At 37.1% G+C, this 57,671-nt stretch carries 55 protein-coding genes (2 of these 55 cut by a window edge); 32 read left to right on the top strand and 23 right to left on the bottom strand.

What is annotated here, in order from left to right:
* Window positions 1-1,217 carry the 3' portion of a thiamine pyrophosphate-dependent enzyme gene (locus BMW39_RS15515; RefSeq protein ID WP_034974734.1) on the top strand. Its footprint begins 520 nt before the window's first position, so only the last 1,217 of its 1,737 coding nucleotides appear in the window; its start codon lies beyond the left edge, outside the window; its stop codon occupies window positions 1,215-1,217.
* A 123-nt stretch (window positions 1,218-1,340) separates the two neighbouring features.
* On the opposite strand, the gene BMW39_RS15510 is transcribed toward BMW39_RS15515, so the two are convergent.
* On the bottom strand, window positions 1,341-1,931 hold the full coding sequence (locus BMW39_RS15510) for a DUF3244 domain-containing protein (RefSeq protein WP_034974733.1): 591 nt from the start codon (window positions 1,929-1,931) through the stop codon (window positions 1,341-1,343).
* 163 nt (window positions 1,932-2,094) lie between these two features.
* On the opposite strand from BMW39_RS15510, the gene BMW39_RS15505 reads away from it, so the two are divergent.
* A complete protein-coding gene (locus tag BMW39_RS15505; RefSeq protein WP_034974732.1) occupies window positions 2,095-2,967 on the top strand; it encodes an AraC family transcriptional regulator in 873 nt (290 codons plus the stop codon).
* Here the strand turns inward: BMW39_RS15505 and BMW39_RS15500 are convergent, their stop codons facing one another.
* Together BMW39_RS15500 and BMW39_RS15495 are read right to left on the bottom strand one after the other, a co-directional pair.
* Window positions 2,968-4,047: a hypothetical protein gene (locus BMW39_RS15500; protein ID WP_034974731.1), complete on the bottom strand. Its 1,080-nt coding sequence runs from the start codon at window positions 4,045-4,047 to the stop codon at window positions 2,968-2,970.
* A gap of 26 nt (window positions 4,048-4,073) precedes the next feature.
* Window positions 4,074-5,177 (bottom strand): pyridoxal phosphate-dependent aminotransferase, encoded by a 1,104-nt coding sequence (locus tag BMW39_RS15495; RefSeq protein WP_034974729.1) that lies wholly within the window; start codon window positions 5,175-5,177, stop codon window positions 4,074-4,076.
* Between the two features lie 147 nt (window positions 5,178-5,324).
* Between BMW39_RS15495 and BMW39_RS15490 the strand changes: the two genes are divergently transcribed.
* From BMW39_RS15490 to BMW39_RS15475, 4 genes are all read left to right on the top strand, one after another.
* On the top strand, window positions 5,325-6,173 hold the full coding sequence (locus BMW39_RS15490; protein WP_034974727.1) for a DUF5694 domain-containing protein: 849 nt from the start codon (window positions 5,325-5,327) through the stop codon (window positions 6,171-6,173).
* A gap of 244 nt (window positions 6,174-6,417) precedes the next feature.
* Window positions 6,418-7,398: a sensor histidine kinase gene (locus BMW39_RS15485; RefSeq protein ID WP_245750494.1), complete on the top strand. Its 981-nt coding sequence runs from the start codon at window positions 6,418-6,420 to the stop codon at window positions 7,396-7,398.
* A 2-nt stretch (window positions 7,399-7,400) separates the two neighbouring features.
* Window positions 7,401-8,111, top strand: coding sequence for a LytR/AlgR family response regulator transcription factor (locus BMW39_RS15480; RefSeq protein ID WP_034974723.1), 711 nt, complete (start codon window positions 7,401-7,403; stop codon window positions 8,109-8,111).
* An 86-nt stretch (window positions 8,112-8,197) separates the two neighbouring features.
* On the top strand, window positions 8,198-8,539 hold the full coding sequence (locus BMW39_RS15475; RefSeq protein ID WP_034974722.1) for a hypothetical protein: 342 nt from the start codon (window positions 8,198-8,200) through the stop codon (window positions 8,537-8,539).
* Between the two features lie 6 nt (window positions 8,540-8,545).
* On the opposite strand, the gene purU is transcribed toward BMW39_RS15475, so the two are convergent.
* From purU to BMW39_RS15435, 8 genes are all read right to left on the bottom strand, one after another.
* Entirely contained in the window at window positions 8,546-9,376 is an 831-nt protein-coding gene (purU, locus tag BMW39_RS15470) for a formyltetrahydrofolate deformylase (protein WP_034974721.1), read from the bottom strand.
* 182 nt (window positions 9,377-9,558) lie between these two features.
* Window positions 9,559-11,136, bottom strand: coding sequence for a glycoside hydrolase family 10 protein (locus BMW39_RS15465; protein WP_034974720.1), 1,578 nt, complete (start codon window positions 11,134-11,136; stop codon window positions 9,559-9,561).
* A 94-nt stretch (window positions 11,137-11,230) separates the two neighbouring features.
* Window positions 11,231-13,036, bottom strand: coding sequence for a translational GTPase TypA (gene typA / locus BMW39_RS15460; RefSeq protein WP_034974719.1), 1,806 nt, complete (start codon window positions 13,034-13,036; stop codon window positions 11,231-11,233).
* Window positions 13,037-13,161: 125 nt separating this feature from the next.
* Window positions 13,162-14,346 carry a class I SAM-dependent methyltransferase gene (locus BMW39_RS15455; protein WP_034974717.1) on the bottom strand — a complete coding sequence of 395 codons (1,185 nt, stop codon included), beginning with the start codon at window positions 14,344-14,346 and terminating at the stop codon, window positions 13,162-13,164.
* Complete coding sequence (locus BMW39_RS15450; RefSeq protein WP_034974715.1) at window positions 14,347-14,763, bottom strand: DUF1801 domain-containing protein; 417 nt, start codon at window positions 14,761-14,763, stop codon at window positions 14,347-14,349.
* 170 nt (window positions 14,764-14,933) lie between these two features.
* Window positions 14,934-16,331 (bottom strand): MFS transporter, encoded by a 1,398-nt coding sequence (locus BMW39_RS15445; RefSeq protein ID WP_034974713.1) that lies wholly within the window; start codon window positions 16,329-16,331, stop codon window positions 14,934-14,936.
* Between the two features lie 49 nt (window positions 16,332-16,380).
* Window positions 16,381-17,439 carry an agmatine deiminase family protein gene (locus BMW39_RS15440; RefSeq protein ID WP_034974711.1) on the bottom strand — a complete coding sequence of 353 codons (1,059 nt, stop codon included), beginning with the start codon at window positions 17,437-17,439 and terminating at the stop codon, window positions 16,381-16,383.
* A complete protein-coding gene (locus tag BMW39_RS15435) occupies window positions 17,439-18,314 on the bottom strand; it encodes a carbon-nitrogen hydrolase (RefSeq protein ID WP_034974710.1) in 876 nt (291 codons plus the stop codon). Before BMW39_RS15435 ends, BMW39_RS15440 begins: the two co-directional genes overlap by 1 nt.
* 177 nt (window positions 18,315-18,491) lie before the next feature.
* Between BMW39_RS15435 and BMW39_RS15430 the strand changes: the two genes are divergently transcribed.
* From BMW39_RS15430 to BMW39_RS15405, 6 genes are all read left to right on the top strand, one after another.
* Entirely contained in the window at window positions 18,492-18,905 is a 414-nt protein-coding gene (locus tag BMW39_RS15430) for an acyl-CoA thioesterase (RefSeq protein ID WP_034974887.1), read from the top strand.
* Between the two features lie 212 nt (window positions 18,906-19,117).
* Window positions 19,118-21,253 (top strand): S46 family peptidase, encoded by a 2,136-nt coding sequence (locus BMW39_RS15425; protein ID WP_034974707.1) that lies wholly within the window; start codon window positions 19,118-19,120, stop codon window positions 21,251-21,253.
* Between the two features lie 78 nt (window positions 21,254-21,331).
* Window positions 21,332-22,351: a polysaccharide deacetylase family protein gene (locus BMW39_RS15420; RefSeq protein WP_051879889.1), complete on the top strand. Its 1,020-nt coding sequence runs from the start codon at window positions 21,332-21,334 to the stop codon at window positions 22,349-22,351.
* A 50-nt stretch (window positions 22,352-22,401) separates the two neighbouring features.
* Window positions 22,402-23,472: a GNAT family N-acetyltransferase gene (locus BMW39_RS15415; protein WP_034974705.1), complete on the top strand. Its 1,071-nt coding sequence runs from the start codon at window positions 22,402-22,404 to the stop codon at window positions 23,470-23,472.
* Between the two features lie 8 nt (window positions 23,473-23,480).
* A complete protein-coding gene (locus tag BMW39_RS15410; protein WP_034974702.1) occupies window positions 23,481-23,987 on the top strand; it encodes a MepB family protein in 507 nt (168 codons plus the stop codon).
* Window positions 23,988-24,030: 43 nt separating this feature from the next.
* Window positions 24,031-25,173: a DEAD/DEAH box helicase gene (locus tag BMW39_RS15405; RefSeq protein ID WP_034974700.1), complete on the top strand. Its 1,143-nt coding sequence runs from the start codon at window positions 24,031-24,033 to the stop codon at window positions 25,171-25,173.
* A gap of 2 nt (window positions 25,174-25,175) precedes the next feature.
* Here BMW39_RS15405 and BMW39_RS15400 read toward each other — a convergent pair whose 3' ends face one another.
* From BMW39_RS15400 to BMW39_RS15360, 9 genes are all read right to left on the bottom strand, one after another.
* Window positions 25,176-26,576: a hypothetical protein gene (locus BMW39_RS15400; protein WP_034974698.1), complete on the bottom strand. Its 1,401-nt coding sequence runs from the start codon at window positions 26,574-26,576 to the stop codon at window positions 25,176-25,178.
* Window positions 26,577-26,907: 331 nt separating this feature from the next.
* A complete protein-coding gene (locus BMW39_RS15395; protein ID WP_034974696.1) occupies window positions 26,908-27,939 on the bottom strand; it encodes a pseudouridine synthase in 1,032 nt (343 codons plus the stop codon).
* A 98-nt stretch (window positions 27,940-28,037) separates the two neighbouring features.
* Window positions 28,038-28,751: a hypothetical protein gene (locus BMW39_RS15390; RefSeq protein WP_034974694.1), complete on the bottom strand. Its 714-nt coding sequence runs from the start codon at window positions 28,749-28,751 to the stop codon at window positions 28,038-28,040.
* Between the two features lie 17 nt (window positions 28,752-28,768).
* On the bottom strand, window positions 28,769-29,923 hold the full coding sequence (locus BMW39_RS15385) for a methylmalonyl-CoA mutase family protein (protein WP_034974692.1): 1,155 nt from the start codon (window positions 29,921-29,923) through the stop codon (window positions 28,769-28,771).
* 12 nt (window positions 29,924-29,935) lie between these two features.
* Window positions 29,936-30,286, bottom strand: a complete 351-nt coding sequence (locus BMW39_RS15380; RefSeq protein ID WP_034974691.1) for an FtsB family cell division protein — start codon at window positions 30,284-30,286, stop codon at window positions 29,936-29,938.
* Between the two features lie 133 nt (window positions 30,287-30,419).
* Window positions 30,420-31,037, bottom strand: coding sequence for a uridine kinase (udk, locus tag BMW39_RS15375; protein WP_034974690.1), 618 nt, complete (start codon window positions 31,035-31,037; stop codon window positions 30,420-30,422).
* 106 nt (window positions 31,038-31,143) lie between these two features.
* The gene (locus tag BMW39_RS15370) at window positions 31,144-31,731 is read right to left on the bottom strand and encodes a hypothetical protein (RefSeq protein ID WP_131474301.1); all 588 of its coding nucleotides are present in this window, start codon (window positions 31,729-31,731) and stop codon (window positions 31,144-31,146) included.
* Window positions 31,732-31,843: 112 nt separating this feature from the next.
* On the bottom strand, window positions 31,844-32,401 hold the full coding sequence (locus BMW39_RS15365) for a SanA/YdcF family protein (RefSeq protein ID WP_034974883.1): 558 nt from the start codon (window positions 32,399-32,401) through the stop codon (window positions 31,844-31,846).
* Between the two features lie 68 nt (window positions 32,402-32,469).
* Complete coding sequence (locus BMW39_RS15360; RefSeq protein WP_034974688.1) at window positions 32,470-33,597, bottom strand: ferredoxin--NADP reductase; 1,128 nt, start codon at window positions 33,595-33,597, stop codon at window positions 32,470-32,472.
* Window positions 33,598-33,683: 86 nt separating this feature from the next.
* Between BMW39_RS15360 and BMW39_RS15355 the strand changes: the two genes are divergently transcribed.
* From BMW39_RS15355 to BMW39_RS15305, 10 genes are all read left to right on the top strand, one after another.
* On the top strand, window positions 33,684-34,244 hold the full coding sequence (locus BMW39_RS15355) for a TlpA family protein disulfide reductase (RefSeq protein ID WP_034974687.1): 561 nt from the start codon (window positions 33,684-33,686) through the stop codon (window positions 34,242-34,244).
* Window positions 34,245-34,637: 393 nt separating this feature from the next.
* On the top strand, window positions 34,638-35,606 hold the full coding sequence (locus tag BMW39_RS15345; RefSeq protein WP_034974685.1) for a FecCD family ABC transporter permease: 969 nt from the start codon (window positions 34,638-34,640) through the stop codon (window positions 35,604-35,606).
* A 182-nt stretch (window positions 35,607-35,788) separates the two neighbouring features.
* A complete protein-coding gene (locus BMW39_RS15340) occupies window positions 35,789-36,169 on the top strand; it encodes a GxxExxY protein (RefSeq protein ID WP_034974684.1) in 381 nt (126 codons plus the stop codon).
* 146 nt (window positions 36,170-36,315) lie between these two features.
* On the top strand, window positions 36,316-37,257 hold the full coding sequence (locus BMW39_RS15335; RefSeq protein WP_034974683.1) for an ABC transporter ATP-binding protein: 942 nt from the start codon (window positions 36,316-36,318) through the stop codon (window positions 37,255-37,257).
* Between the two features lie 144 nt (window positions 37,258-37,401).
* Window positions 37,402-37,854, top strand: coding sequence for a MarR family winged helix-turn-helix transcriptional regulator (locus BMW39_RS15330; RefSeq protein WP_034974682.1), 453 nt, complete (start codon window positions 37,402-37,404; stop codon window positions 37,852-37,854).
* Between the two features lie 120 nt (window positions 37,855-37,974).
* Window positions 37,975-40,347 carry a 3-hydroxyacyl-CoA dehydrogenase/enoyl-CoA hydratase family protein gene (locus BMW39_RS15325; protein WP_034974681.1) on the top strand — a complete coding sequence of 791 codons (2,373 nt, stop codon included), beginning with the start codon at window positions 37,975-37,977 and terminating at the stop codon, window positions 40,345-40,347.
* A gap of 51 nt (window positions 40,348-40,398) precedes the next feature.
* Window positions 40,399-40,764, top strand: a complete 366-nt coding sequence (locus BMW39_RS15320) for a four helix bundle protein (protein ID WP_034974680.1) — start codon at window positions 40,399-40,401, stop codon at window positions 40,762-40,764.
* Window positions 40,765-40,810: 46 nt separating this feature from the next.
* The gene (locus BMW39_RS15315; RefSeq protein ID WP_034974679.1) at window positions 40,811-41,989 is read left to right on the top strand and encodes an acetyl-CoA C-acyltransferase; all 1,179 of its coding nucleotides are present in this window, start codon (window positions 40,811-40,813) and stop codon (window positions 41,987-41,989) included.
* A gap of 27 nt (window positions 41,990-42,016) precedes the next feature.
* Entirely contained in the window at window positions 42,017-43,024 is a 1,008-nt protein-coding gene (locus tag BMW39_RS15310; protein ID WP_034974678.1) for a PDDEXK nuclease domain-containing protein, read from the top strand.
* A gap of 15 nt (window positions 43,025-43,039) precedes the next feature.
* Window positions 43,040-44,827, top strand: a complete 1,788-nt coding sequence (locus BMW39_RS15305; protein ID WP_034974677.1) for an acyl-CoA dehydrogenase family protein — start codon at window positions 43,040-43,042, stop codon at window positions 44,825-44,827.
* Window positions 44,828-44,928: 101 nt separating this feature from the next.
* Here BMW39_RS15305 and BMW39_RS15300 read toward each other — a convergent pair whose 3' ends face one another.
* The 3 genes from BMW39_RS15300 to BMW39_RS15290 all read right to left on the bottom strand — a co-directional run bounded on the left by BMW39_RS15300 (window position 44,929) and on the right by BMW39_RS15290 (window position 47,656).
* Window positions 44,929-45,810: a TIR domain-containing protein gene (locus tag BMW39_RS15300; protein WP_051879887.1), complete on the bottom strand. Its 882-nt coding sequence runs from the start codon at window positions 45,808-45,810 to the stop codon at window positions 44,929-44,931.
* A 59-nt stretch (window positions 45,811-45,869) separates the two neighbouring features.
* Complete coding sequence (locus BMW39_RS15295; RefSeq protein ID WP_034974676.1) at window positions 45,870-47,078, bottom strand: DUF763 domain-containing protein; 1,209 nt, start codon at window positions 47,076-47,078, stop codon at window positions 45,870-45,872.
* Between the two features lie 215 nt (window positions 47,079-47,293).
* Window positions 47,294-47,656 (bottom strand): arsenate reductase family protein, encoded by a 363-nt coding sequence (locus BMW39_RS15290; RefSeq protein WP_034964588.1) that lies wholly within the window; start codon window positions 47,654-47,656, stop codon window positions 47,294-47,296.
* A 498-nt stretch (window positions 47,657-48,154) separates the two neighbouring features.
* On the opposite strand from BMW39_RS15290, the gene BMW39_RS15280 reads away from it, so the two are divergent.
* The 10 genes from BMW39_RS15280 to trpB form a co-directional block, all read left to right on the top strand.
* Entirely contained in the window at window positions 48,155-48,622 is a 468-nt protein-coding gene (locus BMW39_RS15280) for an acyl-CoA thioesterase (protein ID WP_034964587.1), read from the top strand.
* A 126-nt stretch (window positions 48,623-48,748) separates the two neighbouring features.
* The gene (locus tag BMW39_RS15275; protein WP_034974674.1) at window positions 48,749-50,305 is read left to right on the top strand and encodes a T9SS-dependent choice-of-anchor J family protein; all 1,557 of its coding nucleotides are present in this window, start codon (window positions 48,749-48,751) and stop codon (window positions 50,303-50,305) included.
* A 282-nt stretch (window positions 50,306-50,587) separates the two neighbouring features.
* Window positions 50,588-52,006 (top strand): anthranilate synthase component I family protein, encoded by a 1,419-nt coding sequence (locus BMW39_RS15270; protein ID WP_034974673.1) that lies wholly within the window; start codon window positions 50,588-50,590, stop codon window positions 52,004-52,006.
* The gene (locus tag BMW39_RS15265; RefSeq protein WP_034974672.1) at window positions 52,003-52,569 is read left to right on the top strand and encodes an anthranilate synthase component II; all 567 of its coding nucleotides are present in this window, start codon (window positions 52,003-52,005) and stop codon (window positions 52,567-52,569) included. The genes BMW39_RS15270 and BMW39_RS15265 overlap by 4 nt, the downstream gene beginning before the upstream one ends.
* An 11-nt stretch (window positions 52,570-52,580) precedes the next feature.
* Window positions 52,581-53,978 (top strand): pyridoxal phosphate-dependent decarboxylase family protein, encoded by a 1,398-nt coding sequence (locus BMW39_RS15260; protein ID WP_034974671.1) that lies wholly within the window; start codon window positions 52,581-52,583, stop codon window positions 53,976-53,978.
* Between the two features lie 3 nt (window positions 53,979-53,981).
* On the top strand, window positions 53,982-54,968 hold the full coding sequence (trpD, locus tag BMW39_RS15255; protein ID WP_034974670.1) for an anthranilate phosphoribosyltransferase: 987 nt from the start codon (window positions 53,982-53,984) through the stop codon (window positions 54,966-54,968).
* A 129-nt stretch (window positions 54,969-55,097) separates the two neighbouring features.
* Window positions 55,098-55,877 carry an indole-3-glycerol phosphate synthase TrpC gene (trpC, locus tag BMW39_RS15250; protein WP_034974669.1) on the top strand — a complete coding sequence of 260 codons (780 nt, stop codon included), beginning with the start codon at window positions 55,098-55,100 and terminating at the stop codon, window positions 55,875-55,877.
* Window positions 55,878-55,892: 15 nt separating this feature from the next.
* Window positions 55,893-56,561 (top strand): phosphoribosylanthranilate isomerase, encoded by a 669-nt coding sequence (locus BMW39_RS15245; RefSeq protein ID WP_375600488.1) that lies wholly within the window; start codon window positions 55,893-55,895, stop codon window positions 56,559-56,561.
* Window positions 56,558-57,031 (top strand): OsmC family protein, encoded by a 474-nt coding sequence (locus tag BMW39_RS15240; protein WP_034974668.1) that lies wholly within the window; start codon window positions 56,558-56,560, stop codon window positions 57,029-57,031. The genes BMW39_RS15245 and BMW39_RS15240 overlap by 4 nt, the downstream gene beginning before the upstream one ends.
* Before the next feature lies 1 nt (window position 57,032).
* Window positions 57,033-57,671, top strand: the 5' portion of a protein-coding gene (trpB, locus tag BMW39_RS15235) for a tryptophan synthase subunit beta (protein WP_034974667.1). Its footprint extends 540 nt past the window's final position; the window shows 639 of its 1,179 coding nt (coding positions 1-639); its start codon is at window positions 57,033-57,035; its stop codon lies beyond the right edge, outside the window.

Here is a 57,671-nt window from a genome sequence, read left to right as displayed (position 1 = left end):
ATTCAGTTTTCAAAACCAATCCTAGAATGATTCCTTCTGAGGAAGAAACCAATTGGATCGCGGAACATTTGAATTCAGGAAAAAAAGTAGCGATCTATTGTGGCATTGGAGCATCGGAAGCGCATTCCGAAGTAATTGCTTTGGCAGAGAAATTGAAAGCGCCTATCGGATATTCTTTCCGTGGAAAAATGGGAATTCAGTACAACAATCCTTACGAAGTAGGGATGACAGGACTTTTGGGTTTGCCTTCCGCCTTCAAAGCGATGCATGAGGCTGACATAATCTTATTACTTGGAACAGATTTTCCTTATGTGAAATTTATGCCTGTTGATAAAATCATCATTCAAATAGATGACAAGCCGGAACGTTTGGGAAGACGCGCGCAATTGACAAGAGGATTTGCCGGTAAGATCAAAGATTCTGTGGTTGAACTTTTGCCATTAATCAAAACAAATAATGACAGAAAATTTCTTGATAAGCAACTGGAATTCTATCAAACTGTAAAGAATAATCTCAGAACTTATGTGGACGACAAAGGAAAGGAAAATCATATTTCTCCAGAATTTGTAGCCGAAACTTTGAACATCAAAGCTAATAAAGACACAATTTTCACTGTTGATACAGGAATGTGCTGCGTTTGGGGTGCAAGATATCTGGAAGCGACCGGCGAGAGAAAACTTCTAGGATCCTTCAGTCACGGAACGATGGCGAATGCTATGCCAATGGCCATCGGTGCACAATTATCAAATCCCGACAAGCAAGTGATTGCACTTTGCGGAGACGGCGGACTTTCTATGTTATTGGGAGATATTGCAACGATCAAACAATATGATCTACCAATCAAGATCATCGTTTTCAACAACCGTTCTTTGGGAATGGTGAAACTGGAAATGGAAGTCAACGGCATTCCAGACAACGAAACCGATATGATCAATCCAGATTTTGGATTGTTAGCGCAGGCTTTTGGGATCAAAGGCATCAATGTAACGGATCCGGAAAAAGTGGAAGAAGCGATCGATGACGCTTTACAAACCAAAGGCCCGGTTCTGGTGAATATTTTCACAGATCCAAATGCTTTGGCAATGCCGCCGAAAGTTGGCTGGGATCAGATGAAAGGAATGGGAATCGCAATGACGAGAATGATGCTCGACGGAAACTTCAAAGAAGTTGCGGATACGATCTCCAGCAATTACAGACACATCAAAGAAGTTCTTTAAAACAAACTAAAAGCCCAATTCAACATTGGGCTTTTTTATTTTATTGTTTTTAAATAAATAAAAAAAGCTTCACACGATGTGAAGCTTTTAGAAAATAATATATATAACCTTAGTTTAAAGAAACTATTTCAAAGTAACCATTCTGCTGAAGCTGTCGTCGCCTTTTTCAACACTGATGATGTATGTTTCAGCATTTTCCGGATTCAAATCAAAAGTAAGGTCGATCATTCCGTTTTTAACTGCATTATCATTAGAATAATAAGTATTGTTTGCTGTGTCGTAGATTGAAACTCGTACATCACCCACTACATCGTTCATTTTTAACTTCACAATATTTTTGTTCACAAAAAATTCTGGTTTCGTCATCACAGAGATTGGAGATTGATCCACAACTACTTGATTTTCGTCTACAGTAATTTTGTATTTTTCAATTTTACCTTCAGACTCAGCAACCAAGAAGTAAGTTCCTGCCGCCATGTTGCTCATGTTGTAAGATTTCTCTGCAGATTCCACTTTGATCCTTTCAGAGAACAACTCATTTTTATTATCGTTGTAAACATAGATAGAAACGTTCTTCGCATTGGAAATCCCAAAGTGTACCGTCTTTTGTTTAACCTCTCCGATTGAAAGAGAAAAATCATTATCCTTTCCAAAAACATTTGCAGAGATGAAAGTCAACGCCGCAAGAAAACTTAATTTTATAAACTTATTCATGATGTTTCTTTTTAATTGTTTTACTATGCAAATGTATATCTGAATATAAAGAAATAATACATTCCCGTTTTCACAAACATGTTCTATATTAACATTAATTAAATATTAAATCTATATTAAAGACAATATTGAATATGTAATTTAGATTTCGTAATTTTGACAAATGAAACACCACAGTCCTTCCTTCGAATCGATAAAACCCAATATTGGAAGCAGTTTTACATGTCTTCACTTCACCAAAAGTGAGAACATCAAATCGCACGTTTGGCACTATCATCCAGAGATTGAACTGATCTTTGTCTGTGGTGGTTCGGGGAAAAGACAAATCGGAAGTAATATCTCTTACTTCTCAGATGGTGATTTGATTCTGATCGGCAGCAACTTACCACATTGCGGCATGACGAATGAGAATACGAACAACGAATACGAGGTCGTGATCCAGTTTTCCCAGGATTTCCTTGGAACTGAACTTTGGAATGCGCCAGAAATGAACCGGATCTTCCAAATGTTGCAGTCGGCAAAAAGCGGAATCGTCTTTGGTGAAAAAGTAAAGAAAGCACTGGAGCCGAAGATCAAAGCTTTGTCAGAATCTTCTTATCTGGACAAACTTCTGAAGCTGATAGAGATTTTGGATGAACTAGCTCACACCAATGATTTCAAAATCCTTAACGCTGCAAAATACTATCTGCAAACGCAAAAAGAGGATAATGACAGGATCAATTTGATCTTCAATCACGTGAAAGATAATTTTAAAAACCAGATCAGTTTGGAAGAGGTCGCAGGTTTGGCAACGATGACTGTTCCTTCGTTCTGCAGATATTTTAAAAAAATTACGAACAAAACCTTCACGCAATTTGTGAATGAATATCGCATCACGCACTCACTGAAACTTTTGGCCGAACAACCGATGAGCATTACGGAAATCTGCTTTGAAAGCGGCTTCAACAATTTCAGTTATTTCAACAAGACTTTTAAGGAACATACAAAACAGAGTCCTTCGCAGTATCGGAAGGAGTTTAGCAATATTATGGCGTAGTTACTTGAATAGTCTCTTCCACCAGGAAGTCTTACTTCGTTGTAACTTATTTTTCTGTTCGGAATATCCTTGTCTTTTCATCAATGCAATTACTTCATTGATTAAGTCATCAACCAAAGGTGAAAAATTTTTATATTTTTTCTTTTGCCTACTAATAGTATTGAAAATATTTCGCGACATATCATCTACTATGTTTTTTTTGATGATTATCGTACAAAGTTGATGAACACCATCTCGAATAATATTTTTGTTAGGTGAACTATGGAGTAATTCTGAGATTATTTCGAAGGATTTATTATAGTCACATACTTCAATGTACAATTCAGATAATGACAAATTATAAATGTCCATCATAAAATCATTATCATTTTTTTCAATTATTAATTTCAATGCTTCTATTTCTGAAGCCTTGTCCTCCAAATATTTTGCATAAGTTCGATACAAAGCAAGTTCTTCACTCGTCCAATTTTTTTTCTGCTTAATCCATTGTAAAAATTTTGTTACAAATAATTCCTTTTCATTGGTCGCATAAAGGAAATCTAATTCATCTCGAATTGGAAATTTATAATTTATAAAATATGAGATTCTATCCTTTTTCCACTCATCTATTTGCTCTTGTGAATATTTACAAGAATACTCTGTAAGTCCAATATAATCTAATAAATCAAACTTCAAAGGATGATCTACCGATTCTAAATATTCGTAAGTTTTTTCAATACCAGATGTTAAAAAATGTTCGCCATCAAATCCAATCGAACTATCAAAGTCAGTACTTTTGGTTTCACACAATTGCCAAATAACTTCTGGTGAATTGAAAAGCGTTAGAATAAAAGCACTAAAATATAGATTATCGACATCACCATCTTTTCCATATTTTCGCCATTCTCTTTCTTGGTTAAAAAGAAATTTAACAATTTCAAAATCTGTCGATTTCAAATCATTGTAAATTGCAATGTTTAATCTTAATCGGTCGAATTGTTTTGAATTTGAAGCCTCTTTTTCAAACCTATAATTTTCTAACAGTTCTCGGTTCTTTCGAACAAAGTCAAGTTTAACTTGATAGTCTTGTTCTAAATCCAAATTGTTTTTTTATAGTTTTAATATAATCAAGAAATCGCTCCAAAATAAACCTTCATCTCCTCCATCGTCCCCAAACTAATTCTCGTCCATTTTCCAGTTTGTTCATAAGTTTTTCCGCCCAGGATTTTCGAATCTTTCAATTTTTTGAAATAGTTGTCCTTATAATTATCCAAAGAAAAATACACGAAATTCGCAGAAGACGGAATGGTTTTGATGCCTCTTTTTTGGAATTCAGACATTGTAAAATCTTTCACTTTTTGATTGTTGTCCAAAACTTTGGAAATGAATTCCTGATCTTCCAACGCTGCAATTGCGCCAGCCATCGTCGTCACGCTGATTTCTGCGCCACTCCAGCTTTGAAGTTTCTTAAGTTCTTTGATTAATGTCGGATTTCCAATTGCGTACCCCAATCTTGCGCCGGCAAATCCATAAAGTTTGGAGAACGTTCTCGTTACGACCAGATTTTTATAAGTATTGACCAAATCGCTCAAAGATCTCTGGTTGGTAAACTCGATGTAAGCTTCATCAACCAAAATCATGATATTGTCTGGAACAGATTTGATAAAACTTTCAATTTCCGTTCTTGAAAGCAGATCTCCAGTTGGATTATTTGGATTGCAGATGTAAATCAGTTTTGTATCTTTTCTGATCGCGCTTTTCATTTGGTCAAGGTCGATTCGCTTTTGTTCATTCAAAGGAACTACGGTTTTTGACATTCCAAGGAATTCGCCAATCGGTTCAAAAATCGTAAACGACGGATCCGGAATGATGAAATGACCTTTGTTCAACGAAACATATTTAATGATCAATTCCAACAAAAAAGATGAACCTGCAGCCACCAAAATATTCTCCTGTTTCAATTGATTTTTATCTGCCAGCTTCGCACTCAAAGTATCCGCAAATTTGAAATCATACATCGAGGAAAGACTCAGACTTTTTTGCATCGCTTCCAAAGCTTTCGGGGAAACACCAAACGGATTCTCGTTGAAGCAGAGTCGGATGGTTTTTTCATCGTTCTTCAGTTCGTGGAAATTCGGGGTATTTTTCGCAAGGAATTCAAGTGGAGAAAGTGTGAGCGCTGCACTTCCCAGGAAAGCGGTTTTCAGCCAGTCTCGTCTGTTGATCGACATAGTTTTTGATTTATTTCCCGATAAAAATAATGATTTTTCTTCATCGATGAAAAATTAAATTCTGACGGAAAAAGATGCATTCTCACCGATTATAATTGATTTAAAACCTTTTCGATTTTACTTTTGGTCCGTTAATAATTCAATGCTATGAAAACTGCTAAAATATTTTTTGTTCTTTCTCTGATATTTTTCAATTCCTTGACCTTTTCTCAGGACAAGATAAATGTCGTACTTCTTGGCACTTACCACTTCAACAATCCGGGAAATGATGCGATAAAATCTCAGGTCCGTAATATCCTCGAACCAAAAAAACAAGCTGAACTGGAGTATATCACAGACTTGATTTATAAAAAACTGAAACCCGAGCAGATATTTGTTGAGGAAGAATTTTCGAATAAAGTGAAACTGAATCAACTTTACCAAGCTTATCTCAATAATTCTTTTGATAAGATCACAGACACGATCTCCAATACGAGATCCAAGAAAAAGCACAAGGAAAATGAGATCTATCAACTGGCTTTCAGATTGGGAAAGAAGGCTAAAAACGATTCCATCTATCCGATCGATCATTTCTCAGAAATGCGTTTCGACCTGCTCCAAAAGAAAGCTGGCGAGAATGAAGAACTTAAAAATGAATTCTCTGAAAGTCTGAAAAGTTTCTCAAATGACTACAAGACCTGCATTAACGAAATCGAATTGATAAAAACTTTAAAATGTCTGAATACCGCTGACAACAGATTATCCAACAAAGGTTTTTACATTTCATTAGCTAATAAAATTGGTGTTGCTGACAATTATTTCGGAGCCAATCTGGTTGCGGATTGGTACAGACGAAATCTTTTGATCTATGCTAATTTTCAGGCTCAGATCAAGAAAGGAAGTAAGAATGTTTTGATCCTAGTCGGAGCCGGACACTCTGCGATGATCTATGATTTCTTCAAAAATGATAAGAATTTTAATCTAATAGAAGTGGAGGAAATCTTACAAAACTTTTAGATTTATTTCAAATTAAAATATCAAAAGCCTATTTTTGAAAATGCCTTTTAATACAAGCAAAATGCAAGAAAACCCTTTCTCGAAAGAACAACTGTCGGATTAAAATTTCCTGCAGGACTTTGAACGATTTTACAATGCAAGTCCGAAGATCATTTTCCATTTCATGATGTGGTTTTTCTTTTCTACATTACTTTTTGTCTACTATCGTTTTGATTCCAAAATCACTTATTTTGAATGTTTCCTTATGACTTTCAGGACGTTCGTAAGCAATGCAGTTATCTTTTATGGATTTTTCTATTTGATATTTCCAAAAATTAAGAAATTCAGAATTACTAATTTCCTGATCATCACATCAGTATTAATTCCTTTCAGTATTTATATTTGGCTTATTGTCAACAATTCTATGTTTCGGCTCTACCATTATTTAGGTTGGGAAATCAAAACTGGAAGATTCGATGGATTGATCAAAGTTTTTGCGAATCAAAGCATTAAAGAAGTCATTGGACTAGAGGTTGTATTGTCCAACATTATGCTTGTGATCTATATTTTGTCACCTTTTTTCTTTGTGAAGATATTGTTTGAGATTGTGAGAATTTATAACAAAACGACGCAACTTCAACAGCAAAAACTAGAGGTCGAGATCCAGAACGTCAATATTGAAAAAGATTTTTTGAAATCGCAACTCAATCCACACTTCCTATTCAACACCTTGAATAATCTATACGGTTTGATTGTGAGAAAAGACGATTCCGCACCAGAAGTTGTTTTGAATCTTTCTGACATTATGAGCTACACACTTTACGAATCCAATTCTGAAAAAGTGGCTCTGGAAAAGGAATTGGATTTCATCAGAAACTACTTTGAACTTGAGAAAATGCGTTATCCGAGAGACAAAAATATCCAGTTGGAAATTTTGGGTGATGATCACATTGCTGGACTTTATATTGCGCCACTTTTGACTTTCACCTTCATCGAAAATGCTTTCAAATATGGATTGAAGAATTGTGCTAATCAGTTTATTGACCAGAAAATTAAAGTGGAAAATGACACCTTTTACTTTGTTCTGGAAAATGATTTTGACAAAACAGAGATCAAAAAAGAATTTGGTGGAATTGGCCTGGAAAATGTCAAAAAACGACTTCAATTACTATATCCAAACCAACACGATCTGAAGATCACAACCCTTGAAAACAGCTTTAAAGTCGAACTGAAAATCAATTTATAGAAATGGAAAAACTGCGTTGCATCGTTTTGGACGACGAACCAATCGGAAGAGAGATCATAGAAAACTTCGTGAAAGAAATTGATTTTCTGGAACTTGTGGATTCTTTTGAAGATCCTGTAAAAGCTCTGATGTTTTTGGAGAATAATAATAATGTTGACCTTATTTTCAGTGATATTCAAATGCCGAAGATCAATGGTTTGGATCTGGTAAAAAGTCTGGAAAAACCGCCTGTCATTATCTTTATCACGGCTCACAGAGATTTTGCTTTGGACGGTTTTGAAACTGGAGCGACAGATTATTTGGTAAAACCCGTTCGCTTTGACCGTTTTTTGAAAGCTGTGAACAAGGCGAAAGATTACATCGAACTGAAGCAAAAATCAACCGTTCATCAAGTCAATTCTGACAGGATTTTCATTAAGTCTGATGGAAAACTCACGAAGATTCTTTTAGACGAAATCCTTTATGTAGAAGCGCAAGGCGACTATTTGAAAATCGTCATCCAAAATGAAACTTACACTACTCTAGCAACGTTGAAATCGATGGATGAAGTTTTGACTTTACCAAAATTCTTCCGAGTTCAGCGTTCGTTCATCATCAATCTTGAAGCCATCCGAAGTCTCAGCGGAAATATGGTGGAACTTGTGAATGGAAAAAGTATTTCGATTGCGCTGAACAAGAAAGAGGAATTGTTTCAGTTGTTGGGGATTAGGTGATTTTTTGGTAGATAATATATAAATACGGATATCCGTAAATAGTTAAATGTAAATAATAATATTTTTGAAAACATTTAAAAATAATTATGAAGAAAGTATTATTATTTCTACTGATCGCTTTATTTTCTTGTGATGAAAATAATAAAAAAGAAATTGATTGGACAAAAAATGGAACTCTTCACGAGTCAAAAATTTCTGACTGGAAAATATCAACGGAGGAAAACAAATTAGCAACTTGTGCAGATTTCGTAGCGAATCTCAAAAACACCGAAAATGAAAAATATGAAACGCTTTCAGAAATGAAAAACGATGCTATAAATTTGCAATCTTGCATTGAAGAAGCCGTTAATGGCGGGATTTATGCAGAAGAAATGAAAGTCAAAGAAGTAGCTGTTTTATGTCATATAATGATAAAATCAAGTAATTAAATTACATCACTCAAAAATAATCGTCTTATTTCCATCAATAAAAACCTTGTCTTCAAAGACCAATTTCAAAGCATTTGCCAGAACATTCTTCTCAACATCTCTTCCTAACTTAGCCAGATCTTTTGCGGTTTTGGAATGCGTAACTTTAATTATATCTTGATAAATAATTGGACCTTCATCCAAATCGTTTGTCACAAAATGAGCAGTTGCTCCGATGATCTTCACGCCTCTTTCAAAAGCCTGTTTGTAAGGATTGGCGCCAATAAAAGCTGGCAAAAATGAATGGTGGATATTAATGATCTTCCCTTTGAAATTCGACACAAAATCTGAAGACAGAATTCTCATAAACTTGGCTAAAACCACATAATCAAACTCGTAATTCTGTAGGGTTTCTTTGATCAGATTTTCGTGCTCGTCTCTCGTGATATTCTCAGTCGAAATATAATGAAACGGAATCTGAAATTTCTCTGTCAATTCTCGTAGATTTTCATAATTCCCAATGACTGCGAGAATATTAAAATTAAGGTCTTTAAATTGATTCCTGATCAATAAGTCTGACAAACAATGATGTTCTCTTGTTACAAAAACCACGACATCTTTTGGTTTGTTGCTACTCAGTTCTATTTCACAATTTCCGATTTGATCCTTGAGTCGGGCAATCACTTTATTAGGGTCAGCAATTCCTTCAACTTCGGTTCTCATAAAGAATAAAGACTTTTTGCTGTCGACAAATTCATCATTTTTGATAATGTTGAGACCGTTTTCGAGAAGTACCTCGGAGATTCTGTAAACCAAGCCTTTTTCGTCGGTGCAGGTAATTTTGAAAGTGAAATTCATCGATTAGTTTTCATCAAATTTAATGATAATGTTTCTTTAAAATTAATGTTCCAAAGATTTTTAAAATATTTTTAAAAATTAGCTAAAAAAAATCTCGCAGATTCAGCTGATTTTGCAGATTTGTTTTGAATAAAATCTGCTCGATCTGCCTAATCTGCGAGAATATTTAAATTGTAGTTTTTCTACTTTATTTTCTCCGCTTTATAATCGCTTTCATTTCCTAATCTGTCAATCGCTTTGATGGCAACGGTGTTAAGATTTTTTCCATTATAAAACTTTATGATCTCTATATTTTGAATATCAGCATTCAGGATCTGAGTTCGCCATTCGTTGCCATATTTTGTGAACAGAACCCATTGGAAAGCCTTTTCACCATTGGATGAATTCCAATTTGCGGAAACGTTGCTTCCGTTATTTTTCAAGTTTAATTTTGGTTGGGAAAGTTCCTTGTTAGTCTTCAACCACGGACTTCTCGGGATCAGAACTTTATCCTGATAAACTCTTATCTTCAAAGAATTTTGCATACTATAACTTTTGGTCAAACCAGCAATACTCCAATGAATTTCGCCAGTGTCATCTTTCAAGATGTGTCTGCTCAACTCGATTTGATTGACAATCTCCGAAGGTTTATCAGACACTTTTATTTCAACAGTGTTGAGTCCTGGCCAAAGATGACGGTTAAAATTGTTCTCAGTTTTCCACCATTCCAATAATCTAGGGAAACTCTGTCCTGTGGAATTGACCGGCCAATACAACTGCGGGGCGAAATAATCTACCCAACCTTTGTTGAGCCATAGTTTTGCATCGGCATAGAGTTCATCGTACTGAGAGGAACCTTTGATTCCCGTTGGATAATCCGGTTTCCAGATGCCAAACGGACTGATCCCGAATTTCACATAATTCTTTTCGTTTTTGATCTCTTTATAAATCCTTTCCACAAAACGATTCACGTTATCTCTTCTCCAATCTGCTCTCGTAAGATTTCCACCAGCGTTTCTGTATGCGTTCCAGGTTTTAGAATCAGGAAAATCCGCACCACCGTTGTAAGTCGCGTAAGGATAAAAATAATCATCGAAGTGAACAGCGTCTATATCATACTTTTTCACCAATTCGTTAACAACTTTAGAGACGTGATCTTGGATCACCGGACTTGCAGGATCGAACCAATACATTCCGTTTCTCAATCTGTAAGTCACGTCCGAAAATTTGTTTGCCAAAGATTGCGACGTCACTTTTCCTCCGTTGGAATGATGCGCTCTGTAAGGATTTAGCCAAACGTGCAATTCGATTCCACGTTTGTGTGCTTCTTCCACCCAAAATTCCAAAGGGTCGTAATATGGATATGGTTCTCTGCCAATTTCGCCTGTCATAAAGTAAGACCAAGGCTCGTGAGAACTTTTGTACAAAGCATCTCCAGACGGACGCACTTGCAATATCACCGCATTGAAATTATTGTTTTGAAGCATGTTCAACATTTCAATCGCTTCCGATCTCTGTTGTTCTGATGTGAGATTCGTTCTGGACGGCCAGTTGATATTTGCAACCGACGCAATCCAAGCGCCACGAAATTCTCTATTGATCGCAGGCAGATCCACACGATAATTATCTTCAACTTTTACGTTGGTCGGAACTGACTTGATCACAGGTTTTGAAGGCGGCGTTTTGATCTTGCTAACTTGCTTTTTCTGAGGAGAACAATTGTAGATTAAAACAGAAATTAAGATCAACCAAAAAAAATGGAACTGGCGTTTATGATTCATAAAATGAAATCTAAATATGATTTTGAATTTTGAAGATCGAATATAATAAAAAAGTCCCCATTTCTGAGGACTTTAAATATTAATTAAGATTAGATTAGGACTTAGCGCCTCTTTCCACTCTTTTTCTTTCTTCTTCAGAAAGGATCTTCTTTCTCATACGGATGAAGTTAGGAGTCACCTCGATCGCTTCATCAGCTTGGATATATTCCATACATTCTTCTAGAGAGAACAAGATCTTTGGTGCAACACCTGTATCTTTATCTTTACCAGAAGCTCTCATGTTGTTCAACTGTTTAGCTTCAACGATGTTTACAACCAAGTCACCTGGCTTGTTTTGCTCACCGATCACCATTCCTGCGTAGATCTCCTCGCCCGGATCAACATAGAACTTACCTCTATCCTGTAGTTTTGCGATAGAATATTCAGTCGCTGGACCTTGAGTTTTGCTGATCAAAACACCATTACTTCTTCCAGGAATCGCCCCTTTGAAAGGTTTGTATTCTGTGAAACGGTGCGCCATAATAGCTTCACCAGCAGTAGCAGTCAACATCTGAGAACGCAATCCGATCAAACCTCTGGAAGGGATCTCGAATTCCATATGTTGCATTTCACCTTTTGTTTCCATAATGTGAAGATCTCCTTTTCTCTGAGTTGCCAAATCGATAACTCTAGAAGCAAATTCTTCTGGAACGTCTACAACCAAAGATTCGTAAGGCTCACATTTTTCGCCGTCGATCTCTCTCAAGATAACTTGTGGCTGACCAATTGTCATTTCGTAACCTTCTCTTCTCATCGTTTCAATCAAAACTGACAAGTGAAGAATACCTCTACCGAAAACTAGGAACGTGTTCGCATCATCAGTCTGTTGAACTCTCAATGCCAAGTTTTTCTCTAATTCTTTGGTCAATCTCTCTTTCAAGTGATTGGAAGTTACATATTTACCATCTTTTCCGAAGAACGGTGAATTGTTGATAGAGAACGTCATATTCAACGTTGGCTCATCAATAGAAGTTCTTGGCAATGGTTCTGGATTTTCTAGATCTACGAAAGAATCTCCAATTTGGAAAGCATCGAAACCTACAACAGCACAGATATCTCCAGCTTTCACTTCCGCAACTTTTTTCTTTCCAAGACCTTCGAAAATATAAAGTTCTTTTACTTTTCCTTTCAATATTTTTCCGTCAGCTTGCGCCAATCCGATCCACTGAGCTTCTTTGATCTCACCTCTGATCACTTTTCCGATCGCGATTCTTCCTAAGAAAGAAGAATAGTCAAGGGAAACGATCTGCATCTGAAGGTTACCTTCTTCTACTTTCGGTTCTGGAACGTATTCTAAAATCCCGTCCAATAGTGGGAAAATGTTATCAGTTTGTTCTAATGAAGTGTTGAACCAACCTTGCTTAGATGAACCGTAGAACGTTGGGAAATCCAATTGCTCCTCAGTTGCATCCAAGTTGAAGAACAAATCAAAAACTTGATCGTGAACTTCGTCCGGACGACAGTTTGGCTTATCTACTTTATTGATAACCACTAGAGGTCTCAATCCAAGTTCCAAAGCTTTCTGAAGTACGAATCTTGTCTGTGGCATTGGTCCTTCGAAGGCATCTACCAACAAAACTACACCATCAGCCATTTTCAATACTCTCTCTACCTCACCACCAAAATCGGCGTGACCAGGTGTGTCGATAACATTGATTTTTACGTCTTTATAAGTTACAGAGATATTTTTTGATAAGATCGTAATCCCTCTTTCTCTCTCAAGATCGTTGTTATCCATGATCAGATCACCACTCTCCTGATTTTCACGGAAGATGTTTGTGGCGTGGATAATTTTGTCAACCAAAGTTGTTTTTCCGTGGTCAACGTGTGCGATAATCGCTATATTTCTAATATTTTGCATATCTATTTTTTACGCGTGCAAATGTAGTGAATTTTTATGGTAAGATGAATGCTCATTTAATTATTTTTAAAAATAAGCTATATTAATTAATATCTATTTAAAATTTTGTTAATCAATACATTAAATCAAACGCTTCTCAGAATCTCCTTTCCGTTGATGCTTTGCGTGAATATCAGATAACGCTTTCCGCCATCTTTAAGCTTATATTTTTTCTTGATTTCGTCGGGTTTCAAAGGATAATTCTTGGAAATGATATTGAACTGGTCATTCTTTTTTAAATCCTTTCCATCGATCTTTTCAACTTGCAAAATCCTTCCGGGAAAGTTATCTAATTTATGTTCCGAAGTGTAGAAATGCGTATTTGGATGCAGTTTCTTCAATCCAAATTTTTTTGAAATAATATTGAAGGCGCCCGCTTTCAGCATTGAATTGTTTGGAATATAAAGAAAATCCAGACTTTCTGAGAATTCTGATGTGGCAGTTTTTTCTTCATTAATATAAAATGAAAATTCTGGTTCATCAGATTCCAAGTTGATACAGCTTATAGTTGTTGGTTGTTGGTTGACAGTTGATGGTTTATTTTCGATAATTAAAACCAATTCCTTCACCTCATTTCTAACGGCGATGATTTTGATTTCATTGATGTTTTGAAGTTCCGAAACCAAATATGAAATATCGATCAACGGCGAAAGTTTGACGATGATCTTGTCAGAAATGGAGTGAAGTTGTTCTTCAATTTCTAGAAGATTTGGAGAAAGATCTTCAAGTAGGAATTTCTTTTTGTTATTCTGATCCCTTCGCGCAGGATCCAAATAAACGACGTCAAACTTTCTAAAATCGTCATTCGCAGCTTGTCCAAGACTTTCAAGAAATTCCTCAAGGTTTTGATTGATAAAATCTGCTTTTCGGTTCAAAGTTTTCCAGTTGTGCTCAACGATTTTGATCAATTCTGGATTTTGCTCCACCAAAGTTACTTCTTCAAAATTTTGAGATAGAAAAAAAGCATCAATCCCAAAACCTGAGGTCAAGTCGAGGAATGATTTTCCTTTTATATCTTTGGCTTTATATTCTGCTGTGGATTGTGATGAAGCCTGTTCCAGATTGAGGTTTGGCGGAAAAATAATGTTCTCGTTCAATAAGAATGGAAACTTTCTCTGCGCGACTTTTCTGCCCTTGATCTGTTGAACGATCTCCTGAATCGTCACATTTGGAAACGATGATCTTTTTAATAATAATCTGTTGATGTCACTATCAATATTTTGGTTGATGAAGGTCTGAACTTCCGTAGCAAGCAAGTTTGTAAAATCCATTTAGCCGTAAATCTTTTGAATGGTTTTGGTTGAATTGGTGATGATCTTTTTCAAAACATCGATGTTGATATCTTCCAGTTTTTTGGTGTAGATGCAGGCTTTTGCGGTTTTGACTTTTCCCAATTGTGAAAATAGATTTTCTTTGTCATCTATGTCTTGATAAACGTACAACGAGATCTGAGCAACCCGATTGGAAAGTCCAGCCAAAGGTGCGTCGCCCTCGTGACCGCTTTCATATTTGTAATGATAACTTCCAAATCCTATGATGGCCTCGCCCCACATTTTAGGTGGAAATCCTGATGTTGCTTCGAAAATTTTCACCAATTCTCTAACATCATTTTGGCGTTTTTCATCGGTGATATTATTGATGTAATTATCTACGGAAAGGTTGTTTTCAGTGGTTTTGTTTTTTGCCATCTTGAGAAGTTTTTAATGTTTAAAGATAGAAAATTTCAATTTAAAACCAATCGTTATTTCTTGTAACAAACCCGCAACCCGACTTGAGTGGAGCTCTTTTTTGCAGTGGGAAAAGCTTGGCAAAAAAAACGGGAACGGAAGGCGGATAAGTTGCCCAAATTTTATGTATTTTAAGCCGATTTCATATTGTCGCCATCACGGAAATTGAGTCTTCGGAAAACGAAACCGGACAGGATCGTGAGAGATCCGACAATCAAAAAGGTGTATCGGAAAGCGTTGTGAACTTCGTTCTTGATGAAAGTGGTATCGCCTTCGAACAATTTCAAAACAATCAAACCAAACGCTATCCCGAATCCAACCGCAAACTGCTGATTGACAGAAACCAAAGAATTTCCACTGCTATTCTGATATGGTCTCAAATCGGCAATCGAAATCGTGTTCATCGATGTAAACTGGATGGAATTGAAAAAACCTAGAACCAACAAGATCGGAATGTACCAATAGATCGAACTTTGAACTGTTGGAATTGCCAAACAGCAGATCAAAACGCCAATCACAAACGTGTTGGTCATCAATGTTTTGCGGTAACCGAATTTATCCAAAATCCCGATCACGTAAGATTTTCCAAACATCGCCGTAAGTGCCATTGGTGCGACGATCCAACCCGAAGTCAACGCTGATTGCCCATACGCAATCTGGATCATCAACGGAACCAAAAGCGGAATTGAACTGATTCCCAGCCTTGTAGCAAGATTTCCCAAAATCCCAACTCGGAACGTCCGAACCTGAAAAAGATTCAATGGAAAAATCGGATTGTTGTCTGTTTTGGCGTGTTTGTAATAAAAATAAAGCATCAAAAAACCTAAGACCAAAACCAAAAGAACTGGCGTGATATTCTGCGCATTTCCCAATAATTCTAATGAAACTGAAAGTAACAATGAAGCCATTGCGAAAATGAGAAACCCTTTCAAATCGAAGTCGATGACAGGCGATTTGTAATTGGGCATATATTTCAAACTCAGAATTATCCCTATCAATCCGATTGGAATATTAATTAAAAAAATCCAGTGCCAACTCAAATAATCCACCATATAACCACCGACCAATGGTCCCATCACCGGTCCAATCAATGCGGGAATAATAGCGAAGTTCATCGCTTTCAAAAGTTCATTTTTGTTGAAAGCTCTTATCAATGCCAATTTCCCGACAGGCGTCATCAAACTTCCGCCAATTCCTTGGACGATTCTTGAAATCACCAACTGCGTCAAATCCTGCGATAAAGAACAAAATAACGATCCCACAGAAAATACAGCGAGGGAAAGAATGAAAATCCTTTTTGTCCCAAACTTATCCGCCAAAAAACCACTGACTGGCATAAACAAAGCCAAAGTCAACACATAACTGATGATCGCATTCTGCATATCCAAAGGCGATTCCTGTAGATCTCTGGCGATTGAAGGCAAAGAGGTATTCAGAATCGTGGAATCCAGCATCTGCATAAAAATGGCTGTTCCCAAGATAAAAGGAAGATATTTTTTGACCTGCTCGGTAGTCTGTATTTCGCTCATTGTTTAAATTGAAAAATTAAAAGATCCGCCTGTTTCGCGGATCTGTATTTTAAACCAAAGGTTCTTGTTGACTGAGACAGTGGAAACTTCCTAAGCCCCAAATAATATCGGTGGAATCAATGCCAACCACTTCCCTTTCTGGGAAACATTTTTGGATGATGTCCAAAGCAACTTGATCCTTGTCGCAATTGTAGGTTGGAACGATCACAGATTTGTTGGCGATGTAGAAATTGGCGTAAGATGCTGGCAATCTTTGTCCATCACAATAAACCGGATTTGGCATTGGAAGTTCGATGATATTGAGAGGTCTTCCGTCCAACAATTTCATTTCTTTTAATTGACGAAGATTGGTTTGAAGAATCTCGTAGTTGTCATCATTTTTATTATCTTCAATGACAGTCAAAACCGTATCTTCATTTACGAAACGAATCGTGTCGTCCACGTGTCCATCTGTATCGTCACCAATAATGCCATCATCTACCCAAAGGACTTGTTTTTGCCCGTAATATTTTTTCAAATAATCTTCTACTTCTTCCTGAGAAAGATGTGGATTTCTATTTTCATTGAGCAAACAAGATCTTGAAGTTAAAACTGTTCCAGCACCGTTGAATTCAACCGAACCACCTTCCATAATAATTCCTGGATAAAGAACTGGCAATCCTTTTTCTTCAGCAATTTTGGTTGGAATGACATCATCCAACTCGAATGGAGGATATTTTCCGCCCCACGCGTTGAAACCCCAATCTACAATGATCTTCTGAGGCTCTTCTCCGTTTTTATTAACCAAGAAAGCAGGACCGTGATCTCTGCACCAAGCGTCATTCGTTTCGTGGAAATAGAATTCGACTTTCGAAATATCTGCGCCGGCTTTGGAAATATGTTCCATTGCGAAAGCTTGCATTTCCTTATCTTTTACATTGATGCAAACGAATTCGCCTTTCGTGAGTTCCGCAATGAATTTGGCGTACGCTGGATAGATCAAATCGATTCTTTCTGGCCAGGATTCTTCTTTGTGCGGCCAAGAAAGCCAGGTTGCTTCGTGCTCTTCCCATTCTGCAGGGAAAGTGTATCCATTTTCTAATGGATTGAAATCTTTATCTATTGTCATTAATCCTCGTCAATAAAACGTTTAGTAATCGGCGAATAGGTCTCGATCCTTCTGTCTCTCAAGAATGGCCAATGCTTTCTCATGTAATCTGTTTGCGCCAGATTAACTTCCGTCACTTCCACTTCTTCTTTGTCGTGCGAAGCTAGATATAATAATTTTCCTTGAGCGTTTGTCACAAAACTTCCGCCCCAGAATTTCATCGCGCCATCTTGCTCATAGCCCACTCTATTCACAGAAACTACGGGAAGTCCGTTTGCAACCGAGTGAGAACGTTGGATAGTTTGCCACGCATTGTATTGATCTTGGTTTGTTTCTTCGTCTTGAGTTGTGTCCCAGCCAATCGCTGTTGGGTAGAACATAATATCAGCACCCATCAAAGCGGTAATTCTTGACGCTTCCGGATACCATTGATCCCAACAGATCAGGACTCCAACTTTTCCAAATTTCGTCGGGAAAATCTTATAACCCAGATCACCTGGCGTGAAATAGAATTTCTCATAAAAAGCGGGATCGTCCGGAATGTGCATTTTTCGGTATTTACCAAGATAAGTTCCGTCTGCATCAATCACTGCGGTTGTATTATGGTAAAGTCCCTGAGCTCTTTTCTCAAACAATGAAGCGATGATGACAACGCCCAATTCCTTTGCAACAGGAGACAAAGCATCTGTTGAAGGTCCAGGAATAACTTCTGCCAAGTCGAAGTTGTCATAATCTTCGACATCGCAGAAATATAGGGATGTGAAAAGCTCTTGCAAACAAACGATCTGGGCACCTTTTGCTGCGGCCTCTCTTATTTTTTCAATGGCTTTGTCCAGGTTTTGCTGCTTGTCTGCAACGCAAGACATCTGAACAGTTCCGATTTTAACTTTTGACATTTCTAAAAAATTTTTTACAAAAATACTAAGATTCTAACGAATCAAAAATCCAACCAAAAGATTTAGACCAATATTTCGAAAAATTAATTTGATCATTCGTAATTTCTATAGTTTAAGGAATTCTGTTTTCTGGTAAAGTCTTACCTTTGCAGCATCTTAAAATAGTATAAAGTCATGATGAATTACCACACCAGAAAATGGATAAAACCGGAAGACCTAAACCCAAATCATTCACTTTTCGGAGGTAGGTTGCTGCAATGGATCGATGAAGAGGCAGCACTTTATGCGATCATTCAATTGGAAAATTCTAGGACTGTAACAAAATACATTTCCGAGATTAACTTTGTGAGTTCTGCAAAACAAGGTGATATCATAGAGATTGGAATTGAAGCGGTTGAGTTTGGTAGATCATCTTTAACGCTACGTTGCGAAGTTCGAAACAAGATGACGCACCAGAAGATCATTACGATTGAGAGATTGGTTTTCGTAGCCTTGGATGAAGATGGAAATCCGAAACCACATGGTAAAACAACAATCGAATATGTTGAAGACCGATTGAATGTTAAAAATACTTCGCCAGAAAGTCTTTAAAGTAAAATAAAACGTCTCGTAATGATTTACGGGACGTTTTTATTTTCATTAATGACAAAGGATTACCGATCATCACTAAGGTTCAGAAAATTTTCTTTAAATTCGTCACGTTTTATAAATTGACATAATGAAATCGCCATCGTTTGAAAATCAAGCATCGATGAATATTGAGCGATAACACAAGACCTTTGAAAAAATAATAGAATCTACTTATGAAAAGAAAAATTCTTCTATCAGCCCTACTTCTTCCGGCTGTCATGGCTTTTGGCCAACAATACGGCGGAATGTGGATCCCGACGGAACTTAATGAAAAAGAAATGAAAAGCCTGGGGATGAAGATCTCTGCAAAAGACATCTTCAATCCGGACAAAGCGAGTATCAAAGATGCCGTGGTGCAATTTGACGGTGGTTGTACGGCCGAAGTGATCTCTCCAAAAGGACTTCTATTAACAAATCACCACTGTGGTTATGATAATATCCAGTCCCATTCTACGGTTGAAAATGACCTTTTGACCAATGGTTTCTGGGCAAAAGATATGAACGGCGAATTGCCAAATCCTGGTGTTACAGTTGATTTTATCACGGACATCAAAGAAGTAACTGCTCAGATCCTTCCAGGAACGGAAAACCTTACGGGCGCTGAATTGACAAAGAAAATCAATGAAAATATCGAGGCTTATAAAAAAGCCCAGAAGACAGAATCGTACCAGACCATCTCTGTAAGATCCATGTATTACGGAAATAAGTTTTATGCGTATGTCATCGAGACCTTCAAAGATATCAGATTGGTAGGTGCACCGCCATCCGCAATCGGTAAATATGGGTCTGACACTGACAACTGGGTTTGGCCAAGACATACGGGAGATTTCTCTATGTTCAGAATTTACGCTGACAAAAACAACAAACCTTCTGAATACTCCAAAGACAATATTCCTTACACACCAAAGCATTTCCTTCCAATTTCTATTAAAGATAAAAAAGAGGACGATTTCACTTTTGTATTTGGTTTCCCGGGAAGAACTACAGAATATCTACCTGCCATCGCAGTCGAGAAGATCATGACAGAAACGGATCCAGCGATGATCGCTGTACGTGATGTGGCTTTGAAAACGCTTGATGAAAAAATGAGAGTTGATCCTGCGACAAAAATAAAGTACGCTTCCAAATACGCAAGAGTTGCCAACTATTGGAAAAAATGGATCGGAGAAGTGGAAGGTCTTAAAAAGTCCAACGCTGTAGAGAAAAAGAAACAATACGAGCAAACTTTAATCTCGAAAAATCCGGCGATCAAACCAACCATCGACGGACTGAACCAAAAATACAACGAGCAGGCACCTTACAACCTTCATAAAGCTTATTATTCTGAAGTTGTGAGAAATTCTGAGACATTGACCCTCGCCGGAATCTACAGCAATTACATCAAAGCTTACGAGGAAGGGAAAATGGATGCGAAGAACAATGAAGCTCTGAAAGCAAGATTGACCGAAGTCTACAAAGATTATGATGCAGAGCTTGATGCCAAAGTAACGGCAAAGATCCTAGCGCTATATGCGAACAAAACGCCCGCTCAATTCTTACCAAAAGATTTTGGAATGCTGAAAGATGCAAACAAAAACCTGGGAACGATCGAGAACATGTCAAAAATGTCCGTGATCACTGGTAGAGGAAACTTGAATGGAATTAAAACTTCAGACCTGAACAAGTTGTTCGAAAATCCAAAAGCACTTGTTGCAAATCTTAAAAAAGATCCATTGGTGGAGATGTATGGTTCATTCAAATCATCTTATTTTGAAACTACGGATGCAAAAGTGACCGCATTACAAACGGATATCGATGCGTTGCAAAAGAAATTCATGGCACAACAAATGGAAACCGACAAGGATCGAAAATTCTTTCCAGATGCCAACTCTACCCTTCGTGTGACCTACGGACAAGTGAAAGGTTCTGAACCTAGAGACGCGGTTTCTTATGGTTACCAAACGCATCTTGCTGGAGTGATGGAAAAATATGTTCCAGGAGATTACGAATTTGATGTGCCGAAGAAATTGATCAGTCTTTACAACAGCAAAGATTACGGCGTGTACAAAGATAAAACTGGCGATGTTCCCGTGAACTTCACAGCGACCAACCACACCACTGGAGGTAACTCTGGAAGTCCGGCGCTTGATGCTTATGGAAATTTGATTGGACTTAACTTCGACAGACAATGGGAAGGTACCATGAGTGACATCAATTATGACCCAAAATTGTGTAGAAACATCATGGTGGACACCAAGTATATCCTTTTCGTGATCGACAAATATGCTGATTCCAAGTGGTTGCTGAACGAGATGAAAATCGTGAAGTAATACTTCAAAACATTTTTAAAATATTAACTTTGCCAGAGTCCAGGACTTTGGCAAAGTTTTTTTTAAATCCTACAAACATTGAGTTTCAAAACTAAATTCTTCAAAATATCGAATCCAATTACCAAGAATTTTTCATTCGGGAGATTTTCTAATTTGTTGCCGTTTGGTAATCAGATCTTGGTTTATCATTTGGTTTCCGATGCGTATTTAAAACACGCAAAACATTTGTTTCCGTATCGTTCTGTGAAGCAATTTGAACATGATCTGGATTTTTTGTCAAAGCATTTTGAGTTCATCAATTGGGAAACTTTTCTCAAACAAAAAACAGAAAAAGTAACAACCAAAAAGCCAACAATCCTCTTGACCTTCGATGATGGTTATGCAGAATTTTATGACATCATCTATCCTATTCTAAAGCGAAAAGGAATCTACGCTGTCAATTTCATCAATCCAAAATTCATTGATAATAAAGAGTTGATGTGGCGAAATAAGGCCAGTTTACTAGTTTCGGAAATCACTGGAAATGAAACGCTTCAAAGTAAAATAAGCCAATTGCCAGACTTCGGAAATGATTTGAAGATTAATTTAGATTCAATCCTTAAAATCAAATATAAAAACCGAGGACAGCTTGATTTGATCGCTGATCTTTTAGAAATCAACTTTGATATTTATTTGAAAAACAAACCAGTTTACTTGACGACCGAGCAATTATTAAAATTAAAAAATGATGGTTTTGGGATCAGCTCGCATGGTTGGGATCATCCGCTGTACAATCAATTGTCATTGGAGGATCAGTTGGCAAACACACAACGATCTTTGGATTACATGAGAGAAAATGAATTCTTAAATGACTCGTTTGCCTTTCCATTTACCGATCACTTGGTTGAAAATCAATTTTTTGATTCAATTTTCAAGCGAAATACTGATTTGAAATTTACGTTCGGAGCTGCAGGACTCAAGCTGGATTCCAATCCAAAAAACCTGCAAAGAATTCCAATTGAGATCGGAAATTATTCAGCGGAAGAGATTTTGAAAAATGAAATTCTGTATTATCAATTTTTAAAGAAATTCAATAAAAATAGGATTATCAGAAGTTGAAATTATGCTTTGAATAAAGTGTTGCTTATATTTGTTGAAACTATTTTTTTGTGATCAATATCGTAGGACTCGACAAAGAACAACTCAAAGGATTTACAAACTCCGAGGAATTTCAAAAATTTCCATTTGCACCGATTTCCGAACTAAGGGAACTTTCTCATATTCAAAATCCACGCGCACGTTCTGAAGATATTCTTCTGTTTTTAGCATATTCTGAAGATGATCTGGCTGGCTATCTTGGAATATTGCCAGATGACATTACTAATTCCAAAGGTGAAAAATTTCATTTTGGCTGGCTTTCTACTTTGTCGGTTAGCGAAAAATTCCGCGGTAAGCAGATCGCTCAAAAATTACTCTACGCTGCTGAGGATTCTTACAACAAAAGCCTAATGATCACAGAATTCACGGCAAGTGCAGAAGGTTTGTACAATAAGCTGGGTTTCTTTGATTATCTGGATCCTAAGAAAGCCGTTCGTTATTATTTCAAATCCAATCTCGCAGAACTTTTGCCCACCAAAAAACCTGTTTTTGAGAACAACAAAAAATGGCTGAAAAGGTTGGATAATCTTCTCAATATTTTCATTCCGTATCTCAGCAATGGAAAGAATCATCTTTACAAAGTCACGAAAACTTTTGATAAAGACCTTGAGAAATTTATCAGCCAACAGAAAACAAATCCTATTGGAAGAAGTTCTCCGGAATTCCGCTGGATCCTAGATTTCCCATGGCTCTCCAGAGAAAGAGAACAGCCAAATTATCTCTTTTCCTCATTTTCGAAAGATTATGAAATGTTTTGGGTCAATATCTATCAGCAACAACAAATCGTCGCAACGATGCTTTGTTCGCTCCGAAATTCTCATCTCAAAGTCCATTATTATTTTGGGAACGAGAATCTGATTTCAGATATTCTTCCAAAGATCATCAAAAAATACAAGGTCAAAATGATGACCATCTTTGATGATAAGCTGAATGCTGCTATTAATAAAAATAAATCTCCAAGCGCAATTTACAAACGTCAACTTTTGAGAAAGTATCTTATTCATAAAAATCTAAAGGAAAAAATTGGAAAAGATTTTCAATATGACTTTAAAGATGGCGATGGCGATTTCTCGTTTACTTAAATTACCAAATGATCAACGAAATCTATAAACTTGATGATTTGATTTTCAAACCTTTGAACTATCATCTTTCAGAAATACATCCAGACAAGGAAGCTGACGAGTATTTTGGGTTTGATTTTAAAATCAATGACATTAAGATCAAATTCAGAAAGTCAAAATTGACGCCGAAGAAAATTGGACAATTCGTTACATTTTGGAAGCGAGATCAAAACAGGAAAACAGTTCCTTTTGATGTTGATGATGATTCTGATTTCTATATTATTTTAATGGAAGAAGATGCGAAAGCTGGATTTTTCATTTTTCCAAAATCGATTTTAGAAAAAGAAGATTTGATTTCCAGTCAATTAAAAGCGGGAAAACGCGGATTCAGGATTTACTCGGACTGGCATTTTCCAACCAGCAAACAAGCTGAGAAAACCAAAATTTGGCAAACACGATATTTTATTAATTTCTCTGATACAGAAAATTCGATTCTTGAGAAATTTGAAACCATCTTGAATTCTAAAAATCAGTAGAAACCAATTTCAATAACTTATCTTTGCAGCAAATCATTATTTTATGTCATTCGAGTCGTTAGGATTATCAAGCAACATCATCAATTCTGTCAAAAAACTAGGTTATTTGAAGCCGTTTCCAATCCAAGAACAGGCCATTCCAGTGATCTTGGAAGGAAAAGACCTGATGGGAATTGCGCAGACAGGTTCCGGAAAAACGGCTTGTTTTGTAATGCCGATCTTGGAGAAGTTACAAAATACAGAAGTAAAGAAAGACCGAAATATTCAGGTTTTAATATTGGTTCCGACTCGAGAATTGGCCATCCAGATCGATGAAGTGTTCCGGGCTTTTACAGATAATCTGAAGCGTGACATCCGAACGATGGCAGTCTATGGCGGTGTTTCCATCAATCCACAGATGAAGGGCATGTTTGGTGTAGAAGTTCTGATTTCGACGCCAGGACGATTGTTAGACTTGATCGAGCATAATGCGTTGAGTATCTCTGGAATCCAACATTTGGTCATTGACGAGGCAGATAAGATGTTCCAACTTGGTTTTGGCGAAGAGATGAATAAACTTTTCGGACTAATGCCTGTGATGAAACAAGTGACTCTGTTCTCTGCAACTCTGGATGACAAGGTTTCTGAGATGAAAGAACGGCTTTCCATCAACCCGACTTTGATTGAAATTAAGAAAGAAGAAATTCAGATCGATGATATTGAACAAATTGCCTACCATGTTTCGCCAGAAAATAAAGGTCCATTTTTAAGATATTTGATCAAAGAAAAAAAGGTTGAGAAAGCATTAATCTTCGTTTCTTCTACTCGCTCTGCAGATAATCTGGTCGAGAAACTGAAAAAAAATAAAATAAAAGCGGTTGCCATCCACGGGCAGAAATCACAAGGTGCCAGACGAAATAACTTGGAGGAATTCAAAGTGAATGGCGCTCAGATCTTGGTAGCGACGGACCTGCTTGGTCGTGGGATTCACATCGATTCTTTGCCATGCGTCATCAACTACGAATTGCCACGTTCGCCTTTGGATTACATTCACAGAATTGGTAGAACTGGTCGTGCAGGAGAAAAAGGAACCGCCATCAATATCCTGACGGATGACGAGTTGCAACATTTCCGCGTGATCCAAAAGAAAATGGGCAAAAAGGTGACCTTACAAAGAACAGAGGGAATTGACCTTCACGGCTATTAATTCTAGTCACAATCACAATCTTGTCGTCGGTGACGTTTGAAAGCACTGTCCCAAAAAGGATAGAATTTGATTGCCAAATAGACATTGGCATTGTGAAGTTTTTTTTGTTTAAATAGAATTGGAAATACATTTTCGCTTCCCAAGATCAAAGGTCCAAGTCTGACGTAGCCACCAAATTGCAAGCTTTTATATTCTGATAAGGTAGATGAAATACCATAACCAATTCCTTCCTTTTGAATAGAATAATTGGCATTGACGATATTATTTCGTTTCAAAGAATTTTCGAAGATCGGAACACGCTGGATCCAATTGACATTAACAAAATGATGCTCTTTGATGCGCTGACTGTAATTGATGTTGATGCTTGTCGGCAGACCTATTTTGAAACCATTCCCAATAAACGAAGCATTCTCATTTCCATAAGTTTCCTGGCTAAGTAGTCTCAAATATTGCTCTGGGCTTTCAAATTTCTGGTTGTCAAAATTTGGATTGTTTTGTAGCCATATCGTGTTTCCATTTTTGAATTCGTGGTTGATGCCATTTTTAAAATTCACAGCACCAATATCCAAAATATTAAAGGATAATTTAGAATTGTATTCGTCTTCTCTAGGATCTCTGTCGACCACTGCAATCCCGACATCCAGACCAAGACCAGATCCATTTTGTTTGTATTCGTACCGTTTGCTTTCAAAGTTGTAATTGGTGATGTAGCTTGCTGTCAAGTTGTAGTTGGAAGCGTAGATACTTCTGCGATTGGGGTTTTCGCCAATGGCCGGCTCAGTCGAAGTTAATTCAATATCCTGATGACTAATGATATTTGCCGCGTCCAGACCTATGGCATATTTCACATTGATTCCGAGAATCCACTGTTTGTCCGAATTGGGAAAGATCGTTGTGGCAGCGTTGATCCCGATCTCGTTCCAGTTCATCACATTGGTATCGAAAGGTTTCATCTTGTAGTCATCTGGTTGTGGAATCATCTGATTACCAAAGCGAAAGTAATTGTCAAAACCCAGGAAAGAATTGTAGGTTCTCATCCTGCTGAATAGACCAAAAACATACTTTTTTTCCCGAATGTTTGCAGTCATTGAAAAGGAAGGTCCCAAAATTTCAGAAGCTACCAAAAGGTCAGCTTTTCCTTTGTTGTAAAAATCAAAAACGTTGGCTTGATTTTCACCTGTGATATTTTTTCTTGGGTTTGCAGCTTGTATGGGATTGCTAGCTAAGCCCAAAAGACTTTGTTGCGAAATATAAGCATAGTTATTCTGAAGAAATACATCAGCAGATATCAGATTGACATCCCAAGGATGTTGATTGAAATAAGGTTGCGTTGGCGATAATCCTGCAGAGTTGATCCCACTATAATTATCATTGAGAAACGAAAAATTGTTTTGTGCCGTCATTTTAAAAAAACAGAACAGAAACAAACAAAAACAGAATAACCTAAGCATCTTAAATTGAGAATGACTATTAAACTCAAATGAAAATAAAATATTGCATCAAAAATAAAATTGTTGAACCTACTGATCTCATCAATGATGTTATATCAATGAATTTAAGCCATCAAGTATTACGCCACTACATTGAGATTTAAAATGATCTCTTGGATCTCTTCGGCTTTATTCACCGTCATAATTCTAAAAAGTAATTTTGACAAAACAAAAAAGACCGAATTTCTTCAGTCTTTAATATTTTCTAAAAGCCAACCGCAAAAAGCAACCAGCCAAAAGCTATTTATAGCATTTTCAAATTGTTCACTTCTTGTTCCGTTAGGATTCTCCAGTGTCCTCTTTTGATATTTTTCTTGGTAAGTCCAGCGAACATCACACGGTCAAGTCCTTCCACTTCATAACCCAATTTCTGGAAAATTCTGCGAACTACTCTATTCCATCCGATGTGGATCTCGATGCCAACTTCATTTTTCGGTTTCCCTTCGATGAATGAGATGCTGTCAACCTCTGCAACACCTTCTTCCAAACGGATTCCTTCGCCGATCAACTTCATATCATCATTCGTCAATTTTCTATCCAACACAACGTGATAGATCTTTCTCATAGCAAAAGATGGATGCGTCAGTTTTTTCGTGATGTGACCGTCGTTTGTCAAAAGGATGACACCAGTCGTTTGTCTGTCCAATCTTCCAACTGGGAAAATTCTATACGGCGACGCATTTGCAGTCAAATCCATCACTGTTTTTCTTGCTTTTTCGTCTTTGGTAGTTGAGATGTAACCTTTTGGTTTGTTCAATAGAACATAAACCGGTTTTTCTGGTGTGATATTTTGGCTGTCGAAAACCACTCTATCCGTTTTCTGAACCTGATAACCCATTTCTGTCACCACTTTTCCGTTCACTTCCACAAGACCTTGCGCAATCAATTCGTCTGCTTCTCTTCTACTGCAAATCCCAGAATTCGCAATATACTTATTAAGCCTGATGGTATCTTTATGAACCTCTTTACTGATTTTTTCCAATCTTCTTCTTTGGATGAAAGATTTGGTTTTGTCCTCAGCGGTTTCTGGTCGGATGTATGGTTTTTTGTTTGAAGGCTTTTTATTGAAAGGCTTTTTATCGCCATTTTCGTATTTGTCTCTACTGTCAAAATTACGGTCGCCACCTCTTGTTGTCTTAGGTTTACGCGCACCTCCTGCAGATGGTCTGCTTTTGGACGTTCTTTCGCCAGAGCTACGGGAGTTTCCAGAAGGTCTGCTACTACCTGCACTTCTAGGTTTTTTGTCTCTTTCTGGTCTTTTTCCGTCTTCGCTCATTTCTAAAAATTTTTGCAAAGATAGTGAATTAGTTAAGAGTTACGAATTCTGAGTTTAAGAATTCTAAAAATTGAGAATAATGTAATTTCTTTTAATTATTAGATGTCATTAAACTTTTCTAACTCATTTAAATTTCCATTATAATTCTTCAAGAATTCAGATAAATTTTCAAATATCTCTTTCACTCTGATTTCTGCGTCGTGATTTAAATAATATATTTTTCCTTTTCTATCAACTCCAATATAATCTCCATTTTCTAAATCTAAAATAGTATAATATTTATTGCTATCAAATTCTATTTCAAAACAATTTTCTAAATCTAATTTTTCGATTTCTTCACTAGAGTAAAGATTCAGTATTTTTTCTACAACTTCTTTATCAGGATTAACAGTATTGACCGTTTTAATAATCAAATCACGTAATCGTATATTGTTAATATCAAATATCTTGTGAAATATTTTAGGGTTTTCGTGAAGAATAAAAGTCAGTTGATAATTGGAAAAAGAGCAGGGAATATTTTCAAAAATTTTTCTTTTTGTATTGTAAAATTCTATTCCATTGATGTTCAGAATATGACGAGGTAATCTTTGCAATTTACGGTATGCCTCTTTATCTCTCACTTCTCGTAATATTGAAATGCCTTTTGGTTCGAATGAAAAATAAATATTTGAAATTTCTGAAATCATTTTCTTATTTGTGATTTCAAAGTTTTCATCATAATCGGTCAATTGTTGAATAAGTTTTCTCTCAATTTCTTTAATTTGATTAATAGAAATTTTAGACTGAAACAATCCTTTAAGAATACCTCGCATAATTTCAAAAATAAAAATTATTCAAACATTTCAGCCAAACGAACTGACTTTATCTCAGAATCATCATAAAGTTCAGAAACCAATTTCTTAACTTCCAGTTTGGGATAAAGATTGACACCAATGATTTTGATTTTCCCTTCTTCCACCCAGCTTTGTTCTTTGGTTGCCTGTTCGAAAATCATTTTTTGGATTTCTCCTGATTTCAATAGTTCTAGATAACCGCCTTTTTCCTCGATGTCTAGAAATAGTTTCCAGGATTTTTCAGCAAATTGGTGGGTAATGGCTTCCACGAAATAACTTCCGGAAGTTGCATCTTCAAAAACGTTGATAATGCTTTCGTAAGCCAAAACGATCTGTTGTTTGAAGGAAATCTCTTTGGAAAGTTCTGTTGGATTTTCGATTTTATAATTGTTGCAGAAAACCGCATCAGCGCCACCAATCATTGCGGAAGCCAATTCCAAAGTAGAACGAATCAGATTGTTGTCTTGGTCGTTTTTCGATTTATTTCTTAGTGAAGTTTCAACGAAAATGTACGGAATCAAATCTTTCTCAAACTCTCTGGAAAGCTGGTTAAAAAGATATTTGAAAGCCCTAATTTTGGCAATCTCAAAGAAATATTGACTACCAACTGCAAATTTGAAAATTAATTTATCTAAAATATCAGCACCAAATCTCTCCACCAATTCTTTTGATTTCGCCAAAGCAAAACCCAATTGTTGAATGATAGAAGCGCCAGAATTCTGATGTAAACTGACATCAACACAGATCTTTCTTTCAAATGATTTTGATAACAATTCACCTGAAAGATGTTCATTGATCTCCGCTTTGTGATCATCAGAAAAAACATCAATTAAAGAAAAGTATCGGTTGGATTCTTGTGTTAAGATATGCTCTGAAAGCTTGGCATTATTAATGAAAATAGATTTCTCATCAAGATTTTCAACGTTTTCATTGAGTAGAAAAGCAAAAGCTTGGTCTTCCAAACCTTCCTGATATTCTGCTACGAGATGTGTACTCTCCTCTACTTTTGGAAGGATTTTATATTCAGAATTGTTTTGGTAATAAGGTTTTACATCAACGTCCTCGAGATTCTCTTTTTGGAGAATTGCGTAGATGTCATCTGTTTTGAGTTGCTTTTTGACAAGTTGCTCCCAATTTTCCAATGTACTCATTCTGAAAGTTTTTTACTTCTTAGCAATTTTTGAACTGTCCACTACCAAGATGAAAATCTCCTCATTTGGTTTTTTCATAAAGTAGTTTTCGCGGGCGTACTTCTCTTTTTCTTCTTTGTTGTTCATCAGTTTACGGTAGAATTTGTCATTCTTTTCATATTCTGTTCTGTAGAAATCGAGTTGTTTTTCATAGCGTTTTATTTCGCCATTCAGTTCATTGATCACCAAAAAAGAGGTGCTGTCAAAAAATATCATCCAAACCAAAAAACCGATAAGCGTCAACAGATATTTGTTGAACACATAAGTTTGAAAAAACTTCATTGTGGGCGATTTTTTCTTGATTTCTTTTATCAGTTCTTTCATGGTCAAATCATTATTCTTGGTTACAAATCTGCAGCCCGGCTTGAGTGGAAATCCTTTTTTTGCGGCTGGAAAAGCTTTGGAAAAAGATTGGGAACGGAAGACGGAAATAGCTGCCCTAAAAATTACTATTCTATTAATGAACTTTTTTAAGCGAGTTATTTATCACTGTCGTCAGAAAATCAATCGCTACTGAGTTTTGTCTCATATTTGGAACGATCAGGTCAGCTTCATTTTTTGAAGGCTCGATGAATTCCTGATGCATCGGTTTCAAGGTTGTTTGGTAACGGTGAAGAACTTCCTGCAGATCTCTACCTCTTTCCTGCGTGTCTCTACGTATTCTTCGGATCAATCGTTCGTCAGAATCTGCGTGTACAAAAACTTTCAGGTTGAATTCCTTTAGTAATTCCTTATTCGTCAAAACCAAAATCCCTTCTACAATCAGAACGTTTTTGGGCTCTACTGTGATGTGATCACCTGTTCTGGAATGTGTTACGAATGAGTAGATCGGCTGTTCTATACTTTGATGATTTTTAAGCGCTTTGACGTGTTGCAACATCAATTCAAAATCGATGGATTTCGGATGGTCGTAGTTGAGCACTTCCCTTTCGGACAAAGTCAAATTTGGATTATCGTGATAATAATTATCTTGAGAAAGCACATTAACACCTTCAATATTAAGTTGTTGCAATATTTTGTTTACAACAGTAGTTTTTCCGGAACCTGTTCCACCGGCAATTCCAATCACGAGCATTTTTACAATTTTTACAAAAATAATATAATTTTTATTTACACTCGTTTTTAATGTGGAAAATTTGAAATTTAGACATAAAAAAAGCTAGTCGAAACTAGCTTTTAGGTTATCTTCTTCCACTCGACCTCTGGGAATTGTTCTCTTGCTGAACTTGAGGCTGTGCTCGGTTGCTGTTCTGTGATTCAGACCTTGTATTGGTCTGAGGTTGCACTCTAACGTTGTTCTGAGTTCTATTTCTCATTCCATTATTGGTATTGGGCTGAACTCTGGTGTTATTTTGAGGTTGATTTCTAGTCCCATTGTTAACGTTCGGCTGAACTCTTATATTGTTTTGATTTCTACCGATGTTCTCTTGACCTCTACCAGTTGTTTCAGTCCTAGTTCTGGTTCCGGTGGAAATTCTGTTCTGCAAAGAACTTCTTTTAGGCGAAATAATGATATTTCCCTGATTTCTGTTTCTTGAACTATAGATGGCTCCATTTCTATAATAATTATTGTTGTAGTCCAAATAGACGGCGTTTGGCGCATACCAATAACCATCTGGTGACTGGTAATATCCATCTCTGTAACCATCGGAATAGCCTTGAGAATATGGGTCGTTATTATTATAGGCATAAGCGTCCGAGGTCGTCATACAAGAAGTCATTGTAAATGCGATAAAGGACGGAACTAATATTTTAAATAGATTTTTCATTATTTCTTGGTTTTAAAAATTACGTTAGTCGTAACACTTAGTTAGATTACAAACTATCTGCCAAGTTAAATTTTGGTAGAATAATCAATAAAATTCCTGTAATCAATGAAAACTATTCTTCAGGCGAAATCCCGAGAACGTAATAGAAAACCGCCAAATCTCTGGCCAGAAATTCACGTGTGTGATTTCTGTAAAAACTTTCGTTTTTGGTCACGTCCTGAGCATCAAAACCTAACGCATTCATTCCATTGTTTCGGGCAAAAAACAAGGCTCGGAGATTGTGAAATCCTTGCGAAACGATGATGACATTTTTTTGCTTGTAAACATTTTTACAATTCAAAATACTCTTGTGCGTGTTGAAACCTTTTGGGTCTTTGATGATGATATTTTCCGGAACGCCTTCGTTATAGACCAAAAAATTCTTCATTGCTTCGGTCTCGTCGTAGTTTTTACTTTTCTCCCCGCTGACGATGATTTTTTTTATTTTTCCGTGATGATAGAGCGTTCCAACGGCGTCCATTCTGGCTGTGAAATAAGGATTTGCAACGCCCGAACGCATCTTCGGCGACGTTCCCAAAACTAAGGCGCAATCTCTCGGCGGAACTTTGCTGATTTTGGTATACGTTCTCCCACTCGTCAAGGCAACCACCCAGAAGTTCGCCAAAATCATCAGCAAAATCCCAACTTCCAAAAGCCTGAAAGCTATTTTGAGAATGTTTGTAATTGCCTTAATCATCGTTAAATCATATCAAAATCCAAATAAATTTCCTTGCTCATCGCAATAGCTGTACAAGGTAAGATTTTTCCCTGATGTTTTTCGTTATCTGTCAAATATTCGTCTTCCGTCATATCAACTTCTCCGTTTTTCAGGTAGCAAAGACAACTTCCACAGATTCCGGATTTGCAGGAATAAGGAAGTTTGTAACCCAAATCCAACAGTTGCTGAAGGATTTTTCGCTCGTTATTTTTTAGGATAATGCCATCTTTTTCGATGTGGTTGAATTTGATTTTAACTTCCACATTTTCAATCAAAGGAAATTCTTTTTCCATTGGATAGATGTCTTCATTGTAAGCCTCGAACAACTCAAAATGAATATTTTTTTTCGGGATTCCGTGATTGTAGCAGGCGTTTGCAACCGATTTTATCATTGCGCCTGGACCACAAATCAACACTTTGTCTGTGCTGTCCCAGATTGTAGATTCTTCGTCATCCTCGTCCAGATGCAGGATTTGGTTAATGATAAGCGAGACTTTTTTCTCATCAATTCTTCCTTGAAACAACTTGTCTTTCACAGGTGCCTGCGAAATGAAATAGAAACATTCCAATCTTCCGCCAGATTCTATTTGAAGCTTTTCCAGCTCATCTTTCAGAATAATATCTTCGTAACTTTTGTTGCCATAAAAGAGAAAAATCCGCGTTGTTTTTTCCTCAATCAAAATATTTTTGATGTGACTGAGGATTGGCGTAATGCCGATTCCCGAAGCGAAAGCGATGATTGTACGTTTCTCATTCGGTTTTGAATTAAGGAAAAATCTTCCCAAAGGTTCGCTCACAGAGATTTCGTCCCCAACATTGTAATTATCAAAAAGGAATTTGGTAGAACTATTTTCACCATTGATTTTGATGGCCAATGCCAATCTCTCTTCGGAAGGCGCAGAGGTAAAAGAATAATCGTTCTGAATTTCCTTTTCATTAAAGTGATATTTCAGCGTCACATATTGCCCAGCACGAAATTGAAATCGCGATTTCAACGCCTCTGGAATCTCTAATTCCAACGCAAAAGCTTGTTTGGTCAGTTGTTGTTTTTTAGCTACTTTTAGCCTGTGAAACTGAGGTTGGTTGGCTACTGTTAATTGATTCTCCATTGTCAAGAATCAAATTTAGAGAAAATTGACAAAAGAAAAAATCTAAATTCAACACAAGCTCGTAAATTCATTTAAATTAAAATTCAATGAAAAAGATAATATTGTATTCTCTTCTATCAATCAGCTTTTTAGCTTGTAAAAAGAATGATGAAAAAGTGGCAGAAGCTCAGGCGAAAGAAGATTCGATAAAAGTTGAACCTTCAAAATCCGAAGCCGACGTTGCAGAATTGGTGGAGTTTTCTCCTGAAAAAATGTCGGCTTACATTCAAAATAAAAATCCTGACACTTTGTATGTAACCAATTTTTTCGCCACTTGGTGTGGACCTTGTATGCACGAGATTCCTTTTTTCCACAAAAAGATGGAGGAATTGCAAGGTCAACCTGTGAAATTCACGTTTGTAAGTCTTGACAACAAAACTGATTGGGCAACCGAAGTCAGTGATTTTGCGGATGAATTTAACATCAGAAAAAATGTAACTTTATTGGACGGAAGTCTTTTGAAACCAGAGTTTTTCAAACAAAATTTCAAGACTTGGGACGGTGGTGCAATTCCATTTACATTGATTAAAAAAGGCGATAAAGTGGATGAAACCTTGGGTTCTATGACGGAAGAAGCGTTAAATCAGAAAATAAAATTATTTCAATAAGATTTTCAATTTTATGGTGCAAAAATTTAAAATAGCTTCATTATTATCATACTTCTTTATTTTTATTATGGGAAGTATGATTGCGATGCCTTTTGGATGTATCTTACTTTTGTCATTTTTAGATTTTAGTGTTCTGAAATACACAATTTTTGGTATTGTTGGAATTATAATTTTATTTTATAATTTGAATAGAAAAACAACTAATATCAAAATAATAATTGATGTTCTTGTCTTCCTTTTACTTTTATATCCGATAATGAATCGGCTATTTTTATTTTCTATGAGTTTTTTAAATCATCCAACATTTTACATTCCATTAGGATTATTCATAAGTTTCTACTTGATTTCTATATTTTTTGAATTCAAAAATTTGAGAACGATTAATATAAATTCGTGAAAAATAAGTTCGGAGTTCTTTGCTTTTTTATCATTATCGGAATCATTATTTCGTTCATCATCAATTTGAATATTGGTTATGCAAAACTTTCATTTTCAGATTTTTATAATGAATCTGCGGAACAATTTGAAATCGCAGGATTCAGAATCAATCGGTCTTTAGCAATGATTTTGGCCGGAATTGCGATTCCGACGAGCGGTTTTCTTTTGCAGGAATATTTCAAAAATCCTTTGGCTGGTCCGGATGTTTTGGGAATCACGTCGGTTTCCAGTTTGTTTGTGGCGTTTTATATTTTCTTTTCGCAAGATGTTTTGATTCCGGATTTCCTGCAGAATAGTTTTATCAGTTTGTCATCAATTCTTGGAAGTCTTGTTTTGATGGTGGTTTTGCTGTTATTTTCGAATCGTTTTCGAGACAAAAGTTTCATCATTATTTTCGGATTTCTGATTTCGGCTTTGGCTGGAGCAGTTGTTTCATTCCTTCAGTTTTATGTGGAAAGTCAAAGTCTGAAAAACTATATTCTATGGACTTTCGGAGCAAATAATCAGGCTAATTTTTCTCAGATTTCAATCTTAACCATTTTAATAATTATCGGATTATTTTTCACTTTCAAATCCATAAAACCGCTGATTGGAAATTCTCTTGGAGTTGCTTATGCGCAAAGTTTTGGCGTGAGTCAATCGAAGTTGAAAATCAGTATCATTGTCGCTTCATCCATTCTATCAGCTTCTGTGACCGCTTTTTTGGGTCCGATTTTATTTATTGGCGTTGTGGTTCCGCATTTTTGCAGAATGCTTTGGAATCCCGCTCAGCTTTGGCACCAATTGATTTTGAATGTTGTGTTGGGAGTTTTTGTGATGCAAGTTTTTTCAATCATTTCAGAACTCAGTCAATTTCCGATTAATATTATTACGACGTTTTTTGGGATTCCTGTGATTTTGTTGATGTTGATTAGAAAAGTCTGACACGAGGACACAAGGTTTTTTTATACAATAATGTGTTTTAAGACACAAGGTTTAACTTCGTTAAATTTGAAAATATTCGATTTTCTTTTGTACTAAAGCAATATGATAGTTGTGTCTTGATGTTTTATAAATTTTCATTTTTTTCAATCAAAAATTTTATTTTACATTAGATAAAAAAACAAATGACTGAAAATGAATTATCAAAAATCGTGTTTGATGCTGGACTGAAAATCCATAAGAAACTAGGTCCTGGTTTATTTGAAACTGTTTATGAAGAATGTTTATTTTATGAACTACAAAAACAAGGTTTGAAAGTTGAAAAACAAATCGTTCTACCAATTGTTTATGAGGAATTAAAAATTAGCAACGCTTTTCGGATTGATATTTTGGTTGAATCTAAATTAATCTTGGAGATAAAAGCTGTTGAGTTTATAAATCCATCTCACAAAGCACAGCTTTTAACTTATCTGAAAATGACAAACTGTAAATTGGGATTGCTAATCAACTTTAACGAAGAAACATTTAGAGCAGGCGTTTCAAGAATAATAAATGGTTATTTTTAAATTAAATATAACCCAAAAGTGCAAAAAAACATTTCATTAAAAATTAGACCATAAGGAATAATTTCCCATTTAACGAAGTTAAACCTCGTGCCTTAAAACATACTTAATAAGAAAAAAACTTTGTGCCTTTGTGTAATCAACAATATATGTTTTTAGATATCAAACACGCATCAATCGGTTATTCAGAACCATTAATCTCTGACATCAACACTTCTTTAGAATTAGGCGAAGTTTGCCTTTTGATGGGAAATAACGGCATTGGGAAAACGACTTTAATCAAATCCATTCTTGGTCAGAACGAACTTTTGAGTGGCAAAATTTCCATCAACGGAACATCAATTCAGAAATTGAATTCAAACGAAATAGCCTCTCAAATTGCCATCGTTTTTTCGAAAGCGGAAATTCCTGATAATTATACAGTTACCGATTTGATTTCATTGGGGAAATACATTCATTATCCTTATTATTTTAAATTGAATGAAAAGGATAAAACTGAAATCGATGACATTATTGACAAATTAAACTTAACCCAGTTTCGAAATAAAAAACTCACCGAACTTTCTGATGGAAATCTCCAAAAAGTCTTTATTGGAAGAGCTTTAGCACAGAATTCACCTTTCATTATTTTGGATGAACCAACAACGCATTTGGATGAAGAAAACAAATTAATGATTCTCTCCTTAATTCGAAATCTTGCGAAAAATGAAAATAAACTGATTCTCTTCTCTTCCCACGATTGGCGATTGGCAAAGGAATTTTCCGACAAAATCTGGTGGTTGAAAGACAAAAAACTCATCTACGGAATTTCCGAAGAAATCATTCTCAACAATCCAGAATTGATTACACCAAAGATTTTGGATTTCAACAAAAACTTCCATCCGCCCGAAATCGATGCGCCGAAGTTGGAAAAAGAAATGATGTTTTCTTTCCTTCAAAAAAACTTCGCTTCGGATTTGAGTAAATTTAAATTGACGTTTAAAAATAACATTTGGGAACTGAAATCGGATAATTTTTATGATAATTGTCATACATTGACAGAAATTAAACAATCTCTGCAAAACATTATCAACACTGATAATTCCAATTAAATGAACTTTAACAGGTTTTATTTACTGCGACTCGCATAGTAATTAAAACATTGATTATAAACAACTTAACAATTAAAACTTGAAAATACTATGCATGCATAGTATTTTTTTTATATTTGTAAAGAGTGCTTCAATAAGTTAATTATGGAAAACAAAAATTCAGAAAAAGTAGAAAGTGTAGATTTGATGTTAAAGTCAGCTTGGCTGGCTGTTTCGAAGATGTATTCGGACCAGGCGTCCTTGCACAACTCAACTGCTGTACAAGCACTTACACTTTTGAAAATCGACCCAAAGGAAGGAACAAGAAGTACGAATCTTGGTCCAAAAATGGCAATCGAACCAACGTCGTTGACGAGAATCATCAAACTTCTGGAAGACAATGGTTACATCTACAAAGAAAAAACCACTACGGACAAACGCGAAGTGATTATCAAACTCACGGAAAAAGGCATCAATTCTAGAAATCTCTCCAAAGAAGTGGTCATCAACTTCAACAAAAAAATCGTGGAAAGAATCGAACCAGAGAAATTTGAAATTTTCAAAGAAGTGATGAACGACATTTTGAAAATTGCCAACGAACTTAATCATAGAAAGTAATTATTAAGAAAGATAAATTCTCGCTGATTAAGCAAATCGAGCAGATTAATCTGCAAAATCCTTAAAATCTGCGAGAAGAAACTCTTCTGTAAAATATTAAATCACAAAACAATTCTAATAATGAACAGAAAAATAAAACACGTTACAGTCCTCGGCTCCGGCGTGATGGGTTCCGGAATTGCCTGTCACCTGGCTGGAAACGGGATTCAGGTATTGATGTTGGATATGCCTGCGAAAGACTCAGAAAATGCCAACAAGAAAACGAGAAACAGCGTGGCGCAAGGTCATCTTGACAGCGCTTTGAAAAGCAATCCTTCACCAATCTACGACAAATCCTTCGCTTCCAGAATTACGGTTGGAAACTTCGAAGATGATTTGGAGAAAATCAAAAACTCGGATTGGGTGATTGAGGTGATTGTCGAGAGATTGGACATCAAACAATCGATGTTCGAGAAAGTGGACAAACTTCGCAAACCAGGAACTTTGATTACTTCTAATACTTCAGGAATTCCGATTCATCTGATGTCTGAAGGAAGGTCGGAAGATTTCCAAAATCATTTTTGTGGAACGCATTTCTTCAATCCACCAAGATATTTGAAATTGTTTGAAGTGATTCCAGGTCCGAAAACGGATAAAGCTGTTGTGGACTTCTTTATGTCCTACGGCGAGAAATTCCTTGGAAAAACGACGGTTCTTTGTAAAGATACACCCGGTTTTATCGGGAACAGAATCGGTGTTTATTCGATGGCGAAAATTATGGAATTGACCGAGGAAATCGGTTTGACCATTGAAGAAGCTGATTCTTTGACAGGCGATTTGTTGAATCGGCCAAAAACAGGAACTTTCAAATTGGGAGATTTGGTAGGATTGGATACGGCTTTCAACGTGACGAAAGGTCTTCAAGCCAATTTGAAAGATGACGAAATGGTTCAGGCTTTGAAAGATTCCAAGACTTTAAATCATTTAATTGAAAATAAATTCCTAGGCGATAAAGCGAAAAAAGGATTCTATTATAAAGAAAAAGACGCTGGTGGAAATGTCAATCGTTTCGTTCTCAATTATGAAACGCTTGGTTACGAACCGACGAAACAGCCAAAACTTCCAATCGTTAAAACGGCGAAAGAAGCCGGAAGTTTGAAGAATCGTTTGCCAATTTTGTTGCAAGACCAAACCAAAGCTGGTGAATTGATTAGAAAACATTACGCTTCACTTTTCGCTTACGTTTCTCAGCGCGTTCCGGAAATCACCGATGTGTTCTACTCCATCGATGATGCGATGAAAACCGGTTATGCTTGGAAATATGGTCCTTTCGAAAACTGGGATTTCTTGGGAATTCAAAAAGGAATTGATTTGGTGGAAAGCGAAGGCTACAAAGTTGCTGATTGGGTTAAAGAAATGCTGGCTTCCGGAAACGAATCTTTCTACAAATTGGAAAATGGAAAGCAGTTATTCTACAATCAAAATACAAAAACTTATGAACCGATTCCAGGTTTGGACGCTTTCATTATTCTTGATAATATCAGAAAAGAGAAGACCATTTGGTCAAATTCCGAATCTGCGTTAATCGACCTTGGTGACGGCATTTTGAACTTCGAATTCCGCTCAAAAATGAATTCTCTTGGCGGAGGCGTTTTGGAAGGTCTTAATAAATCGATTGACATTGCTGAAAAAGATTACAGAGGTTTGGTTGTTGGAAATCAATCTGATAATTTCTCAGTTGGCGCAAACCTCGCGATGGTAATGATGATGGCCGTTGAGCAAGATTGGTACGAACTGAATATGGCCATTAACCTATTCCAGCAAACATCGATGAAATTGAGATATTCCTCAATTCCAGTTATTGCGGCACCGTTTGGAATGACGCTTGGTGGCGGTTGTGAATTCTCGATGCATTCCGATAAAATCGTTGCTGCTGCAGAAACTTACATCGGTTTGGTGGAAGTTGGCGTTGGTTTGATTCCAGGCGGTGGCGGAACGAAAGAGTTCGCTCTTAGAGCTTTGAAAGGTGCTCTTCCAGACGATGTTAAAACCAATCATTTGCGAAATTACTTTATGAATATTGCAACCGCAAAAGTGGCAACTTCTGCTCACGAAGCTAAGCAAATGGGAATTTTGACAGACAAAGATATCATCGTTGTAAACAAAGACCGACAAATTGCGGAAGCAAAACGTCAGGCGATTGTTTTGGACGAATTAGGATATACACCACCAGTTCCAGAAAAAATAAAAGTGCTCGGAAAAGAATCAATGGGAATGTTCTACGTTGGAACAGACCAAATGGTTGCCGGCGGTTATGCCTCAGAGCACGACAGATTGATTGCCAACAAAATCGGCTACGTAATGACCGGCGGAAATCTCTCCGAACCAACAGAAGTTTCCGAACAATATCTTTTGGATTTGGAAAGAGAAGCGTTCCTATCACTTTGTGGCGAGAGAAAAACGCTTGAGAGAATTCAAACGATGTTGACGACTGGAAAACCGCTAAGAAACTAGACAGGAGATTAGAAGACTGGAGACAAGAGACAATTAAAAACGATTTACACAATGCACAATATTAGAAAATTAAAAATCTGGAATGATTCTATTGATTTAGTAATTGAAGTCTATAAAGCTTTAGCTACTATGCCAGTTGAAGAAAAATATGGTTTGTCTTCTCAAATCAAAAGATGTGCAGTTTCTATTCCTTCGAATATTGCAGAAGGTGCTGGACGAGAAAGAGAAAAAGAATTTTATCATTTTTTAAATATTGCCTATGGCTCTTCCTACGAACTTCAAACCCAGCTAATCATCTGTGAAAGATTAAATTTTATCTCATTGGAAATCAATGAAACATTATTAAATAAGTTGGAGGAAATTCAGAAAATGCTTTTTGTCTTCAAAGAAAATCTCAAGAAAAACATTAATATTTAAATCTGACAAAGAGTCTCAAATCTCTTGTCTAAATATCTCTAAATCTATGAATGAAGCATATATAGTAACAGGATACAGAACAGCAGTTGGTAAAGCGCCGAAAGGTTCTTTGCGTTTTACCCGCCCGGATGATATGGCGGCAACTGTGATACAACATCTGATGAAAGATGTTCCAAATCTTGACCCGGCTCGCATCGACGATTTGATTGTCGGTTGTGCAATGCCGGAAGCAGAACAAGGCCTTAACGTCGCGAGACTGATTTCATTAATGGGACTAGACACTGACAAAGTTCCAGGTCTGACAGTCAACAGATATTGCGCCTCAGGCTCAGAATCGATTGCGATTGCGGCGGCAAAAATCAAAGCAGGAATGGCAGAGTGCATCATCGCTGGTGGCGCAGAAAGTATGTCGTACATCCCGATGGGTGGTTACAAACCGATTCCAGACACGGATTTGGCCAAGAAACATCCCGATTATTATTGGGGAATGGGATTGACTGCGGAAGCTGTTGCCAACGAGTTCAAAGTGAGTCGTGAGGAACAAGACCAATTCGCTTACAACTCGCATCAGAAAGCGATGAAAGCCATCAAAGAAGGAAAATTTGAAAACCAGATTGTTCCAATTGATGTTGCATATAATTTCCTTGACGAAAAGGAAAAAATCCAAACCAAAGAATACGCCTTCAAACAAGATGAAGGTCCAAGAGCTGATACATCGGTGGAAGCTTTGGCGAAACTTCGTCCAGTTTTCGCAGCGAATGGTTCTGTGACGGCTGGGAATTCTTCTCAAACTTCTGACGGCGCCGCTTTTACAATGGTAATGTCAGAAAGAATGGTCAAAGAATTAAATCTAACGCCAGTTGCGAGACTTCTCTCCTATTCGACTGTCGGCGTTCCGCCAAGAATTATGGGAATCGGACCAATGTTCGCCATTCCAAAAGCTTTGGAACAAGCTGGACTAAAACAATCCGACATCGATTTGTTTGAATTGAATGAAGCTTTTGCTTCTCAATCTGTTGCAATTTTAAGAGAATTGAACATCAATCCAGATATCGTAAATGTAAACGGTGGCGCAATCGCACTTGGACACCCGCTTGGCTGTACAGGAACTAAATTAACCGTCCAGCTTCTTGACGAAATGAAACGCAGAAACAGCAAATATGGTGTTGTGACAATGTGCGTGGGAACTGGTCAGGGTGCGGCGAGTGTGTTTGAGTTGCTTTAAAATCTAAAAATTCATAATCTCTTTCAAATGTTAGCTAATTCTTCATTAATATCCGAAATCAAAAACATTATTTCTCAATCTAGAGATAATGCGATTCGTTCGGTGGATTATCAGCGAACATTGATGTATTGGCATATTGGGCAAAGAATTTTTGAAGAAGAGCAAAATGGAAAAGAACGTGCAGAATACGGAACTTATCTTATAAAGTATCTTTCTGAGCAACTTCAACCAGAATTTGGAAGTGGGTTTTCTCGTCGGCAATTGGAAAAATACAGACAATTCTATAGAGTCTTCCCAATTGCGTCTGCACTGCGGACGCAATTGAACTGGACTCAATATAAGCTACTTACGTCTATCGATGATGAGCATAAAAGAGAATATTACATCGCCGAATCCGTCAAAAACAATTGGTCTGCAAGGCAATTAGAAAGACAAATCAACAGTAGTTTGTATGAACGGTTGTTGTTGAGCAACGATAAAGAAAGTGTTTTGGCAATCGCGAAAGGCGAAATGATTCCCAACGAGCCTTCCCAAATCATCAAGGACCCAATGGTTTTGGAATTTTTAGGTTTGAAAAAAGAATCCGCTTATTACGAAAAAGACTTTGAACAGGCGATTATCACCAACTTACAGGATTTTTTGTTAGAACTTGGAAACGGATTTTCATTTGTCGCGAGACAGAAAAGAATCCATCTGGAAGGTGATGACTTTTTCATTGACTTGGTCTTTTACAACCGATTGATGCAATGTTTCGTCATATTCGAAATCAAGACCCACAAGTTGACGCACGAGGATTTGGGACAGTTGCAAATGTATGTCAATTACTATGACAGAAAGGAAAAGCTGGCTCACGAAAACAAAACCATCGGGATTTTACTTTGTGCAGAAAAGAATAATGCATTGGTGAAATTTACTTTGCCAGAAAATAACGAAAGCATTTTGGCCAGTAAATATCAATTGTATCTCCCAACAGAAAGTCAAATTTTAGAAGCTCTCAAAATAGACCTTGATGAATTTAATAATCAAAAAAATTAAAAAAACAACAATAAAATGAGTACTGAAACCAAAACATTAAACGGTGGCGAATTCCTGGTAAAGGACATCACTGCTCAGGAAATCTTCAGCATCGAGGAACTTTCCGAAGAACAAAAAATGCTACGCGATTCTGCGAAAGAATTCATAGATAAAGAAGTGGTTCCGAACAAAGAACGCTTCGAGAAAAAAGATTACGCCTACACGGAAGAAGTGATGCGTAAAATCGGAGAATTGGGATTCCTGGGAATCGCTGTTCCGGAAGCTTACGGCGGACTTGGAATGGGATTCGTTACCACAATGCTGGCTTGCGATTACATCTCTGGAACAACTGGCTCATTAGCAACAGCTTATGGTGCGCACACGGGAATTGGAACTTTGCCAATCCTACTTTACGGAAGCGAATATTTGAAAAACAAATATCTTCCGGACTTGGCGGCGGGAACTAAATTCGGTGCTTATTGTTTGACCGAGCCAGATGCAGGTTCCGACGCAAACAGTGGAAAAACTAGAGCCAAACTTTCCGAAGACGGAAAACATTACATCATCAACGGGCAAAAAATGTGGATTTCGAATGCAGGTTTTGCAGACACTTTCACATTGTTCGCCAAGATTGACGATGACAAAAACATCACCGGATTCGTCATCAACCGTTCAGAATTGGAAAATCCTGAGAGCCTGACTTTCGGAGAGGAAGAACACAAATTGGGAATACGTGCGTCTTCTACGCGTCAAGTTTTCTTCAATGATATGAAAATTCCGGTTGAGAATCTTTTGGGCGAAAGAAACAACGGTTTCAAAATCGCTCTTAATGCCTTGAACGTTGGTCGAATCAAATTAGCGGCGGCGTGTCTGGATGCGCAAAGAAGAATCCTGAACCATTCATTAACTTATTCTACGGAGAGAAAGCAGTTTGGCGTTTCTATCAACACTTTCGGGGCAATTCGCAAGAAGTTGGCGGAGATGGCGACTGGCGCTTTTGTGAGTGAGGCTGGTTCTTACCGTGGTGCAAAAGATGTCGAAAACAAAATCGAGGAATTGGTTGCCGGCGGAATGAACCACGAGGAAGCGGAATTGAAAGGCGTGGAGGAATTCGCTGTAGAATGTTCTATTTTGAAAGTTTTCGTTTCGGATTTAGCACAGCATTCGGCGGATGAAGGGATTCAAATCTTCGGTGGAATGGGCTTCTCGGAAGATACACCAATGGAATCTGCCTGGAGAGATTCGAGGATTTCCAGAATCTACGAAGGAACAAACGAAATCAACAGACTTCTTGCCGTTGGAATGCTCATCAAACGAACAATGCAAGGGAAAATCGACCTTTTGACGCCTGCAAAAAATGTGGGGAAAGAATTGATGGGAATTCCGTCTTTCGACATTCCGGATTATTCAGAATATATGTCTGAGGAAAAAGAGGTCATCAAAAACCTGAAGAAAGTATTCCTGATGGTTTCCGGTTCTGCCCTTCAAAAATATATGATGGACATCGAGAAACAACAGCATCTTCTACTTAACGCTTCCGAAATCCTGAACCAAATCTATATGGCAGAATCTGCCATCCTGAGAGCGGAGAAACATTTCGACACCGATTCTGTGGAAGCATCAATGGCAAGACTGAATCTTTACAAAGCCGTTGACATCATCGCAACAAACGCCAAAGAAGGCATCGTGTCTTTCTCCGAAGGCGACGAGCAAAGAATGATGTTAGCCGGATTAAGACGTTTCACAAAATACGTAAACACGCCAAATCCAATTGCATTGACTGAGAAAATTGCATCTCATTTTATTGGGAAAGGTTCTTACTAGATTATCATTTTAATTATACCAAAAACCGCCTCAGATAATTTCTGAGGCGGTTTTTATTTTAAAGGTAATTCTTGATATTTCAATATATGCAATCACTTAAATTATAATTTCTCAAAAATAATTCCAGGTTTTTTCCCTTCTAATTTAGAACTATCATCAAATGCTTCTCCAATAAGTTTTCCATTATGGTATTTTAAATCGAATGAATCTAATCCGTAATCAGAAGATTCTCCACGTTCAATATAAGTATAATTTACTCCTTGAAGTATTATTCTATCTTGATTAATTTTACCTTCAAAAATCTGTTGAACTACTGTAATGCTTTCATCTTCAGTAAAATTAATCGTTGCTACTCCGCTTATTATATTTTCACTTTGATTTAAATTCATTGTGATTGAGTGTATAGCATCATTAAATTCCCAAGAGCCTTTCCAATTACCAGTAATATCGAATTCAGTTAAAGTCGTTATTTTTTTATTTTCTATTTGTTTAATTTCCGGAAATTTTTCCTTTGGAATTGATGTAATTCCTGAAAGATAATTTTCTATTTCAGGATTTTCTATGACTTTGTTAATTAGATTAGTTAAGCCTTTTTTTAAATTTATTCCCCAAAATGGGTCATTTACGTCGTAATATAAATATCGTAAATCTTTTAAATCAAATGGAACATCATCACTATTGCGAGTTAATATTATTACTGGTTTTCCAATCGCGTGAGCAAGCCCTATTTCATACAGCACATTTGGGTTTTTTCCGGTTAATTCTGCTATTACAAACCTGCAGCTTTTGATACTTTCCCAAATATCATCCATTATTCTTTGTTTACTATAAATTTCATCACCCCGAACACACTGTATGTTTAATTCCTCTAAAGTAGGTTTAATTATACTTTCATATTCAATCTGATATAGGTTGCTGAATGGCATCACTACAAAACAAGAATTTTCGATAGTTTTGATTTCAATGGTTATTTCTTTTGACATAATTTAGAATAGAATATTAACAAATTATTTTTATCAACTTGCTAACTTACAAATTTAAATCAAAACAAACTCAACTGAATCCCACCACTCTTCCCCGGCTTCGCATCACCAAAAACCGTTTTCCCACCAAACCGCCACGAGTTTTGTCGCTCCTCTTCTATCACTTCTTCAAGATTAAAATCCGGCGTGAAGTTCGCTTCCGTCCTCAAAGCAATTTCGTGAAGTTTCTTGATGGCTTTGCTCTTATCGGTGTTTCCCAACTTAGATTTCTCGATGCCGGTTCTTAGGATAGAAATGGTTTCGTCATAGGTTTTGGTAGGCACAGGAAACGGATGTCCGTCTTTCCCGCCGTGCGCAAAAGAAAACCGCGCTGGGTCCGTAAATCTCGATGGTGCACCGTGAATCACCTCACTCACAAGCGCCAGAGACTGCATCGTTCTGGGACCAACGCCTTTCAGCATCAGCAGTTCCTCAAAATTCTCAGGCTGATTTTCCCTCGCCAGCCAAAGAATATTTCCGAGTTTTTTCATATCCACATCACTGGCTAAAACCTCGTGATGCGCGGGCAAAATTAACCTTTGAAAATCCTGCATCCACTTTTCGGAATCGGTTTTTGTGATGTCCACAATCCCATTTCTGCTTTGTTCCGCTTGGGCAGAAGTCAGATTGAGAATATTGCCACGATTCACGCCAGAAATCCCCGTATGAGGCTCATTCACAAAAGAACTGACATTCTCGGAAAGCCAATGGTAACGCCTCGCAGTGCCGTCGGAATCGTGCATTCCTTGCTGAACAACCGCCCAATTCCCTTGGTCCGACAAAATAAAATTATGAAGATAAAGCTGATAACCATCCTGTATAGCCGTGTTGTCAACTTTCGCAGAAAGTTTACTGCATCGCACGAGCTCCGTGCCGTCAAGTCCGGTGGAATCTGCAATTTTCAGAAGTTCGTTCGGTGTGTCTTTAGAAAATTTTCCTTTTCCACCAGCGATATAGATTCCAAGCGATTTGGAATTGGGATTAATGGAACGTTTCAAAGCGCCCATCACAGAGGTCGTGATGCCGGACGAATGCCAGTCCATTCCCATCACCGCCCCAAAACTCTGAAACCAAAACGGGTCTGCCAATCGTCGCAGAACTTCATCTTTGCCATAATCCGCGAGAATTACTTCCACGATGGCAAGCCCAAGCTTGGACATCCGTTCATAAAGCCAAGGCGGAACCTGACCGTAATGTAAAGGCAAATCTGCAGTTCCGGAACGTTTCATTGTGTGAAATTACGACTAAATTTTATTTCTAACATCCAAAATTCTAAAACCAGATTTTGAATTAAAGGTAAAAAATGGCTCGCAGATTTTACAGATTCAGCAGATTCTTTTCAATATTATAAATCTGCTAAATCTGCATAATCAGCGAGAACCAAAAAACAAAAAAATCCGAAACGATGACGCTCCGGATTGATTTACTGTACAAATTTTATTGCTTAATTTTCTTTCTTAGAAAGGAAATAATCTTTTAATTTACCAAGATTTATTTTGTCGCTACCCACGAAGATTTCGTCTTCGGTAAGGAAAACCGGACGTTTCAAAAACGTGTAGTGGTCCAGTAGCAATTCTTTGTAATCTTTCTCCTGTAGGGTCTTTGGGTCAAGCTCCTGCAGTTTTATCTGATTCGATTTCTTATTGAAAAGGGCTTCATAAGAACCAGCCAATTTGTACATATCTTCAATTTCTTCCTCAGTAATAGGGTTGATTTTGATTTCGCGAAGCTCCCAATCTCTAGTGTCATATTGTCCTAATATTTTTCTACAGGTATCGCAAGTTTTAAGATAAAATACTTTTTTCATTTTGCAAAAATACGTTTTATTTTCCACATCTTGGCTATGTCGTTTAGATATCTTATATTACGCCCCGACGCAAGGTCTCATCCTCTGCCATTTACATCCAGAACTTTAACGTTCGTTAAGGATTTAAGTTTCATATTTTGGGCAACTTATCCGCCTTCCGTTCCCAATCTTTTTGCCATCGCTATTCCAGCCACAAAAAATAAGCTCCACTCAAACCTAACGAAGTGGTTCATCGATTCAAATAAAAAAAATAGAAAAGATGAGATAAGTCGGGTTGCAGATTCGTCTTCCAAACGAGTTTTGTTATCAATATCGAAGTTTCCATTTCTAATCAAAATTATTCTCCCTGACCCTAAAGGGAATGATTCTTCTATAAGTTCTAATTTATTTTTGCTCCCTTTAGGGCTGGGGCAAACAAAAATCAATTAGAATATGTAGTAATCTGAATTCCAAAATCCCTTCAAAAAACCTTACATTTGAATTTAATTATCAAAAAAAATGGACAATAAACCAATTACTTTCCAGTTTATCTCAGAACCTACAGACGTCAATTTCGGAGGCAATGTCCACGGCGGAAGCGTGATGAAATGGATAGACCAAGTCGGTTACGCGTGTGCAAGCAATTGGTCGTCAAGTTATTGTGTTACCGTTTACGTTGGCGGAATCCGATTTTATCAACCTATCAAAATCGGGGAAATTGTCAAATTGGAATCTCACGTGATTTACACGGGAACTTCCAGTATGCACATCGCCATCGATGTTTATTCCAGAAATATCAAAGAAAAAACCTTCGAAAAGAAAACGCACTGTATCATCGTATTCGTAGCTGTTGACGAAAAAGGAAAATCTGTCCAGGTTCCAAAATGGACGCCAACCACCGAGCAGGAAATCCAAATGCAGGAATACGCCATCAAACTAATGAATCTCCGCCGTGACATCGAGGACGAGATGAAACCATTTCTTTAGATTAAATTATTTATAATTAAAAAATAGCAATCCATAATCATTATAAATTGAATCAGATTTAACAATCTCAATGATTCAATACGGATATCAATATTTAATTTTGCTGGAAATTAAAAATATATTCAATTGAATAAAAAAATTATCAGTTTATTGACCTTGTCATTGGTGGTCAATATAAATGCGCAGGTTTTCAATGCAGGATTCGAAAACAACAACGGGACACCTTTGTCCCAATTCACAACCATCAATGCGGACGGGAATTCAGTGCCTTTCTACGCACAGATTCAGGAGTTCAACACAGAGGCTTGGATTCAGTATTATGATGGTTATGACAACAAGATTGCTTTTAGCACGTCTTTGTATGACCCATCTGCCCAATCCAACGATTTCCTGATTACGCCGGCAATCACAATTCCACAAGAAGGAACTCCGACTCTTTATTGGAAAGGAAAATCTTACGACTTTGAGTTCACGGATTCTTACGCTGTGAAAGTTTCTGAGACGAATAACAATCAGGAATCGTTTACCACAACGCTGACTCAAATCGATAGCGAACAACCTTTCATCTACGCTGGTCATTCTTTGGATTTGTCGGCCTACAAAGGGAAAACCATCTATTTGGCTTTCATCAATAATACCAACGACGGAACTTATCTGGCTTTGGACGATTTGTACATCAGCCAATCTGCCAACTGCGTAATGCCTTCCGTAGACGGATTTTCGACTTCGAATTTAAAACCAAATTCCGTGACCATCAATTGGTCTGCAACTTCCGGTATTTCCAGTTATGATACAGGATTTACGACTTTTGACACTTCCGTTTCGTCCAAAGGGACCACGCCTTCTACAAGCAAGATTTTTGCTAATTTACAATCTGGGAAAAGATATCAGTTCTTCCTGAAAAATGCAGATTGCGGTTCTGGCTGGGCCGGACCAAAATCGGTTTTCACACCTTCTGAACTTCCCTACTCTTACGACTTCGAAAAAACGGCAGAAAACTACGGTGAATACGACTCTGACGGTTGGGCTTCCAACTCTTGGATAAATGGCGAAAATGAAACTGTTGCACAAAATGGAAGTGGTTATGTTTATAACAACACCAGCACCAGCACGACTGCAGTTAAGAACGACTGGATTTTCTCCTACCCAATGTATTTGAAAAAAGACGAAACAGTCACTGTAAAATATTATTCCGGAATCGGAAGCGATGAAGCCAATCCAGCTACTCTAAAACTTGCCGTAGCAACCAGCCAAGATAGAAATTCAATCATCGAAACATTGAGCACGGACGTGATTTCAACAACTGCTTACAAAGAATTTACGAAAACTTACACGGCGACTGCAGACAACGTTTATTATTTCGGATTTGGAAACACAACAGCGCCGGTGACTATCACAACGTCTTTGAGAGTTGACAATGTTTCATTCACGAAAAATGCATTGGCTGTGAATGATGTCAATAAAACCGCAATAAAAATCTATCCAAATCCAGTGGTTGACCAATTGACTATCAAAACAGATGACATCATCAAATCGGTTCAAGTCTATTCTCTGGATGGAAAATTGCTAAAAACCATTGAAGGAAATCACGATAAAGTTGATTTTAGAAATTATCAAAAAGGAACTTATTTGTTGAAAATAGAAACCAACAAATCGGTTACTTCTCAAAAAGTGATAAAATAGTTATAAAAATTAGTTTAGAATTTTTTCAATAAAATAGTTGTGGAATTAAAAATCATTTCTAAATTTGCTGTAATGAAATCAATGAACAAAAATAACTGGTGGTGGCTTTCTAACTCTTTGTCGGGTCTGAAAGGCTTATCGGTGTTCTAAATTCTGAACTAACTATAACTCACTCATAATAAGACTTCGACATTTTTGTTGAAGTCTTTTTTTATGTCATCCTGAGCTAGCTTGTGCTGAGCCTGTCGAAGTGAAGGATTTTAACCAAATAAAATTAATCTGATGAAATTCAGTAAAACCATAAAAGTAAAAACCACCGTAAAATCCCAACTGGCAGACCTTTTCACGCCCATCGGAATTTACCTGCGACTTCGTGACAACTTCCGCGATACAATCCTCTTGGAAAATGCCGGAAACCAAAACTCGGAAAATTCTTTTTCTTTCATTTGTGTCAATGCTATTGCAGGAATTGAAATCCGTGATTATCACGAAGCTGAATTCAAATTTCCATTGGAAAATCCGGAAAAAATTCAGTTGGAAAATGAGAAATTATCTGATTTGCTTCAGGAATTTTCCAATACTTTCGAATGTGAAAAACCAAACCACGAAATTGGAAAAAGTGCGCAGGGATTTTTTGGATACACAAGTTATGATGCGATTCCGTTTTTTGAAAATATTAAATTCAAAGAGCTTTCTGAGGAAAACAAAATTCCGTTGATGCGTTACAGATTGTATCAGTACGTCATCGCCATCAACCATCACAACGACGAAATGTTTTTAATTGAGAATAAAATTGATGGACTTAAATCAGAACTTTCAACCATCGAAAATTTCATCAATCAAAAAAACGCGCCTGTTTTTCCTTTTGAAATCACGGCAGAAGAAACTTCGAATTTGAAAGATGAAGAGTTTTTGGAATCGGTAGAATTTGCGAAGAAACATTGTTTCCGTGGCGACGTTTTTCAGTTGGTTCTCAGCAGACGATTTGAGCAAAAGTTCCAAGGCGACGAGTTCAATGTTTATCGTGCTTTGCGAAATATCAATCCTTCTCCTTATTTATTTTTCTTCGATTACGGCGATTATAAATTGATTGGTTCAAGTCCGGAAAGTCAGCTAATTATCAAAAATGGAAAAGCCATCATTCATCCGATTGCCGGAACTTTCAAACGAACCGGCAACATCGAGAACGATTTGGAATCCGCAGAAGAACTCAAAAAAGACCCGAAAGAAAACGCCGAACACACGATGTTGGTTGACTTGGCAAGAAACGACTTGAGCATTCACGGGAAAAATACAACGGTTTCTAAACTGAAGGAAATTCATTTCTTTTCCCACGTCATCCATATGGTTTCTGAAGTAGTTGCTGATGTGAAAGAGAATCAAAATCCTTACGAAATGATTGCGACCACTTTCCCACAAGGCACTTTGAGTGGCGCACCAAAATACCGCGCAATGCAACTCATCGATGAACACGAGAAAACTTCCCGAAGTTATTACGCAGGTTGTATCGGTTTTGTAGGTTTTGACGGAAGCTGTAATCAGGCGATTATGATTCGTACTTTCCTGAGCAAAAACAATACATTATTTTATCAGGCCGGCGCTGGAATCACAGCCAAATCCGTTGCCGAAAATGAATTGCAGGAAGTGAACAACAAATTAGGAGCTTTGAAAAAAGCAGTTTTAAAAGCAGAGAAATTATGAAAATATTAGTGTTCGACAATTACGACAGTTTCACGTACAATCTCGTTCAAATCATCGAACAAATTGTTGGCTCGGAAGTAGACGTTTTCCGCAACGATAAAATCGCCTTGGAAGACATCGACAAATACGAAAAAATCATCCTTTCTCCAGGTCCTGGAATTCCGGAAGAGGCAGGAATCTTGTTGGAATTAATCAAAAAATATGCACCCACAAAATCCATCTTCGGCGTTTGCCTTGGACAGCAAGCGATTGCAGAAGCTTTTGGTGGAAGTTTGATTAACCTTTCTGAAATCTATCACGGCGTTGCGACAGAATCTATTCAGACCAATGCACACAGTATTTTCAACAGTTTACCGGAAACTTTGGAAGTTGGCAGATATCATTCCTGGGCGGTGAATCCTGATGATTTTCCTGCTGAACTGGAAATCACAAGCGTCGACAAAAACGGAATGATTATGAGTTTGAAACACAAAACCTACGATGTTCACGCCGTACAATATCACCCGGAAAGCATCTTGACGCCTGATGGACGAAAAATTTTAGAGAACTTTTTGAATAACTAATTGTCAGTAAAATGAATCATTTCTTAAAAGAAGACCTTACGAATCTGGAAGGTCTTTTAGAAAAAATAAAGGAGCAAGGAATCTCATATTTGGATAATTTATCCGAAAGAGCTACCTACTCTGACCATCAATTACCCGAAGAAATTCTTTCTGTAAAAGAAGGAAAAGGTTCAGAAGAAACTTTCAAAATTTTCAACGAGCGCTTAGAACCTTTGATGGTAGCTTCCTCCGGACCACGATATTGGGGCTTCGTAACTGGTGGCACTACTCCAGCATCGATTATGGGCGATTGGCTCACGAGTATTTATGACCAGAATACGCAAGCTTTAAAAGGCGTTGGCGATATCTCCGGACAGATAGAAATCGAAACAATCAAAATGCTTTTAGATTTCTTCGAGTTGCCTCAGGATTATATCGGCGGATTTGTAAGTGGCGCAACGATGTCCAATTTTACCTGTCTTGCAGTCGCCAGACAATGGATTGGGAAAAATTTGGGGAAAGATTTTGCTAAGGATGGAATCACGGAAAAAATAAATGTTCTATCTGCAATGCCACATTCTTCTTCCATCAAATCGCTTTCTATGCTGGGAATAGGAAGTAATAACATCACCAAAATTAAAGTTGCAGAAGGAAATAGAGAATGCCTTGACACCGTTGATTTAGAAGAAAAAATCAAAGAATTAAATGGCGAGCCTTTCATTCTAATTTCCAGTGCTGGAACTGTAAACACAGTTGATTTCGATGATTTCCAAGCAATTTCAAAACTGAAAAATAAATATAATTTTTGGTGGCATATCGATGCTGCTTTTGGAGCTTTTGCAAAATGTTCAGATGAGCATAAACATTTATTGAAAGATTGGGAAAATGCCGACAGCATTACGATTGACAATCACAAATGGATGAATGTTCCTTATGAAAATGCGGTCTTCCTCATTAAGGAAAAACATAAATTGGAACAGATAGAAACGTTTCAAAATTCTAGTGCGCCTTATCTTGGAGACCCGATGGAGAAATTCAGCTGTCTCAATTTCCTTCCAGAGAATTCCCGCAGACTCAAAGCACTTCCGGTTTGGTTTTCTATGATTGCATACGGAAAAGACGGTTTTAAAGAGATGATTGAAAAAAGTATTTCCCTCTCACAATATTTCGGAAAGCTGATTGAAAATGATAACAATTTCGAAATTCTAGCGCCAGTTCGATTGAACACCGTTTGCTTTACATTGAAAGACCAAACTTCGGAACAGGTTTTGGAATTTTTAGAAAGATTAAACCAAACTAAAAAAGTATTCTTAACACCAACAATCTATAAAGGAAAGCAAGCCATAAGAGCTGCTTTGGTCAATTGGAGAACAGAAAGTTCGGATGTCGAACTTGTTTTCAATTTGATGCAGGAATTATTAAGAAAATAAACAATGAAACAAATATTACAATATCTCTTCAACCACCAAACTTTGACAAGAGCCGAAGCCAAGGCGATTTTGACGGAGATTTCACAAAATAAATTCAATGAAAGCGAGGTCATTTCTTTCATTACCGTTTTCTTGATGCGAAGCATTACGCTCGAAGAACTCACTGGTTTCCGTGAGGCTTTACTTCAATTGGCAAAACCTGTCGATTTGGAAACGAACGATTTGGTTGACATCGTCGGCACTGGTGGCGATGGAAACAACACGTTCAATATTTCAACTTTGGCAAGTTTTATCGTTGCCGGAACTGGACAGAAAGTGGCTAAGCAAGGTAATTACGGCGCATCATCAATCTCTGGTTCGTCCAATGTTTTGGAAGAGTTGGGATATCAATTCAAAGATAATTCTGAAGATTTGAAAGCCGATTTGGAGAAGGGAAACATCTGTTTCATCCACGCTCCACTTTTTCATCCGGCTTTGAAATCCGTCGCGCCATTGAGAAAACAATTGGGATTGAAGACCTTTTTCAATATCCTTGGCCCGTTGGTAAATCCTGCGAAACCAAAATATTCGATGATTGGTGTTGCGAATCTGGAGATTGCGAGGGTTTATCAATACCTTTTGCAACAGCAGAAAAGCGAGTTTATGCTCGTTCACGCTTTGGATGGTTATGACGAAATTTCATTGACGGGCGACACGAAAATCTTCAATAAGTCGGGTGAAAAAATCTATTCAGCGGAAGATTTGAAATTCAAAAACATCGAACCGGAAAGTATTTTTGGAGGCCATTCAAAAGAAGAATCTGCCAAGATTTTCATCAATATTCTCGAAGGAAAAGGAACTGACGAACAAAATTCTGTGGTTCTGGCAAATGCATCAATCGCCCTTTTGAATACTGAAAAATATGGAGATTACGATAATTGTCTTGCACTTGCAAAAGACAGTTTGGAAAGTGGAAAAGCTTTACAAAGTCTCAAGAGTATTATTAAGTAGAATTTTATGGCGACAATTTCCGCCCTCCGTTCCCGCTATTTTTTGCCTTTGCTTTTCCAGCAACAAAAAATGAGCTCCACTCAGGTCGGGTCGCAGATTCAATATAAATATAAAGTTTAGTCAAAAGAAATGACCATTTTAGATAAAATCATAGAAAGAAAAAAACAGGAAGTTGCAGATTCAAAATCCAAGATTTCTGTGGAACAACTGAAAGATTCAGAATTTTTTGGAAGGAAAACTTTTTCGCTGAAAGAAACTTTGAAATCCAAATCAGGAATCATCACCGAATTCAAAAGACAATCGCCAAGCAAAGGAATCATCAATGATAAAGTTTCGCCATTGGAAGTCGTTTCTCAATACGAAAAATTTGGAGCAAGCGCCGTTTCTATTTTGACGGACAAAGACTTTTTCGGTGGAAGTTTTGAAGATATTTTGAGCGTCAGAAATCACATCAACATTCCAATTTTGAGAAAAGATTTTATGGTCGATGAATATCAATTCTACGAAGCAAAATCAATTGGAGCCGACGTTATTTTATTGATTGCATCGTGTCTTTCGCCAACTCAGGTTTCGGAATTTACCGAATTGGCTCACCAATTGAACCTCGAAGTTTTGTTGGAAATCCATTCCGAGGAAGAACTCGTTCATATTAATAAGAGTGTAGATTTTGTCGGCATTAACAACAGAAATTTAAAAGATTTTAAAGTTGATTTGCAACATTCCGTCAATTTGAAAAACCAACTTCCGCAAGATATTTTGTCCATTGCAGAAAGCGGAATTTATAATGAAGAAGATTTCAAATTCCTCAAAGAAAAAGGCTTTGACGGATTTTTGATGGGCGAATATTTTATGAAAGATGAAAATCCGGGGAAGAAGTTTGGGAAATTTGTTTCTAATGTATCAATTTAAGTTTAACAGTTAAAAATGATGGAAAGCCAAATACCAAAAGCCAACAACCAATTGCAACTCAAAGTCTGCGGATTGACCAAACTCGACCAAATTCAGGAATTAATTGATTTAAAAATTGATTTCTTAGGCTTTATCTTTTATAATAAATCCCCGAGATTTGTTCTGAATGATTTGACTTTGGAACAGATTTCAACCATTGAACATCCAGGAAAAGTTGGTGTTTTTGTAAACGAAAATGTTGAAAGAATTATTGAAATCTCTGAAAAAGCAAACTTAAACTTCATCCAACTTCACGGCGACGAAAACGATGATTTTATTTCAGAATTAAGAAATAAACTAAATCCAGAAATTAAAATAGTAAAAGTCATCAGAATCGGAAATCAATCGCCCGAAGAATTGCAAAAAACCATCAACCAACAACCAACAACCATCAACTATCTCCTATTTGATACAGATTCCAAAGCATTCGGCGGAACAGGACAAACCTTTGATTGGAATATTCTGAATGAAATCGAAATTCCAATTCCCTATATTTTGAGTGGTGGAATTTCACCAGAAAATATCCATCAACTGAAAACCATCAACCTTCAACCAATCGCACTAGATATCAATTCGAAATTTGAGGTTGAACCGGGAAATAAAGATTTAGATAAAATAAAAGATTTCTTACCATTAATGAAATGAAAAATCATCAATATAAAAGTAAAATAGTCTGGACGGGAAATACAGGTAAATCCACAAAGAATTACCGTTCCTATCAAAGAAATTACACCATTTCGGTGGATGGGAAAGCTGATATCTCAGGTTCAGCCGACCCAGCATTTTTAGGAAATCCGGAACTTCATAATCCTGAAGACCTTTTGCTGGCTTCTGTTTCTTCTTGCCATTTGCTTTGGTATCTTCATTTTTGTTCTGTTAATAAAATCCTTGTTTTGGAATATGAAGATTTTGCAGAAGGTACGATGATTGAAACTGAAAAAGGAAGTGGGAAATTCACCGAAATAGTTTTAAAACCAAAGATTGTAGTCGCTGAAAAAGAGATGATACAAAAAGCGGTTGAGCTCCATCAGAAAGCCAATGAATATTGCTTTATCGCCAATTCGTTAAACTTCGAAGTGAAACACCAACCAGAAATAACATATAAAGAAAATTAAAATGAACTTTCAAAACCCCGATAAAAACGGCTATTACGGCGATTTCGGAGGCGCTTTCGTTCCCGAAATGCTTTATCCAAACGTTGCAGAACTACAGGAAAAATATATTCAGATCATCGAATCCGAAGAATTCAAGGCTGAGTTTCAGGATTTGCTGAAGAATTATGTTGGACGTGCTACACCACTCTATTTCGCTAAGAATTTGAGTGAAAAATATCAGACTCAAATCTATCTGAAAAGAGAAGATTTGAATCACACCGGAGCGCACAAAATCAACAATGCTTTGGGACAAGCTTTGCTCGCCAAAAAATTGGGAAAACATAGAATCATTGCAGAAACCGGCGCTGGTCAACATGGCGTTGCAACGGCGACAGCTTGTGCTTTGTTAGGCTTGGAATGCATCGTTTATATGGGCGAAGTCGATATTGCAAGACAATCGCCGAACGTTGCCAGAATGAAAATGCTCGGCGCCACCGTGATTCCCGCAACTTCAGGTTCCAAAACCTTGAAAGATGCGGTGAATGAAGCCTTGAGAGATTGGATCAATAATCCGGCGACCACGCATTACATCATCGGAAGTGTGGTTGGTCCGCATCCGTTTCCAGATCTGGTGGCGAGATTCCAAAGTGTGATCTCGAAG

The organism is Epilithonimonas lactis (assembly GCF_900110605.1).
Classification (GTDB): Bacteria; Bacteroidota; Bacteroidia; order Flavobacteriales; family Weeksellaceae; genus Epilithonimonas; species Epilithonimonas lactis.
Note: the sequence above shows the minus strand (reverse complement) of the source record. Positions and strands in the feature narration are given on the sequence as shown.

Excerpts from the sequence above, each read along its gene's own strand:
- BMW39_RS15510 (WP_034974733.1), bottom strand. The coding sequence starts at position 1,931 with ATGAATAAGTTTATAAAATTAAGTTTTCTTGCGGCGTTGACTTTCATC.
- BMW39_RS15505 (WP_034974732.1), top strand. The coding sequence starts at position 2,095 with ATGAAACACCACAGTCCTTCCTTCGAATCGATAAAACCCAATATTGGA.
- BMW39_RS15495 (WP_034974729.1), bottom strand. The coding sequence starts at position 5,177 with ATGTCGATCAACAGACGAGACTGGCTGAAAACCGCTTTCCTGGGAAGT.
- BMW39_RS15490 (WP_034974727.1), top strand. The coding sequence starts at position 5,325 with ATGAAAACTGCTAAAATATTTTTTGTTCTTTCTCTGATATTTTTCAAT.
- BMW39_RS15485 (WP_245750494.1), top strand. The coding sequence starts at position 6,418 with ATGACTTTCAGGACGTTCGTAAGCAATGCAGTTATCTTTTATGGATTT.
- BMW39_RS15480 (WP_034974723.1), top strand. The coding sequence starts at position 7,401 with ATGGAAAAACTGCGTTGCATCGTTTTGGACGACGAACCAATCGGAAGA.
- BMW39_RS15475 (WP_034974722.1), top strand. The coding sequence starts at position 8,198 with ATGAAGAAAGTATTATTATTTCTACTGATCGCTTTATTTTCTTGTGAT.
- purU (WP_034974721.1), bottom strand. The coding sequence starts at position 9,376 with ATGAATTTCACTTTCAAAATTACCTGCACCGACGAAAAAGGCTTGGTT.
- BMW39_RS15465 (WP_034974720.1), bottom strand. The coding sequence starts at position 11,136 with ATGAATCATAAACGCCAGTTCCATTTTTTTTGGTTGATCTTAATTTCT.
- typA (WP_034974719.1), bottom strand. The coding sequence starts at position 13,036 with ATGCAAAATATTAGAAATATAGCGATTATCGCACACGTTGACCACGGA.
- BMW39_RS15455 (WP_034974717.1), bottom strand. The coding sequence starts at position 14,346 with ATGGATTTTACAAACTTGCTTGCTACGGAAGTTCAGACCTTCATCAAC.
- BMW39_RS15450 (WP_034974715.1), bottom strand. The coding sequence starts at position 14,763 with ATGGCAAAAAACAAAACCACTGAAAACAACCTTTCCGTAGATAATTAC.
- BMW39_RS15445 (WP_034974713.1), bottom strand. The coding sequence starts at position 16,331 with ATGAGCGAAATACAGACTACCGAGCAGGTCAAAAAATATCTTCCTTTT.
- BMW39_RS15440 (WP_034974711.1), bottom strand. The coding sequence starts at position 17,439 with ATGACAATAGATAAAGATTTCAATCCATTAGAAAATGGATACACTTTC.
- BMW39_RS15435 (WP_034974710.1), bottom strand. The coding sequence starts at position 18,314 with ATGTCAAAAGTTAAAATCGGAACTGTTCAGATGTCTTGCGTTGCAGAC.
- BMW39_RS15430 (WP_034974887.1), top strand. The coding sequence starts at position 18,492 with ATGAATTACCACACCAGAAAATGGATAAAACCGGAAGACCTAAACCCA.
- BMW39_RS15425 (WP_034974707.1), top strand. The coding sequence starts at position 19,118 with ATGAAAAGAAAAATTCTTCTATCAGCCCTACTTCTTCCGGCTGTCATG.
- BMW39_RS15410 (WP_034974702.1), top strand. The coding sequence starts at position 23,481 with ATGATCAACGAAATCTATAAACTTGATGATTTGATTTTCAAACCTTTG.
- BMW39_RS15405 (WP_034974700.1), top strand. The coding sequence starts at position 24,031 with ATGTCATTCGAGTCGTTAGGATTATCAAGCAACATCATCAATTCTGTC.
- BMW39_RS15400 (WP_034974698.1), bottom strand. The coding sequence starts at position 26,576 with ATGACGGCACAAAACAATTTTTCGTTTCTCAATGATAATTATAGTGGG.
- BMW39_RS15395 (WP_034974696.1), bottom strand. The coding sequence starts at position 27,939 with ATGAGCGAAGACGGAAAAAGACCAGAAAGAGACAAAAAACCTAGAAGT.
- BMW39_RS15390 (WP_034974694.1), bottom strand. The coding sequence starts at position 28,751 with ATGCGAGGTATTCTTAAAGGATTGTTTCAGTCTAAAATTTCTATTAAT.
- BMW39_RS15385 (WP_034974692.1), bottom strand. The coding sequence starts at position 29,923 with ATGAGTACATTGGAAAATTGGGAGCAACTTGTCAAAAAGCAACTCAAA.
- BMW39_RS15380 (WP_034974691.1), bottom strand. The coding sequence starts at position 30,286 with ATGAAAGAACTGATAAAAGAAATCAAGAAAAAATCGCCCACAATGAAG.
- udk (WP_034974690.1), bottom strand. The coding sequence starts at position 31,037 with ATGCTCGTGATTGGAATTGCCGGTGGAACAGGTTCCGGAAAAACTACT.
- BMW39_RS15370 (WP_131474301.1), bottom strand. The coding sequence starts at position 31,731 with ATGAAAAATCTATTTAAAATATTAGTTCCGTCCTTTATCGCATTTACA.
- BMW39_RS15365 (WP_034974883.1), bottom strand. The coding sequence starts at position 32,401 with ATGATTTTGGCGAACTTCTGGGTGGTTGCCTTGACGAGTGGGAGAACG.
- BMW39_RS15360 (WP_034974688.1), bottom strand. The coding sequence starts at position 33,597 with ATGGAGAATCAATTAACAGTAGCCAACCAACCTCAGTTTCACAGGCTA.
- BMW39_RS15355 (WP_034974687.1), top strand. The coding sequence starts at position 33,684 with ATGAAAAAGATAATATTGTATTCTCTTCTATCAATCAGCTTTTTAGCT.
- BMW39_RS15340 (WP_034974684.1), top strand. The coding sequence starts at position 35,789 with ATGACTGAAAATGAATTATCAAAAATCGTGTTTGATGCTGGACTGAAA.
- BMW39_RS15335 (WP_034974683.1), top strand. The coding sequence starts at position 36,316 with ATGTTTTTAGATATCAAACACGCATCAATCGGTTATTCAGAACCATTA.
- BMW39_RS15330 (WP_034974682.1), top strand. The coding sequence starts at position 37,402 with ATGGAAAACAAAAATTCAGAAAAAGTAGAAAGTGTAGATTTGATGTTA.
- BMW39_RS15325 (WP_034974681.1), top strand. The coding sequence starts at position 37,975 with ATGAACAGAAAAATAAAACACGTTACAGTCCTCGGCTCCGGCGTGATG.
- BMW39_RS15320 (WP_034974680.1), top strand. The coding sequence starts at position 40,399 with ATGCACAATATTAGAAAATTAAAAATCTGGAATGATTCTATTGATTTA.
- BMW39_RS15315 (WP_034974679.1), top strand. The coding sequence starts at position 40,811 with ATGAATGAAGCATATATAGTAACAGGATACAGAACAGCAGTTGGTAAA.
- BMW39_RS15310 (WP_034974678.1), top strand. The coding sequence starts at position 42,017 with ATGTTAGCTAATTCTTCATTAATATCCGAAATCAAAAACATTATTTCT.
- BMW39_RS15305 (WP_034974677.1), top strand. The coding sequence starts at position 43,040 with ATGAGTACTGAAACCAAAACATTAAACGGTGGCGAATTCCTGGTAAAG.
- BMW39_RS15300 (WP_051879887.1), bottom strand. The coding sequence starts at position 45,810 with ATGTCAAAAGAAATAACCATTGAAATCAAAACTATCGAAAATTCTTGT.
- BMW39_RS15295 (WP_034974676.1), bottom strand. The coding sequence starts at position 47,078 with ATGAAACGTTCCGGAACTGCAGATTTGCCTTTACATTACGGTCAGGTT.
- BMW39_RS15290 (WP_034964588.1), bottom strand. The coding sequence starts at position 47,656 with ATGAAAAAAGTATTTTATCTTAAAACTTGCGATACCTGTAGAAAAATA.
- BMW39_RS15280 (WP_034964587.1), top strand. The coding sequence starts at position 48,155 with ATGGACAATAAACCAATTACTTTCCAGTTTATCTCAGAACCTACAGAC.
- BMW39_RS15270 (WP_034974673.1), top strand. The coding sequence starts at position 50,588 with ATGAAATTCAGTAAAACCATAAAAGTAAAAACCACCGTAAAATCCCAA.
- BMW39_RS15265 (WP_034974672.1), top strand. The coding sequence starts at position 52,003 with ATGAAAATATTAGTGTTCGACAATTACGACAGTTTCACGTACAATCTC.
- BMW39_RS15260 (WP_034974671.1), top strand. The coding sequence starts at position 52,581 with ATGAATCATTTCTTAAAAGAAGACCTTACGAATCTGGAAGGTCTTTTA.
- trpD (WP_034974670.1), top strand. The coding sequence starts at position 53,982 with ATGAAACAAATATTACAATATCTCTTCAACCACCAAACTTTGACAAGA.
- trpC (WP_034974669.1), top strand. The coding sequence starts at position 55,098 with ATGACCATTTTAGATAAAATCATAGAAAGAAAAAAACAGGAAGTTGCA.
- BMW39_RS15245 (WP_375600488.1), top strand. The coding sequence starts at position 55,893 with ATGATGGAAAGCCAAATACCAAAAGCCAACAACCAATTGCAACTCAAA.
- BMW39_RS15240 (WP_034974668.1), top strand. The coding sequence starts at position 56,558 with ATGAAAAATCATCAATATAAAAGTAAAATAGTCTGGACGGGAAATACA.